A 57,671-nucleotide genomic window follows, 5' to 3' on the forward strand; every position below is an offset into this window, starting at 1 on the left:
TCAGATGAAGAGCTGGCTTTCTTGATGCAACATGAAACCAACGGTTTCAACCAGTGGCAGGCCACTCAAACCTTGCTGGAACGTATTTTATTGGAAGGTCATGATGCGGATATCTATATCCAAGCCATGAAAAATACCTTGCCTGAGGTCATTCAAAAGGATCCACTGTTGGCCTCACGTTTGTTTGATGTACCGACCGAAGGTTATTTGGGCAGCCGTATTGATACAGATTATCAACCTGCCAAAATCCAGGAACAGCGTAATGCCTTGCTGGACACATTAGCACGTGAATTGGGTGCATTCTGCAAAGAGACTTACCTGGAGTTAGACCCAGATATGCAAAGTGAATTTTCTCAAGCGATGGGTGTTCGTGCACTTAGAAACATTATGCTCAGTATGATGGCACGTCAGGGTGATGCTTCTGCTTTTGATCTGGCTTATGAGCAATATCATACAGGTAACATGTCTGAACGTTTGGGTGCGCTTAAGGTCTTGGTCTGGAATGATGCGCCTCAAGCCCAAGAAGCTTTGGCAGACTTCTATAGCCGCTTTGAAGATGAAGCCTTGTCTTTGGATCAATGGTTTATGGTTCAGGCAGCACATCCGAAAGCAAATGCAGAAACCATCAAGTATTTAACCTCTCACCCTGATTATGATTTGGGTACACCGAACCGTATTCGTGCAGTCAGTGGTGGTTTAAATGCCAATCCAGTCAATACCTGGAGCTTTGGTGTTCAGCATTATATTGATTTGGCTAAATATCTGGATGAGAAAAACCCGATTGTCGGTTCACGTTTACTGCAAGTGCTTTCGCGCTGGTACACCTTGGCAGAGCCACAACGTACAGAAGTCAAAACTGCGCTTGAAACTTTAAAGCCGCAAGTGAAATCTAAAAATGTTTCAGAAACGTTGAGTAGTATGTTGAGTGTTTAACTGAGCATTCATTAAATGACTAAAAAGCCTTTTCTTGGTTTTAATCACGAAAAGGCTTTTTATTTTTACAGCCCAATTTAACAGAACAATAAATGAACTGCTGTTTAGAATAACTAACTTAAAAGATAAAATCATAAGACATATTTACTATTGCGTGATCGGTTTAAAAATGTCGATTAAATCACATTAATGTCGTGATATGGAGGATATTAAAGCTCATCTAAAGATGAGCTTTAATCATTTAGCAGACTGTTATTAAGTGAAGCCTGTCATTTTATTTAGTGGACTGGAGGTTAGTTTTGTTAATTAAAATTGAAGATGGTTTTTATTTAAACTCCCAACATATTATCGCTATCCGTGTTTCAAAAAGCTCCAGTGATGGACATTTTGTTGTCGTGATTGAATATACGCCGAATAATATTCAAGCGATGGGAACCTATCAAAAAACCTTTGACAGTAAAATTGAAGCCGAAATTTATCTGCAGACTTTACATCAGCACATTTCCAAATAAATCTTGCAAATTAAACTTATTCAAAAATGAGTCTTTAATTAAAATATTAGCGCAGATCACTTGGTTTATCCGGAGATCCAAAGAGAAATCCTGATCATGAGCCAGATAAAAAATTAATCAGTTTCTTTAATAAATTATAAAATTTGTTTATAAAAAAAGTCCCTTTTAAAGGGACTTTTTTGAGAGTTAAACTTTTATAATCAGTACGGGAATCGGGGATTGGGTCAGTACCGCTTGCGCCACACTTCCCAACACTAATTTTTTGAATCCTGTGCGGCCATGCGAGCCCATAATAATTAAATCAGCACCGACTTCATCAGCCACATGAATGATTCCTTCGGCAGGAGAGACACCTCGAATCACTTTAGTATCTACATTAATACCATCTCGAATGAAGGATTGCTTGATTTCAGTTAAGCGCAACTGCGCACTCTTTTCAGCCTGTATAAAGTAATCTGTAATTGCAGGCGCGACTTTATAAAAGTCCACACCCACAAATGGATCTACAGCAATCACGCTGGTAATGGTGACTTGGCAATTCAGTTCTTTGGCCAAAGATAATGCTTGTTCAACCGCTGCATAAGAAATAGGAGATTCATCTACTGGAACTAAAATATGTTTATAAGTCATGAAATTATCCTTATGAATAGAGATGAATGGGGAAGATGTTTTAATTGTGATAGTGATTCATTATAAAAAATGAGAAGCTCATGGGAAGCGCCAAATAAACCCCACATCAACTGCAGGGTGTATTATCAATATTTATTCTTTAACAATGAGAACAGGAAGTTTTGTGCCTTTTAAAACATCTTGAGCAAAGCTGCCCAGCAAGAACTTTTGAAAACCTTTGCGGCCATGTGAGCCCATAACAATCAGGTCAATTTTCAACTTTTCCGCAGTTTCAATAATGCCTTCTTCCGAGACATTACCTTTAACGATTTGAGTATTGGCAGTAATACCATTTTCGCTGGCAATGGCTTGAGCCTGTTTCAGTGATTTTTCGGCATTGGCATAGGCTTGGACGAAATATTCTTTCATAATTGGAGATGGATAGTAAAAGTCTGCTTCAGAAAACGGGTCTTCAGTGACTAAACTGATTAATGTTAATTGGCCACCAAACGCTTGGGCAATCTGAGCCGCATTTTTAACTGCAGATAATGAAATGTCAGAACCGTCAACTGGGACTAAAATATTTTGATAAGACATAAGACTTGTTCCTTGGCGTTTATTATATAGCTATTAATTATAGATAGCACATTGTGTTTGAATGATCAATTTAGTCTGTGAAAAATGTTTTAAAATTCATTAAATTATATAAATATCATGAATATAACTGTGTTCTGTTTTGCATTTAAACCTGAGCGGGAAACTCAAGATTTGCATAAGTATTTCTAAATGTTTAAACAGGTATTAAAATGCCTGAAAATATTAACGTCTCCATTAAAGTGCAGGCGAAATCAGTTTAATAAGGGAAGCCTGTGTATTCAAAATTTTTCAGTTTAAGTTTGTGTTTAATTGCTGCTGTACACAGTAGCGGTTGTCAGAATACCCAAAGTAGTACCAAGGTCATTGCGAGTGTTTTTAATGCTTCCACCAATGTGCAAAAAAAGATGATTGATCGATATGCACCCCAAGAGATTTTGGTACAGAAAAATATAATGTATATGCAGCAACCTTCATTAACTTTGGATATTTACCAGCCCAAAAGTGTGATGCAATTTGAGCCGCGTCCAACCGTAGTCTGGGTTCATGGGGGTGGATGGGTTTCAGGTTCTAAAGAGCATGCGCGTGGCTATTTTAAACTCTTGGCCAATCAGGGCTATAACGTGGTTTCAGTACAATATCAATTTGCACCACAAGCCATTTATCCAAATCAGCTGCTCCAAATTAATCAGGCATTAAAGTTTCTAAGCGAGCATGCGCAGCAATATCATATAAATGCTAATCAAATCTATTTGGCGGGTGATTCCGCAGGTGCGAATTTGGTGAGTCATTATGCAGCTTTAATCAGTAACCCAGATTTTGCTCAGCAGTCAGGTATTACGCCGTTAATTCAACGAGACCAGATTAAAGGCTTGATTTTACATTGCGGTATTTATGATATGAATGCTTTTATTAACACTGCACCCAATGAGCTGAAATTAATCGAATGGGGAGTATTTAACCTGGTTCAATCCTATACAGGCAATAAAAAAGATGATGCCGAATTTTTAAAAAGCATTTCTCCCATTCAGTATTTAACCACCAATTATCCACCCGTATTGATTAGTGGTGGAAATAAAGATTTTTTAACCCGGACACAGTCTTTGCCTTTTGTGAAAGCTTTAAAGAATCAAGAAATACCGGTAACTGAGGTTTTTTATCCAGACTCGAAAGAATTTTTAGTGCATGAATATCAATTTATGATGAGTAAAAAAGCCAGTCAGCAAACCTTTGCAAAAACCATTCAATTTATTCAAAAATATAGTCCTGCATTTTTTTAAAAAGTGTATGACATCATTTTACTTTCGACAGATTGAATATATCTCTTACTCAGATATATAACTTAGTCCTGAGTTATATGTTTTGTAGAGACTGATATGAATCCTGTTTTTTTGGCCTATGCTTTACTTGCCTTGGCAATTGTTTCAGAAGTAACCGGCTCAACTTTCTTGGTTAAATCTGAAGATTTCACTAAATTAGTTCCGAGCATTTTGGTTTTTATCTTTTATGTGATTTCATTTTATTTGTTATCACACGTGCTTAAAACCATTCCTTTAGGCATTGCCTATGCCATCTGGAGTGGTATAGGTATTATATTGACGGCGTGCATTGGTTTTTTCGTATTCCGGCAAAGTCTGGATTTACCTGCTGTGATTGGGATCGTGATGATTATGGGAGGTGTGATTGTGATGAATGTCTTTTCTAAGTCAGTGGGACATTAACTTTATAAAATGACTTCATTTAAGAAATGATTACACTATTCAATAATAAATTGATCAGGCAAATATAATTAGATTAAATAAACTTATATCCCAATCTAGAGATATAAGTCGTAAATCTACCTTATTTGAATGAGGACTGTCTTCTAAACTTTAATATGATAGATACCGCAAAGCCAAATAATAACCCCCAGAACGCGGAACCGATTCCGAAAAACTGAATACCTGAAGCACTAAATAAGAAGGTCATTAAAGCCGCTTCCCGTTCACTGATATCCTGAAAGGCGATGGCGATGTTATGACCAATAGTACCTAACAGCGCAATACCCGCCAAAGCAGTCATAAATACGCCAGGGAAAGACATTAAAATACTGGTCAGTGTGGCGGCAAACAAACCCATCAGGATATAAAAGAAGCCGCAGCTCATACCGGCAATATAACGTTTTTTGCTGTCAGGATGGGCCTGATCATCCAAACTGATAGCCGCACTAATGGCGGCAATATTCACGGAAAAACATCCAAAAGGGGCGAAAATGGTTTGTGCTGCTCCGGTCCAGCCGATCAGCTGGTTCACATTTGGTTCATAACCATAGCTTTTGATCATGGCAAGACCGGGCAAATATTGCGATGCCATGTTAATGACAAACAACGGAAGTGCCAAACCGAAAATGGCCGACCAGCTAAATTCAGGTGCCATCCATACGGGTTGAGCCAGACTGAACTGAATGGTTGAGACATGAAACTGTAAAAACAGAGGACACAGTACAACACCGGCAATCACCGTGATGACAATGCTATAACGTGGAGACAGTCGTTTTGACAGAATATAGACGGTCAATAATGACAGGATAAACTCCCAGTCATTTTGCATGCTGGCAAACAGCGCAATACCAAATTTCAGCAACACACCTGCGAGCATGGCACTGGTTAAACTTTGCGGAATATGGGCTAAAACTTTCTGAAAAATACCGGAAAAACCTAAAATTGCCGTCAGCAATCCACAAACTAAAAATGCCCCAATCGCCTCATATAGACTATAACCATTGGCTGTGGCCAGAATTAAGGCCAGTCCTGCAGTTGACCATGAGGTCGCAACAGGATATTTAAACTTCCAAGACAGGATTAAACCGCTTAAACCAATCCCCAAACCTAATGCCCAGAACCAGGAGGTGATCTGTGCTGTTGAAGCCCCCAAAAGTTGAGCAGATTGAATCACCAATACAGAGGAAACACTGATACCGACAAGGAAAGTAATAAAGCCTGCAAAGACAGCAGGGACAGAGAAGTCTTGGAGAAATTTTTGCATAAATCCTTTACGCCATCATTTTATAATAGTTGAAAAGCGCACCAATCATACGCTTTTCATTTTTTAACGCAAAGACATAATCAAAATATTAAATGGGATAGCTCGCACTTTGGTGATTTAAAACTTACAAAGTAGAGGTGGCGAGTTTAAGACCAAAACCACAAAATAAAATGCCCACAGCAGCTACACAGGAAGCGGTGACTTTATAGCGCTGGGTAAAATAAGTCGCCAGTTTGGCGCCTGAAAAAATCAGCACAGTTAAATAACTCATACTAATGATCTGTAATACAAGAGCAAGTGCGGTAAAGGTAAGCGCAGGATAGGGATAAGCAGGATCTACAAATTGTACAAAGAAGGACAAATAAAACAGAATCGCTTTAGGATTTAAAATACTAATGGTGAGTGCGGTTTTAAATGGCTGGAGTTGCTCAATATTTTTTTCAACCGTAGCGATTTCTCTTTGTGAATGTGCGGAATTCCAGGTGTGATAAGCTGCAATCAGCAATTTTATGCCTAAATAACTTAAGTAAAGTGCACCAATAATTTTCAGTAAAACAAATAACCAGGGAAAAGCATGCAGTAATGAAGCGGCACCCAAAGCGGTGAGTAAGATTAAAACAATGTCACCGGTATAAACACCGAATGCACTTTTATAACCGGCTTTAATGCCAAAACGTGAAGCAATGGACATCACATATAAAGAATTGGGTCCCGGCAATAACACAATTAAGGTTGTACCAATAATATAAGTGGTGAGATCGGTGATGCCGAACACAATAAATACACTCTCAAACAATCAAAAAGCCGAGTTGTTTACTATAACAAAATCGGCTTTTTGATGGTGCAATATTGGTATTTTAAGCTTGTATTTCAGCGTCTAAGCCAAAAGACTGGCGAAGTAATGTACTTAATTGATCACGGGCTTTAATAAAGCCATCAATTCCACTCTGTAAAAGTTGTGAAGACATCAAGTCATGTTCAATGTGTTGCTTAAAGGTTTCTTTGCTTAAAGGCGTCACAATATGCTGACAATGTGCTTGTGCATGATTGGTTGAAAGTTGCGCAACAACTTCACGTTGATCCTGTTCAAGCTCTGCCAAAAGGTTGGGTGAGACTGTAAGCAGGTCACAACCCGCCAATCCGAGGACTTGATCGATGCTACGGAAACTTGCACCCATAATTTCTGTTTTAATACAGTGCTGTTTGTAGAAATGGTAAATCTGCTTGACTGAAAGTACACCCGGATCTTTATCAATCGGGTAATGATCAACATTTTCTGCTTTTTTGTACCAATCCAAAATACGACCGACAAAAGGTGAAATCAGCGTTACATTGGCTTCTGCACAGGCTTGAGCTTGATGCAAACCAAACAATAGAGTGAGATTACAGTGAATACCTTCTGCTTCTAAAATTTTAGCTGCCTGAATACCTTCCCAAGTCGAAGCGATTTTAATCAAGATACGGTTTTGGTCAATCCCATAGGCTTTATACAGCGCAAGCAGTTCCTTGGCTTTAGCAACTGTTTCATCGGTGTCATAAGACAAAGATGCATCCACTTCGGTTGAAACACGTCCTTCAATCAGCTTAAGAATTTCAACCCCAAACTTGACCGTAAGTATATCAATCGTACGCTCAACTAAAAGATCACCGCTATAACCTTCAGATCTTGCCTGTTCAAATGCAGCTTCAATCAGTTCTTTATTTTCAGGTTGATTTGCCGCAGCCGTGATCAGTGAAGGATTGGTTGTTGCATCCAGTGGACGGAATTTTTCAATAGCGGAAAGGTCACTACTATCGGCAACAAGGGTGGTTAAGCTTTTTAATTGGTTTAAGGCTGATTGAGTCATTAGTCTAGTTCTTAAAGTTATTTCCCGTATATTTGTTATATCACAATCTGCTTTTAACCCAAGTAAAAAGCATGTATAAGCCCTGTCTATTTTGTGTTTTTGCGCGAATTTCGGATGTGATTAATCAAAAAATGAGCAGCTGCGCCGAGTTGGCTTTCCCGGCTCCAGACCAAATCGACAAAATATTCAAACTTGGGACTGAAATCTAAAAAGTTAAGAATTTTAAGCTGCTGCTTGATATGAGGGTTCTGATTGAGCATTTCCAAAGGTAAAACCCCCCAGCCTAGACCTTCTATAATCATGGAACAGGCGGAATGATGGTTGTCCGTGCGCCAATATTTTTTAGAAAATAACAATTCAGGCTTAATGGTCCGGTCACGGCTGGCCACCACGATTTGTCGACTTTGCAAAATTTGCTCATAGCTGACCTGTTCAAATGCAGCTATAGGGGAGTCAATTGCGGCGACCGGCACCAAGGCTTCACGTTTAAGTTCGACAAACTGCTCACGACTTTCCAATTGTTCACGTTCAAACATCAGAGCTAATTGCGCTGTCTGGTTGAGCAGCATTTTTAACGCATCTTCTTGCGGTGCTGAAAAAATATTGATTTGTAGTTCCGGAAATTGCTTTTCGATGAGTGAAATATAGTCAGTCCAATGTGTGTGTAACAGCTCGGAGACCACCACAATATTTAGAGCAGATTCTAAGCCTTCACTTAAGGCAAAAGCATGTTGTTTCCACTGATTGATTTCAATTAACAGTTGTTCGGTTTTTTCATATAAGGTCAGCGCCTGCGGTGTGGGAACAGGCTCACGTCCAACACGCTGGAATAGCGATAAATTCAGATCTATTTCTAAATTGGCAATCGACATACTCACTGCAGAAGGGACTTTTCCCAGTTTTCTTGCGGCAGCAGAAAATGAACCGCTTTCAATGACAGTCTTAAAAATAATCAGTTGTTCTTGGTTGATGTTCATCTATCAAAACTTTTGAAAGAATCTAATTCGATTAATCAATAATATCAAAATAAAATACCTTCATCCAAACCAATGAGTATTAAAATGTTGATTTCCAAAAGAAGGATTGTCCATGCGCTGAGCTATGAGACCATCCTGTTGGTCATCATTGCGATTGCCTTAAGCTTTATTTTTGATATGCCGATGGAGGTCACTGGAACGCTCGGTATAGTAATGGCGGTAACTTCAGTGTTCTGGAATATGACCTTTAACCATTTCTTTGAAAAGTTTGAAGCCAAGCATCATTTAAAAAGAACAGTAGGTGTGCGTATTCTGCATGCGATCGGTTTTGAAGGTGGCTTGATGTTAGCCACAATTCCCATGGTGGCTTATGCGATGGATATGAGCATTGGGCAGGCCATTCTGCTTGATTTGAGTATGACCCTGTGCATTTTGGTGTATACCTTTATTTTTCAATGGTGCTATGACGCTATTGAAGATCATTTAAGACTCAGTCCGGCTCATCAGCAATTAAAGGAAAACTAATTATTGCTATATAAGTGAATAATTTTGTTATTAACATACATTCAAAAAATAATTGTTGTCGGTATAGGTGTGTATGGTGAAATGTTTTATATACATGTACATACCTTAACTTAAAACTGACAGTTTGAAGCATTTAAGCGATCTCATCTCATCTATATTAAATCTTGCACTGCTTGAATATGAGAAAAGTGCATAGTTTTTCTTAAAAGTTATTTTAAATCTAATTTTAAAAGCATGATAAAAGGATAATACGAAAATGAATGATAATTTTGATCGTGACGTTGTAAAAGGCCTTCCTAAAGATGCTCGAGATGATTTGAATGCAGATCCAATTACAGGTGAGCCAGGTGCACATCCAGTCGGAACAGGAGTAGGTGCAGCCGGAGGTGCGGTGGCTGGGGCAGCAGTTGGAGCAGTGGGTGGTCCAGTTGGCGCAATAGTCGGTGGTGCTGTAGGAGCAGTCGTTGGTGGTTTGGCAGGCAAAGGTGCCGCTGAAGCAGTCAATCCTACTGAAGAAGAAGCCTACTGGAGAGAGACGGCGCATACCACCCCATACTATGCAGAAACGCTTACCACCTATTCAGACCTAGATTATGAGCGTGATTATGAAAACGCTTATCGAATTGGTTATGAAAACCGTCATCATTATGATGCAAGTACACGTTTTGAAGATGTGGAAAGTGATCTAAAAATTAAATGGGATCATGCCAAAGGCTTGTCTCGTCTAACCTGGAATGAAGCAAGAATTGCAGTTAAAGAAGCTTGGGATCGTGCGACACGATAAGACTTCCGAAATCTGGTAATCCTTAAAATTCAAAAGCCCTCGAAAGTTAAACTTTTGAGGGCTTTTTGTTTAGCAAGGCAAAGCAGCGGGATTATTTTTCAATAATTGCTGTCACACCTTGACCGCCAGCAGCACAGATCGAAACAAGCACACGACCTGAACCTTTCTGATTGAGCAGTTTTGCTGCAGTGGCAATAATACGGCCGCCTGTTGCTGCAAATGGATGACCTGCCGCTAAAGATGAACCTTTAACATTCAGTTTAGAACGGTCAATGGAACCCAGTGGAGCATCTAGGCCTAAACGTTCTTTACAGAATTTTGGATCTTCCCAAGCCTTCAAGGTAGAAAGTACTTGTGATGCAAAAGCTTCGTGAATTTCGTAGTAGTCAAAGTCCTGCAAAGTGATGCCGGCACGTTCAAGCATACGTGGAACGGCATAAGCAGGTGCCATCAATAAACCTTCTTTTTTCTCGACAAAGTCTACTGCAGCAGTTTCCTGGAAGGTTAAGTAAGCCAGAACTTCATGACCATTGGCTTTCGCCCATTCTTCAGAAGCTAATAGCACACAAGACGCACCGTCAGTGAGCGGCGTTGAGTTACCCGCAGTCATGGTACGCGCATCGCCTTTACCAAAAGCAGGCTTTAATTTTGCCAGTTTTTCTACAGAAGAATCTGCACGTAAATTGTTGTCGCGCTCTAAACCTAAGAATGGTGTGATCAGGTCATCGAAGAAACCTTCTTCGTAAGCAGCCGCCATTTTTTGGTGTGAAGATGCAGCAAGTTCATCTTGCGCTTCACGAGAAATACCCCATTCAAGTGCGGTAATTGCTTGATGGTCACCCATAGAAAGACCTGTACGTGGCTCACCATTTTTAGGTGCATCCATTAAGTCTTTCAGGTTGATTTTAGTTAAGGCTTTTAAACGGTCTTTAGCTGTTTTTGCAATGTTCAGTTCAAGTAAAGCTTTACGTAAACCGTCACCGAATGCGATTGGCGCATCAGAAGTTGTATCTACACCACCAGCAACACCGACTTCAATTTGACCCAATGCAATTTTATTGGCAACCAGGAAAGCAGCTTGCAGGCCTGTGCCACATGCTTGCTGAATATCGTAAGCAGGTGTTTCTGGAGCAAGTTCGGTGTTTAACACACATTCACGTGTCATGTTAAAGTCACGGCTGTGTTTTAAAACTGCGCCTGCAACTACTTCGCCCAGGCGTTGACCTTGCAGGTTAAAACGCTCAACCAGACCATTCAATACTGCGGTAAACATGTCTGAGTTGGAAGCCGTGAAATAAGCGCCGTTTGAACGGGCGAAAGGAATACGGTTACCACCGATAATAGCAACGCGGCGAACAGTGTTTTGACTCATGGATTTATCCTGTGGAACAGCGGTTTGAGTGGTAGATTCAGATTTTTCTGTAGTGGAAGCAGCACTTTTACTACGTGGTGACGTTGAACGAGTGCGAGTCGTTTTAGTCGTATTGCTTGCTGACTTAGGGGCAGTGCCAGAACTTTTAGTTGTACGCGCGGTACTTTTTGATGTATTTGACACAGTTTCCGTAGCAGAATTTTCAACTGTTGGATTTTCTTGAGTGGTGTTGCTCATAAGGCTTTTCCAAGCATTTTACAGTATTCTTGGCGTGTACATTAACACAATCTAAAAACAGCTGAATTGACTACAATGACATTACACAAAGCATTCAGGTCAAGACATCCATTGTTTAACTCAAGTATGATTCTATGGAAACTGATGGATGTATTGAAATATAAGACTCTAGACATCATATTGAAGTTAAAAGGATATCTTTAAATCCATCAAAAATTAATTTGTATGAGAGATAATAAACATGACTGACCAATACCAAACATTCGCAAAATCTCCTATTGGTAAATTTGTCATCAAAAATTTAGGTTTGCCATCACCGATTTCTTTAGATCGTTTTGAGTCGGCAACTCCGGTGGTGAAGGGGGCAGTTTTATTTGGTGCCGCAGCATCTTCAATTTTATCGGGTTCTATTGCGCAAGTTCTTGCAAACATTCATGCCAACAGCTATGCAGGTAACAATACTGAATTACAACAGGCCGCTGCTAAAACAGGTTTAAACCTGAGCGCATTCAATGAAGGCGACAAGGAATCTAAGTTTAAAGCCGTGATTTTTGATGCATCGGGTATTCAAAATTCTGAACAACTCAAAGAGCTGTATAACTTCTTTAATCCGATTGCGCGTCAAATCCAGACTTCTGGTCGTGTTGTGGTGGTCGGTATTACACCGGAAACTGCAAAAACAGTAAAACAAGCCATTGCCCAACGTGCACTTGAAGGTTTTGTGAAATCTGTAGGGAAAGAATTCAAGAAAGGTATTGCTGCTCAACTTGTCTATGTCGATGAAGGTGCTGAAGCAAACTTGGAATCTACAGTTCGTTTTGTATTGTCTCCACGTTCTGCTTATGTGTCAGGTCAGGTGATTCGTGTTTCTAAAGCTGAAACGGTAGATGTTGACTGGGCAAAACCACTGGCAGGTAAAACAGCTGTTGTCACAGGTGCAAGCCGTGGTATCGGTGAAGCGATTGCGCACGTACTTTCACGTGATGGCGCGCATGTGATTTGCCTGGACGTTCCGCAACAACAGGCTGACCTTGACCGTGTTGCTGGTGAAATTGGTGGCTCGACTTTAGCGATAGACATTACAGCAAGCGACGCTGGTGAAAAAATCAAAGCTGTAGCAGCTGCTCAAGGTGGTCTGGATATTATCGTTCATAATGCCGGAATTACCCGTGACAAAACTTTGGCAAACATGAAGCCTGAGTTATGGGATCTGGTGATTAACATTAACTTATCTGCAATTGAGCGTGTCAATGATTACCTTCTTGAAAATGATGGCTTCAATACAAATGGTCGTATTGTGTGTGTGTCTTCTATCTCAGGTATCGCAGGTAATTTAGGTCAAACCAACTATGCAGCATCTAAAGCGGGGGTCATTGGGGTGGTTAAATTCACTGCGCCAATATTGAAAAATGGCGTAACCATTAACGCCGTTGCACCTGGTTTTATCGAAACGCAAATGACTGCTGCAATTCCATTCGCGATTCGTGAAGCAGGTCGCCGTATGAACTCGATGAGTCAAGGCGGTTTACCTGTCGATGTTGCTGAAACCATTGCATTATTTGCATCTTCTGCTTCTACAGGTTTAAATGGCAACGTGGTTCGTGTGTGTGGTCAAAGCTTGTTGGGTGCTTAATCCTCAAAAGCCTTGAATTTTCCCTCTCCTTTAAGGAGAGGGCTAGGGAGAGGTAAAATTATTTGTATTATAAATGGGATCGAATTCGCCCCTCATCCCAACCTTCTCCCTGAGTTATATATGACGCAAGAGAAGGAACTTTTAAAATATTGAAATAAAAACTTCCAAAGGTCCAGAATGAATACTCGCCATTTTAGTCAACTTCCAAAACCTTATTTAGCCTATCCGAAAGTGATTCAAGGCTTGATTTTCAAAAAGCCGAAGGGTGAAAAAGTGCTACCGCAAGTTGAATATGTGGTGGATTCATTCAAGGTCGATCAAAAACATTTAAAAGCGTATAACGAAGTTTGCGGCTTTAAAAATAACGGTTATATTCCAGCCATTTATTTGGCGGTACTGTCTCAAAGCCTGCAAATGCACATGATGACGCAAGAAGCATTTCCATTTGCAATTTTAGGTTTGGTACATATTCGCAACCAGATTAAGCAATCCCGTAAAGTTGGGGTAAATGAACAGTTGTCTTTGTCTTGCAAATTTGGCGAACTTCAACCGCATGATAAAGGGGTTCAGTTTGACTTTATTACCACTGCAAAAGTGGGTAATGAAATAGTTATGGAAGGAACAACCACTTATCTGGCGCGCCAGAAAACCAATGGCAAAGTTGCAGCTAAAGTCGCTGAATCAAAAGCACCTGCCTATGAACTGCAAGCAGAGTGGAATGTATCGGAAAATACCGGTCGCCGTTATGCTTTAACTTCGGGGGACTTTAACCTGATTCACATTCATGCCATTACCGCAAAAGCCTTTGGATTTAAACAAGCCATTGCCCATGGCATGTGGAGCAAAGCCAAAGCATTGGCAAGCTTAAGCTTACCAGACAGCTATGAAGCAGATGTCTGGTTTAAGTTACCGATGTACTTGCCATCCAAAGTGGAATTTTTAACCGCAAATGAAGCTAAGGATATCGAATTCCTGATTCGAAATTGCAAGAATCAAAAACCGCATGTGTCGGGTAGTATTAAAGCGCTATAAGAGCATAGCCTAAGTCACTTCTGATTTAGGCTTTTTTGTTTTAAGTTTGTGGTAAATAATGACTGGTTTAGGGAAAGCACAGTTTAATGAGCAACATAAAAGAATATATCTTCGCCAATACAGAAAATTATCAAGGGCAGGTGGATAAGCGTTTCAAAGACCTCGCCATACAATTTAGCCGTATGCAGGATGCACGTGCTGAGCAAGGTGGGGCGGCTTTAGTCGTTTATTTCCAAGGGCAAAAAGTGGTTGATATTTACACTGGTAAAAAGTCAGAAACTGAAAACTGGCAATCCGATACTCTGTCCATGTGCTATTCCACCGGTAAAGGTGTACTTTCGACCCTGGCTCATATTTTAGTGAGTGAAGGTTTTTTGGATTACGACACGCCAGTTGCACAGTATTGGCCTGAATTTGCACAGCAGGGTAAAGCACAAATCACTTTAAGGCATATACTCAGCCATCAAAGTGGCTTATATGACATTCGTAATCATATTGCTGATGCATCGGAGATGGCTGACTGGAATCATATGCTTGATGTTATTGCCAATGCCAAACCACGTTTTGAACTGGGCTTAGATGCAGCTTATCAGCCCTTAACTTTTGGCTGGCAAGTGGGTGGTGTGCTTGAAAAGGCCACCGGAAAATCTCTGTCAGCTTTAATGCAGCAGTATTTAGTTGAACCTTTAGCTTTAGATGGTGCGTACTTTGGCATTGCTGAATCTGAGTTAGCTCGGGTTGCAATACCATTGGCAAAATTAAAAACAGATTCAAAGCCTTCGTTAAAAGTAAAACAGAAACCAAAGAGAGCTTCAGTATTCGATAAGGCAGTTGCATGGTCAGGACAAAACCCTCAAGATTTCCAAGATGCCATGATTCCCAAAGGAATGAAGAAATTTAGTTTCTTTAGCGACGAAGGTTTAAAAGCAGTTATTCCTGCTGCAAATGGTGTTTTCACTGCAAATAGTCTGGCGAGAATTTATGCCATGCTTGCCAATGGGGGAGAATGGAACGGTCAGCAATTGATTCGCCCTGAGATCTTTAAAGCTTTAAGTACAGTTCAATACACCCAGCGTGACCGTATCATGCCCTTACCGATGCATTGGCGTTTGGGCTATCACCGGGTTTTAACTTTAGGGAAATCATCAACAGGTTTTGGGCATATGGGTTTTAATGGTTCTGGTGCATGGTGTGACCCTGAGCGTCATTTAAGTTTCGCCTATACCCATAATTTTGCTACAGCTTCGATCACGGGTGATTACCGTCTATGGGGTTTAACCCAAGAAACCTTACGTTGTGCAGATGCAGCATTAAAAGGGCGGAAGGGCTGGTTTTAAACGAGATGCCATTTTAGAAAGGTAAGCGCATATTCTGAAGGCGTAAATTGGGTAAAAGTGTGATATTTTCCTCACACTAAAATCTCTGCATTGGGTTGTCCTGATGAAAAAGCCGCTGCTTATTCCCCTCATTGCTTCTTCTGTGTTGTTGGGTTGTCAGGATTCGACTCCACCAAGTAATAAAAATAGCCAGCAAGTCGATCAGGTTTCCGAGCAGAAAGTGACGGTTGCGAAATGGGTGGGTAAGTATCAAGGAACGACACCATGCATGGGCTGTATTTCACGTTGTGAGGAATGTCCGGGCATGGCTGTAGATTTAGTGCTCAATCAGGACAAGACTTATACTTTAAAACGTGAAAGTTTAAGTGGGCATAATGAGGTTGAAACCATTCAAGGACATTTTCGGTTTAGTAACAGCGATCAGAGCAAAATTGAATTGATGCAGGTCAAGACCCGCAATTTAATCTATGTCGATTTAGATCAGCAACTGCTTGAAATTTTGGAAGATCAGACCGGTCATATTTATAATTCCGAAGATGATTTTATTTTAGAAAAGAATACCTAGTCCGTTTGTTTAAGTTATTGCAAAATCGAAAAAATAGTTCTACTTATCTCGCATTTGATTGAAAGCTTTTGCAGATTGTTCATTCACTCTTAGTCAAAAAAACAGTATGCTTAGACCTGTAAAAAGGAGCATACATGTATCAAGTACTTGCGCGTAAATATCGTCCACGTAATTTTATTGAATTGGTTGGACAAAACCATGTGTCACGAGCACTCACCAGTGCCTTAGAACGTGGTCGTTTACACCATGCGTATTTATTTACTGGCACACGCGGGGTCGGTAAAACGACGATTGCGCGTATTTTGGCAAAGTGCTTGAACTGTGAAACGGGTGTAACCTCTACACCATGTGAAGTATGCGCAACCTGTAAAGCAGTCAATGAAGGTCGTTTTATCGATTTAATTGAAATTGATGCGGCATCACGGACTAAAGTTGAAGATACACGTGAACTACTGGATAATGTTCCATATGCGCCAACACAGGGTCGCTTTAAGGTTTACTTAATTGATGAAGTGCATATGCTTTCTACGCATTCATTCAATGCCTTACTGAAAACATTAGAAGAACCGCCTGAACACGTCAAATTCCTTTTTGCGACCACCGATCCACAAAAGCTTCCGATTACCGTTATTTCCCGTTGTTTGCAATTTACTTTGCGTCCGCTTGCGGTAGATGAAATTACTGAACATCTGACCCATATTTTACAAAAAGAAGAGATTCAGGCAGAACAGGATGCAATCTGGCAAATTGCTGAATCTGCACAAGGCTCACTCCGTGATGCATTGTCTTTAACTGACCAGGCGATTGCCTATGGTCAGGGTGCAATTCAGCATCAAGATGTTAAAGAGATGTTGGGCTTGATTGACCGAACCATTATTTATGATCTGGTTTCAGCCATTCATCAAAATCAAAAGCAACGTGTCAGTGAATTGTTGATGCAATTTAGACAACAGGCTTTAGATGTTTCACTGGTTTTAGACCAGTTGATTTCAACGCTGCATGAACTGGCTTTATTACAATATTTACCAGATTTAAGCCTGAAATATAGTGCTGAAATTAATAAAAAAATCATGCAATTATCGCAGCTAATTTCAGCTCAAGATTTACAATTCTATTATCAGGTGGCTTGTAAAGGCCGTGCCGATTTGCAGCTTGCGGTGACACAAGAGCAGGGTTTTGAAATGTGCGTGTTACGCTTGCTTGCGTTCCGCCCATTACAACCGAATGAAGTTCTGGTATCTGCACCCCAGCAGGTTCAGCAACAAGCGCCACAGGTCGCCGTTCAAGCACCTGTACAAAATGCACCACAGCAAGTTGACGAATATCACGAACCAGCAACACTAGTTGCAGAAATCCAATCACAGTTAAGTTCACAGAATCCAGAACCATCTTCGGATGATTTTCTGGATGAACCGATGCTTGATGTTGCTAAGCCAAATTCAACTGCAAGCTCAGATCAGATTGTATTTGATCCTGCTTCGGAAGATGCTTTGTTCGATTTAGATGAATCGAATGACGATTTTCAGGCTGTATCTGAGATCGTCAAGCAAGAAGAGGCAAGCAGTGATGATTTCTTATTTGATGAAATCGCCCCTTTAAATGATTTCAATGCTGAAACTGCAAAGTCTCAAGATGACTCTCAAGACAACATTGCTGTATCGGCTCAAGAAGAAGATTTGTTCTTAAGCCAAGAACAGATGCCAATTGCGCCTGTACAAGCTGAAAGTGCGGCAGTCAAGGTGATCGATGAGCCTGTTGAATTGGAACAACCGAGTCTTGAAGAAAAGCAGGTTGCAGTTGAAAGTGCATCGGCTCAAAATTCAGGCTTAATGCCACAAGATATCTTAAGACTCAGCCCTCAACAGCTTGAAGGTGATTGGACCGTAGACAAGTGGGAATACTGGTTTAGACATAGCACCTTAACGCCTGCTGTGCAGGAACTGGCACAACAAGGTGTGATGACTGGTCAGATTGATGGGGAATCGCTATTCCATATTCCGCCTCAATATGAACAGTTGTTAAATCAGTTACAGCACACCTTAGAACAAGCATTAAAAAATGAATGGCCGAATACGCATTTTCAGGTTAAATATGCTGAAGTTGAGGCAACCACGCCGTATAGCATGCAAAATCAACGTAAAGAAAAGGCTTATGCACGTGCTTCAGAGCTACTTCATGCAGAAGCCGCAGTGAAGGATATTCTGCAAAACTTTGATGCTGAAATACAGAATATCCAGCTTAAATAAGTTTATTTATTCACGCAGTATTGAGATAAAGCATCCCGCATTTCACTTGGAATCGGGGTGCTTTTTCGTGTCTGGCGATCAACAAAAACATGTACGAAATGACCTTGTGCCGAGGCGATATCATGCAACGGTTTAAAAATTGCCAAATCGTATTGCACGGATGAATTGCCAAGTTTGGAAATGACTACGCCGACTTCAATAATTTCAGGATAAGAAAGTTCTTGAAAAAAACTGCAGGCTGAATCGACAACCAATCCAATCATTGGGGAGGATCGAATATCAAAGCCTGCCTTTTCAATCAATAAGGCATTGGCGGCGGTATCAAAATAACTGTAATAGGTGACATTGTTGACGTGACCATAGATATCGTTATCTGACCAGCGCGTTTGAATGGGCAAGAAGTATGAAAAATTAGGGCGTTGTTTTGGTATTTGCTTCATTGTAATTTTATTTTCTATAGGTGATTTATCTTTAGTTGTACTGGTAAAAATAAATGAATGCAAGCAGCTAAAAAACAAGGTTATTTACAGCAAATAAATGACCTTGCGATATTGTTTTTTATTGATACAAATTTTTGAAGTCAATAAAAAATGGTTAAAAAGGGGGGTAATTATGAATAAACCGCTTCATAAATTTGTCGGGCATCCTGTAACTGCAGTTCACGCGGATTATTTTGTAAAAGTCGGGTTTGCAACATAGCATCATTGGCCAATTGCTCAAGCTTATTTTCTGGAACATTTAAATCCTTCAGTTTTAAAATCAAGCCACTTTTATCAAGATGATTTTGCATATGGTCAATAAATAAATCGCATAAACCGTCGGTACTGCCGGTACTTTTTGGGTCCAGCCAACACATCAATTCAGCATAAAGTTGCTTGGTATTGGGTGCGTTAAACTTTAAAACTTCGGTTAAGACCAAGGCATTGCTATGACCATGCGAAATATGAAAATGTCCACCTAGAGGATAAGCCAGTGCATGTACCGCAGCGACAGGCGCATTGGCAAAAGCTTGACCGGCAAGCATCGAACCGACCAGCATATTTTGACGTGCCTCTAAATTTTGTCCATCTGCCAAGACCAGGCTTAAGTTGTTATTCAACAACCGTAGTGCCTGTTTGGCCAACATGTCTGCATAAGGATTCTTTTTTATTTTTGAGGTGTAGGCTTCAATTGCATGCACCATCGCATCGATCCCTGTTGCAGCAGTGATGTGAGCAGGCAGGTTTTGGGTAAATGTGGCATCTAAAATGGCGACATCAGCAAATAAAACCGGAGAGACAATCCCGGTTTTTGTGGTTTCACCCGTGGTGACAATAGAAATAGGGGTGACTTCAGAGCCGGTACCTGCCGTAGTGGGAACTAAAAACAAGGGCAATCGTGGATTTTTAGCGTTATTGATACCGTATAAATCTTGCAGAGTTTGCTGTTGTGTAGGATGCGCCAAAATAGCGATGATTTTAGCCACATCCAAAGAACTTCCGCCGCCGAAACCCAACACGATATCGATTTTTTCATTCTTTGCGAATTGAACAGCATCTAGCACAATATGTTCCGGTGGGTCTGCCTGAACGTTAGAATAAATGGCATAATCCAGTTGAATGGTTTCTAAAATTTCAATAATCGCTAAGTGTAATTGTTGCTGAATCATACCTGCATCGGTGACCAGTAACAGTTTTTTAAAGGATTGCTGTTGCAATAATTGCTTTAACTCATAGATCGAGCCAAGCCCTGAAATAATATTCGAGACGGTCTGGAATTGAAAATGGCTCATCTATTGCATCCTTTTTGATATCAAATTCAAGATTATTGTTTTAGCGTTCTATAGGATTCATCCCATAAATAACTTAACATAAGACACCTGAAAATAAAGCAGTTATCGAGGTTGTTATGTCATCCAAAACGCCATATAAGGTGTTATGTGTGTGTTTAGGAAATATTTGTCGTTCTCCCACGGCAGAAGTTGTGCTTAGACATTTTTGTGATGAACATCAGCTCAATATGATGATTGATTCAGCGGGAACCAGTAATTACCATCCCGGAAAAGCGCCTGATGAGCGTAGCCAGAAACATGCTTTAAAGCGTGGCTATGATTTGTCAGCCTTGCGTGCGCGCCAGTTAAAGCCTCAAGACTTTATTGAATTTGATCTTATTCTGGCGATGGATCATGAAAATTTATTTAATATTCAAGCTCTTTCACAGAAAGCACATGCTGAGTATGGTACAAGTCAAATTCGGGCAAAAATTGCATTGATGAGTGAATACGATCAAACTTATCTCAAACAGGCTTTACCAGACCCATATTATGGCGGGGTAGAGGGTTTTGAGCGTGTACTCGATCAGTGTGAATCGAGTAGTTTGGCGTGGGTCACTATTTTTAAGCAACAGTTCAAACAACAGATAGATGTGAAATAAAGGTTTAAGCACATGAATATTCAAACTCAAATTCAACTTAAGCCTTTTAATACCTTAAGTCTGGATGCGACAGCATCGCATTACATTAAAGTCCAGTCCCAGCAAGAATTGGTCGATGCACTAAATTATGCCAAGCAAGAGCAGTTAAATGTTCTGATTCTGTCGGGTGGCAGTAATATGTTATTGCCTGAACATCTTCATGCACTTGTGCTGCATATGGATATTCAGGGTATTGAAGATCTTGCTGAAGATGAACACAGCAAGACCATTCGTGTGGGTGCAGGACAAGTCTGGCATGACTTTGTATTGTGGACCACAGAACAACATCTGTATGGCTTACAAAATCTTGCCTTAATTCCTGGGTTGGTCGGTGCATCTCCAGTACAGAATATCGGTGCTTATGGTGTCGAAGCAGGTGAATTTATTGAATCGGTTCAAGTTTATGACCGCCAATTAGAAAAATTTAACATTATTGTTGCTGCAGACTGTGATTTTTCATATCGGCATAGTATTTTTAAAGATGATCCGAATCGTTTTGTGATTACTCATGTAACTTTTAAGTTGCTTAAGCATGCGAATTTAATGCTGAATTATGGTGATCTCAAGCAAGCGGTGGGTGATGAGAAAACTGCTGAAAACCTGCAAAAACAAGTGATTCAAATCCGTCAAAGCAAGTTGCCAGATCCAAAAGAATATCCCAATGTGGGAAGTTTCTTTAAAAATCCGATTATTTCAGAACAGCTTTATGACCATTTAGCACTAGCATTTCCGAATTTGCCCCATTACCCTCAAGCAAAAGGTGGCGTTAAAATCGCAGCAGGCTGGTTGATTGATCAGTCGGGTTGGAAAGGCAAGCAGTTGGGTATGGTGGGTATGTTCCATAAGCAAGCTTTGGTTTTGGTGAATTATGATCAGGCGACTTTGGCTGATGTGAAAGCCACTTATCATGCTGTGCAACATGACGTTCAGCAAAAATTTAACATTTTATTAGAACCTGAACCGGTACTGTTTGATGAAGCCGGTTTAATTCGTTCACATTTGGAATAAAAATTTATGGCGAAATCGCATTGGATGGTTCGACTGGTACAAATAGCATCCCTGTTATTTGTCCTTTTCGGCTGTTTCATGGTTTTGATTTATTCGCCATTTTATTCAGGCTGGGTGGTAAAGGCCCTGAATAGTTTTGTTCCTGTTGAAGTCAATCAAGTGGCTGCAAAAAGTCAACAAATGGCTGCATTGAGCGAGCATGAGAGTTTAGAGCCGGGCTCCAGATTATGGATTGCTCGCCAAGCCTATTTAAAGTTGATGGAAGAAGCAATCCAAAGCCATAATTCAGAGAATTTGACTGTCATTCAGGCGCGATATAAAGCCTTGCAAAATATGATTGAGGACGCGCAACAGCAGGAAAGTGAACAAGAAGAAAAACCACGCATTCCCTTGCTTGCAAAAGCTGTAGATGACGAGATAGAACAAGAAGACCCGACTCAAGCGGTCAAAGATTTATTGGACTTGAACAGCACTGAAAATAAGGCGTTGATGGAAAAATACGTAGAATTTCTCCGTACCCATAAAATTGAACAGGAACAAGTCGCTGAAGAACCTGTTGATGAAACCATTTATCAAGATATTGCATTAATTCACGAACAGAATGAACAGCCAGCACAGCAAAGTTCAAAACCTTATGCCATTGTGGTATTGGGTGGTGGACTGACTTTAGATAAAAACGGCAAAGATATTGTGGTTAATGAATACACACGCTTGCGTCTAGAGAAAACTTTAGCCATTGAAAAAGAATATCAACTGCCGATTGTACTGAGTGGCGTAGAAGCACCGTATATGCAGCGCTGGTTAAAAGAACATGAGGTCGATGCGAAATTACTGGAAGACCGAAGCATGAATACCTGCGAAAACTCGCGTTTTAGCTCGTTATTGTTGCAAAAAAAAGGTGGAGCGCCGCGAGTAATTTTAATTACCGATCGTTACCATATGCCGCGTACGCGCCGTTTATTTGCATTAAATGGTATTGAAACGGTGCCTGTTGAAGCGCCCATACCAACACATCTGACACGCTGGCGTCCAAGTGAACGAAATTATGATCATAGCCGCCGTGCCAATTATGAAATATTAGCCACAATTCGTGATGTCTGGTTTGGTTCCAGTGATTGTCGGGAGGTGCCTTGATGCCTGATATCCCATTTTTAAATCCAAGCATTTTAAAACAGCTGGATTTGCCCGTTCCAAGTCGGGAAACCACGCCGCAATTGCTTGAAGCTTTAAACCTGAATAAGCCTTATCAACCTTCAGTGGAGATTCAGGCTTATCGTAAGTTATACGGTATGCATTTACTGGATTGTGAGCATTGGCAAGGCTATGTGCAAATGCCTTTGTTCAAGTTGCATGTACAGGTATTCCAGCCGAATTTAGCCAATATTGCTTTTAACAAAATACGCGGAACAGTATTTTTATTGCATGGCTATCTGGAACATAGCGGTATTTATCAGCCAATTATTCGTGAATTACTGGAACAGGGTTTTAGTGTCATTACCTATGATTTGCCCGGTCATGGTTTAAGTGATGGTTCACCTGCAAACATTAAAAACTTTGATCATTATCAGCAGGTTTTACACGCCGTTTATCACTACGTTAAAAGTGCCAGTCAACTGCCTAAACCCTGGTTGGGCATTGGACAGAGTACCGGTGGTGCTATTTTACTGCATCATTTGCTGGAGTTTGCAGAGCGCCGTGAAAATCCCTACGTAGAGCGTGTGTTATTACTTTCTCCACTGATTCGACCTGCAAAATCGGCATGGTGGCATAATTCTGTAGGATTGGGCATTATTCGACGGATCAAGCGTCAAGTGCCGCGTCATTTTAGACGCAATAACCACAATCCAGAGTTTCTACGCTTTGTGCGTTTAAAAGATCCTCTGCAACCCCGTATGATGGGCATGGACTGGATTTTGGCCATGTCCAAATGGATGCAGGAGATGGAAGCGCGTCCGGCATGCCGTATTCCGGTGTGGCTGGCGCAAGGTGCGCAAGATCAGACGGTGGACTGGCGTTATAATATTGAGTTTATTCGCCGCAAGTTTCGACTTCAGACCTTGTTGATGCTGGAAGAAGGGTCGCATCAGTTAATTAATGAACGTGCGGATATTCGTGCTGCATTGACTGGCCTCATTCCGGCATTTTTACATGCTCAAAGTTCAGATGGTTATTATTAGCTATTAGTAATTTTGTATAAATCAGTGTCTAAAAAAGTATATTTTTAGATTATGCAAAGTCTAAAATTTTTCGGCATGGGCCAAGTTCCACATCCGGAAGTAAAAATTTTCATCGTCTTTATCTTCACAGCTGAGCAATTCACCTTCTTTTAGCCAAAAGTGCAATTGCGCATAATTTTTGATTTCCCGGTCATTAATGCGCTGCGCTAAATGATGTGCCTTAATATCTGCAGGGTGTTTCAATCCTGCCGCTGCAATCATTTCAGACAAGGCCAGCATGGTGTTTTTATGGAAATTGAATACCCGCACAGCTTTGGTTGGAATATGCAAGGCGGTTTGCCGTTCTTTATCCTGTGTTGCAACTCCGACAGGACACTGGTTGGTATGACAACTTTGTGCCTGAATACAACCCACAGCGAACATAAATCCACGTGCTGAATTGACCCAGTCTGCACCAATGGCCATGCTGCTGGAAATGTCAAAAGCACTAATAATCTTGCCGCTTGCCCCCACTTTAATTTGCTTGCGCAAGCCTGCGCCAACCAGCGTGTTATGCACAAACAGCAAGCCTTCGCGTAAAGGCGTGCCGACGTGATCAATCAGTTCGATCGGGGCTGCACCTGTACCACCTTCAGAACCATCAACCACAATAAAGTCTGGCACGATTTTAGTTTCCAGTATGGCCTTAACAATGCTCATGAATTGCCAGGGCTGTCCAATACACAGCTTGAAGCCAACCGGTTTTCCACCCGATAATTCACGCAATCGCTGAATGAAATGCATCATTTCAATCGGCGTATTAAAGGCTGTGTGTTTTGAGGGAGATACACAATCATATTCACGACTAACACCCCGAATTTCGGCAATTTCTTCTGAAATCTTGCTTTTAGGTAAAATACCGCCGTGTCCGGGTTTTGCCCCTTGCGATAACTTGATTTCAATCATTTTGACTTGCGGTAACAGGGCTTGCCGGGTAAATTTTTCTGGATCAAACTGGCCATCCAGCGTACGACAGCCGAAGTAGGCACTGCCCAGTTCCCAGACAATATCGCCCCCATTTTCCAGATGATAAGGACTAATACTGCCTTCACCGGTGTCATGGTAAAAATTGCCCATTTTCGCCCCCAAATTTAAAGCACGTATCGCATTGGCACTTAAGCTGCCAAAACTCATGGCAGAGATATTCATAATGGAAGCACTATAGGGCTGCTGACATTGATGGTTACCAATTTGAATACGAAAACTTTCAATTTCGGCAGCTTTGCACGGCGTAATTGAATGGGTGATAAAGCGGTAATCTTGTTGATAGACGTTGATAATGGAACCGAAGGGTTTATCGGCATTTTGATTTTTTGCCCGCTGATAAACCAGATTACGTTGCATACGTGAAAATGGCAGGGCATCTTGGTCGGCTTCAATAAAATATTGACGAATTTCAGGGCGAAAATCTTCAAAGATAAAGCGGAAATGTCCCATGATGGGATAGTTTTTTAGAATGGAATGTTTGTTCTGTAAGATGTCATATAAGCCAACGAGGGTAAGGACTCCGGAAATCAGCCATAAAGTATTCAGCAAGGTGTCGGAAAAAAAATAATAAATATAATGCGGAGCATAAATAATCCGGAACCAGCTAATGGTTAAAGCAATAAAAATAAAAGTGAACCAGACTGAGTAGCGGGAGAAAAAGGTATTTAAAAGTCTATGTCTGACGATTTGAGCTGGAACTGGCATTCTCAAGTTTTCCATCGAATGATACATAACCTGAATCTGCCCAGTTTATATCCAATTCACAAGTTCTGATTTGTAAAACCCAAGCCATTGCTTAAGACATCGAGTTGTATGTCAGCAGGATAATCATTAATTCTTTTATTAAAGAATGGTTGGAATGGAACCTTATTTCTAGCTTAATGAAAATTGAGTAAAGAGAAATCTAACCCTGTTGGATATGAACCGAATGGAATAGAAATCCAGAACAAATGCTTAATAAAAAATCAGCTTAGAGCTTCTGATCTTATGATTTCTCAATGGTTAGATTGGGCACTATATTGGTTTTACCTAATTAACAGAGGCAATGTCATATGACCATGAAATCAATTCGATATAACAGTGGAGATCTGGCCTGTTAAAGCGCAATGTTTTCTTCTGCACTCACAAAAACAGCCGCCCTCAAGCCTTGTACCGGGGTGAAAAAAAAGGCCTGATGCCTTTTAAGCTCACAGTATGACAATAAAAACAGATCCAAATAGAAATATTCTCCAGTCCCAATTGTTGGGACTTTTTTTATTTCAGTTACTTTATTTCAGTTATTTTGTTTCATCAGCAATTTGATGTACCGCATTCGAAACTTCAATGGGCTCAATATGCTGAATCTTGTTGCCAAAGCCTCGTAGCCACCAGACCAGTTGTGAGGTAAAAGGTACGCTTGCAGTAATTTGAGCTAAACCATGGTCCAGTTTTTGGATGGTCTGGTCTTTGCTCAGCTGACTTTCATCAAAATAGTGGGCATCTTCTTCAGTCATGATGAGTTTTAAAGCAATATTTTCGGTCGGCTGGTTATAGTCCACTCTAAAGCCCAAGGCACCAGAGTCGATATAAGCATCAATATCAAAGTTGACCGGATGCATTGCACGTGTGTTTAAAACAATGGCTGATTTAAAACGGTGCAGGGCAAAGGTTTGAATATCGGTTTTATCATGACGGGTACAGATTAGATAAATAATCGCACCTTTTTGTACCAAGGCCAAAGGATTTAAAATATAGGTCTTTTCTTCACTTAAGTGACTACGTCCCTGATACACACATTCCAGTTGCTTGTCTTGCAGTAATCCTTCGTAAATGGCTTGTTGCGCCAGTTTATCGACTACAGGTGGAATGAGCGGTTGAGTCGCCGGAACAATGCGAACCCGGTTAATCCATTGGCGGACATTGTTTTGGGTGGACAGGCTGCGACGAGCCAGATCAAACCAGGGGTTCATTTCCTCAATCAGGCTAGGCGGCAGCAAATGTTTCAAATGTTCTTCGACCATCATAAACGTGACCGCCTGAGAGCTGGTCATATGCGGCAAGCTTTGAATCGGGGCATCCGAGCGCCAACGCCAGCCTTGAGGCACGGTCTTGCTGCTTTCAATAGGGAAACGCAGCGAGATCTGATTGAGGTCGCGCTGAATGGTGCGTAAGCTGATATCTATACCTTCACGTTGCAAAATTTCTTGTAACTCCCGGGTACCCATCCACTTCCCGGTAGAAAGACGAGATAAAATTTGCCATTGTCGGTACAGGCTGTTCGAGGTTTCTTTTTCTTGTGAGGACATAACTTAAATTAAAAATCGAGTAGCTTGTTTATATCGCCATTGCCTGCTGAACACAATAAAAAACCTGAATAATTTTCGCAAGCCTTCAAATTGAGCTTATCTATATTTTGAAACATGGTTGAACGAAACTGCCATTGAATCGTACTTGCTTTGATGAATAAATACACAAAGCGATAAAAGGATTTTTATTGGCATAGTTGTTGCTTTATTCCATTTAAAATATATAACAATTAAGAGGGTTGTATGCTTAAAGAAAAGGATCGGCCAGATGTAACTTTAACGGGTGAGAATTTTACTCATCCGCTAGGAACGAATATTCATTCATCAATAGGAGAATATAAGAATCATTCGAAAATAAACGGTTTATTTCAGCAGCTTAAATCTCATTTTTTTAATGAAATGGTCGATGATCAGGCCATGTCAGGCGAAACCTGCAGTAAAATAGAACATTGGTTGTCACAACACAGCATTGATGAATTAAAGTTGCTCAACCAGGCAGCGAAAGATCACTTTTTGTATGAAGGCATTACCTTTACAGTCTATGGTGAATCGGAAGGGATTGAACGAACCATTCCTTATGACCTCATTCCACGGGTGATTGAGAAAAAGCAATGGAATAAAGTCGCACTTGGTTGTTCACAACGGGTACGTGCGCTAAATCTGTTTTTACACGACATTTACCATCAACAAGATATTTTAAAAGCCAATATTGTGCCTGAGTTGCAAGTATTGACGCATGAAGCCTATCAACCGCATATGTATTCACACGACTTAAAAGGTAAAATTTATAGCCAGATTAGCGGGATTGATATTATTCGTGACCGTCATGGCGAATTTTATGTACTGGAAGATAATTTAAGAACACCATCAGGCGTATCTTATATGCTGGAAAGTCGCAGAATCAGTCAGAAACTCATGCCCGATTTATGCCAGCAAAATAACATTCTGGGTATTGAACAATATCCGCAATTACTCAAAGAAGTTTTGGCTGAAAATGCCTATGTTGATAAGCCTTTTATTGTGGTGTTAACGCCGGGACGTTATAACAGCGCATTTTATGAGCATTCTTTCCTTGCAAGGGAAATGGATGTGCCTTTAGTGACATCACGTGATCTTTTTGTAGAGAACGATAAGGTTTATGTGAAAACCATCTGTGGAAGACAGCAGGTTGATGTAATTTATCGTCGAGTGGACGATGCATATCTAGATCCATTATGTTTTATGCCGGATAGCACTTTAGGGGTGGCGGGCTTAATGTCAGCCTATTTGAGTCACAATGTTGTGATTGCAAATGCACCCGGTACCGGTGTGGCAGATGATAAATCGATCTATCCTTATGTCGATAAAATGATTCATTTTTACCTGGGCGAGCAAGCAATCTTAAAAAATGTCCCGACGTATCAATGCCGAGACGCTCAAGACCTGGATTATGTACTCTCTAACCTGGAACAATTGGTGGTGAAAGAAGCCCAAGGTTCGGGTGGTTATGGCATGTTGATTGGTCCGCAAGCCTCGAAAAGTCAAATTGAATCATTTAGGGAAAAAATTATTACTGTGCCGAATCTCTATATTGCGCAGCCAACCTTGGATTTATCGGTTTGTCCAACCCTGACCGATTTTGGAGTGGCTGAGCGTCATATTGACTTGCGTCCCTTTGTGCTCAGTTCACCTTATCGGACAGAAATCGTTCCCGGTGGTTTAACACGTGTGGCCATGCAGGCAGGATCTTTAGTAGTGAATTCTTCACAAGGTGGTGGAGTTAAAGACACATGGGTGGTCGATAATCTTCATTCTTAAACATCTAACCATGGGAAAGAAATCATGATTTTATTAAATAGTAATGCTCAACATATTTTTTGGTTAGGTCGATACTTAACGCGTATTCAATATCTTTGCAGTCAATTTCCCTTTCATAATAACCAAAGCGCATTGCAATATGCGCATGCATTTTGCTTGCCCGCTTTTGATGCCAGCTCACTCAATTCATTATTGCTAGATGCGGAACAACCTTCATCTTTTACTCAGCAATTCCAGCATGCCAAAGATAATGTACAGGATTTACGTGGGGTGTTTTCTGCAAAAGCTTATGCAGAGCTCAATCAACTGATCAAAAATGCCACTGAAAATTCAGCTTATATTTGTGATGTTGCTGGAGAATGTCAGGATATTCTGGAAGCGGAATCTGAATTTATTTTTCTATTTTTTAGTTTGGGAAAAAATATAGAGCAGTTAGATCGACAGCTCCGTCTGAAGCAAGATCGAAAGATTACGCTGGAAAATATTGATAAAACGGTGGATTTATTGAACCAGATTGGTTGGGATCGACTGGATAGTGCATGGCAGCAACTTAAGTTAAAACCAGACAGCATGAATTTCTATCATTTCAGTGATCATATTCAAAATCTATTTGAGGTAGATGTATGAGGCTGATGATTAATCACCAAACCCATTACCAATATACTGATCAAGCGCGTAACAGCATTCAGTACATTAAGATGACGCCGACTAGCAATGTACATCAACAAGTGCATTCTTGGAATGTGAGCGTACCGGGTGAGAAACAAGTTAAATCTGATGCTTTTCATAATGTCTGGATCACCAGTTCACAGCGCCAGCCTCACAGCCAGCTGACCATTATGGCGCAAGGCATTGTGGAGATGAATCCAAATACCCAGTTTGGAATTGATATTGCGGTCAATCCCCAGTTATTTTTGCAGCCTACGCCAAGCACTATGTGTAATGCAGAAATGAAAAATTTTGCAGAGTATTATGTTCCTCGGCTAAACCGGGATAACTTAATGAGGTTGTCGGAAGCCATACTCAATTATATTCCTTATGTGCCGGATCGAACCTCTGTACAAACCTCTGCTATTGATGCTTTTCAATGTCGACAGGGCGTTTGTCAAGATCATAGCCATGTCTTTATTGCGATGTGTAAGCATTTAGGTCTACCTGCACGCTATGTATCGGGTTATTTATTTGTACCGAATACATCTCACCTTGCAAGTCATGCTTGGGCAGAAGTATTTTTTGAAAATTCGTGGTATTGTTTTGATACCAGCAATCAGTTGTTTGTGCCTAATTCACATATATATGTGGCAATTGGTCGAGATTATTGGGATGTTGCACCAGTAAGAGGCATAAGAGAGCGCGGTGGTATTGAGTCTATGAATTCTATTGTTCAAGTACTCGCTTGCTGAAAAATTTAAAGGTCATAAGGAGTTCTCATGACTTATTGTTGCGCGCTACGTTTAAAAGATGGCTTGGTCTTTGTTAGTGATACGCGCACTAATGCGGGTGTAGACCATATTTCGGTGTTTCGTAAACTTTATACCTTTGGTGTAGAGGGTGAACGATTTGCCACAATACAAACCTCTGGAAATTTAGCGACAACCCAAGCGGTTATTGGTCATTTGAACAATCATCTGGAACTCGGTCAACAACCCAACTTGTATAGTGTCAATACCATGTTCGAAATGGCAGAGTTGGTGGGGCAGACATTAAGAAAAGTCATTGCAGATGTTACCCAAGAGACGCATGTTCACGAACAAAGCAATTATTATTGTAGTCTTCTGCTGGGTGGACAAATTAAAGGTTCGGAAATGGAACTTTATAATATTTATCCGCAAGGTAATTTTATTTGCGCAACCGAAGATACCCCTTATTTTCAAATTGGGGAAAGTAAATACGGTAAACCGATATTAGACCGGGCATTAATTTATGAAATGCCCTTAGATGAGGCGGTACGCTGTAGTCTGATTTCTTTTGATTCTACTTTACGTTCCAATGTTTCAGTGGGAATGCCATTAGATACAATCGTCTATAAAAAAGATTCATTGCATATTCCGAATGGCAAACGAATCTATGAAGAAGATCCTTATTTTAGACAATTGAGCAGGCAATGGTCGGACACTTTACGCTGTGGCCTACTGAAATTGCCTATTCCAACAGATGATTATCTAGATTAGACGCTTGCTATTCACAGCTAAAAACATTCGCTATATTTCATTCAATGGAAAAATTAAGAATTTCCATTGAATTTTTTCTTTTGTAAATAATATTTCTTATTTAAAAACAATAAGAAGGCAGGGGTCATGATCATTCAGCTGTGTTATACCAGTAAAAAAACCTCAAATGATGAAACCATTTTAAAAGATGTTCGGGATATTTTAACTGAGGCTAGAGATTTTAATACCAGACATGAAATTCATGGGGTTTTGTATTATGCCGATGATTATTTTTTTCAATGCCTGGAAGGTGAGGAAAAACATATTTTGATTCTCTTAGAAAAACTGAAAAAGGATCCGAGACATGATGAAATTGTTTTGCTTAAAACCGGTGCATTGAAGGAAACTAATTTTAGTGATTGGTCGATGAAATATGTGGGACGAAATAGTAAGATACAAAACTATTTTAAATCTTTGGGCCATCATCATTTTGCCCCAAATCAGTTGAATGAACAAAGCTTGGATGCTTTCTTGAGTTTTTTGTATGATGTGCAGCCAAGTATGGCTTAACGATTGAATTAAAAAAACCCAAGTAAAAACTTGGGTTTTTTAGCAATTTAAAGATCTATTTTCTGATAGGGCGAGCGCTTAAGCGGCACAACAGTTCATACCCAATGGTGCCATTGGCTTCTGCAACATCATCGACTAAGCGGTTTTTACCCCAAAGTTCAACTTCTGTACCAATTTTTGCATCTAAGCCTGTGACATCAATCGCAATCATATCCATGGCAACACGGCCAATTACACGAGTTGCTTGACCATTAATGGCTACATAGTTTTGTTTAGGGAAAGCGCGCGGGTAGCCATCACCATAACCAATCGAAACAATGGCTAAATCCATTTCTTTTTCAGCGGTAAAGGTTGAGCCATAACCGACAGATTCACCAGCCTGAATGTGATTTAAAGCAATGATGTCAGCAGTAAAAGTCATCACCGGTTTAAGGTCTAAATCATGTGCCGATTTATCTGCAAACGGTGAAGCACCATACAGCATAATTCCGGGACGAACAAAATCAAAATTCAATTCAGGCCATTTATAGAGGGCTGCCGAATTACAGCAAGAGCCCATGATCGGTGCACAAGCTTCTTTGACTTGAAGGAATTGATTTTTTTGCTGTTCATTTAACGGATGGTTTTCTGCATCCGCATTGGCAAAGTGCATTGCCAAAACACAAGTAAAGCCTTCCGCTTTAAGTGAGTTAATCACCTCAATAATTTCTGGAACTTTAAAACCCAAACGGTTCATACCGCTATTGAGTTTGACCCAAACTTTTAAGTTTTTGCCAATATAGGCATTTTTATAGGTTCGCAACCAGTCGAGTTGTTGCTGGTGATGTACAACGCATTCAATATTATTTTCAACCACAACCCGCATTTCATCTTCAGAGAAAATACCCTCGATGAGGGTGATCGGTTGTTGATAGCCGAGCTCACGAATTTCAAGTGCTTCTTCAAGGCAGGCGACACCAAAGGCATCCGTTCCACTTAAGGCTGCTAAACAGTCTTTGACTCCATGTCCGTAAGCGTTGGCTTTGACCATACTTACAATTTGAGCAGTTGGTGCAAGTTGTTTAACACGGTTTAAATTATATTGCAGCGCTTCTCTGTCAATATAAACTGTTGCTTGGCGCACCCTAGTTACTCCTTGGGGTTACAATGAAACATTACAGCAATTTGAATAAAATCGCTTATAAGCTACGATCAGAATATTGTGGATATGCTGGTGATCTCACTCAAAATGGAGTGAGGAACATAAGCAGAATAGAGTGCCATATTGTATTCCTATGGCTGAAAATAAACACTAACTTAAAGTATATTTCCATCAAATTTTAGATAGCATTGTTTGATTCTATTATTAAAATGTCGGGGCAGATGGCAGTACTTTTTGGCTTTCTGATATTTAAGTGAAATAAGTGAGAGAAAAACATACCGGGTCTTAAATCATGTTTTAATTAAAAAGATTTAAGACTCTGGTTTATATATAAATAGTCAGTTAAAAAACGAGGTCATAACCTCGTTTTTTATTGCTTATTCTTCGTCATTATATTGAGCATAAAACTCGGGTGAAAGGTTACTAAAGCGGGTGTATTGACCTTCAAAAGCCAGACGCACTGTACCAATAGGGCCATTACGCTGTTTACCAATAATAATTTCTGCAGTACCTGCTTCTTTCGATTCTTTGTTATAAACCTCATCGCGGTAAATAAACATAATCAAATCGGCATCCTGCTCGATCGCACCGGATTCACGCAGGTCGGACATCACAGGGCGCTTGTTTGGTCGGTTTTCCAGTGAGCGGTTAAGCTGTGACAGTGCAATTACAGGGCACATCATTTCTTTGGCCAAAGCTTTTAAACTTCGTGAAATTTCTGAGATCTCACCAACACGGTTGTCGCCCATACCCGGAACTTTCATTAACTGTAGGTAATCGACCATAATACAGCCAATTTTACCACCATGCATTTTGGCAATACGACGTGCGCGGGCGCGTAATTCTGTGGGTGGTAGGGCAGATGAATCATCAATGTACAGGTTTTTTTCTTGAAGCTGTAAAATCGTACCGGTGACTTTGGACCATTCATCACCATCCAGTTTCCCTGAACGTAAGTGACCTTGGTGAACTTTACCGTAAGCTGAGATCAAACGCATGGCGATCGAATCTGCTGGCATCTCCATAGAGAAGACCAGGGCAGGTAGATCACAGTTAAACAGCACACTTTCCACCAGGTTCATGGCAAAGGTGGTTTTACCCATAGATGGACGTGCAGCGACAATAATCAAGTCACCCGATTGCATACCCGAGGTTTTATTGTCCAGTTCTAAGAAGCCGGAAGTTAAACCAGTAATATTACCTTCCATTTGAGAAAGTTCATTTAACTTGTCAAATACGTCTGCAACCACGGCATTAATCGGTTTTGGACCTTGGGCTTTGGCATTGTTGTTATGTTGTTCAGCAATGGAAAAAATATTGGTTTCAGCCAAGTCTAAAATTTCACTGACACTACGACCTTTGGTGTCATAAGCATTCTGTAAAATTTCAGAGCTGACTTTAATCATGCTGCGTAAAGTTGAAAATTCTTTAATTTTATTGGCATAGGTTTCCAGGTTATAAAAACTGGAAGGTGAGTCTGCCATCAATTGCATTAAATATTCTTCACCACCAACAGCATCAAGCAGATTCTGTTTGATCAGCCAGTCATTGACCAGAACGGCATCGTAAGGCGAATTTTCTTGGGTTAATTTTTCAATAGCGCGAAAAATATACTTATGACGTGTCGCATAAAAATCATTTTCACTGAGTACATCACCGACTTGTTCAAAAGATTCAGCTACCGTCATCAGCGCTGCAAGTACAGCTTGCTCGATGGCCAAGTTATGCGGGGGGGTACGAAACTCTTTTAATTGGCTTGACTCATTTCCTTTATTATCTACTTTAGATGAGTTAAGCGTAGCTTTGGCATTCGCCTGTGACATATAAAACCCTGATTTTAAATGCGATAAATAAGTAATTTGAAAATTGGGACAAACAGTGAATTTTCAATGATTTTTGTCTAGACAGATCATACCTGTTCTTAAAAAAAATGCGAATCGAAAATTTCATTAAGCTAAAAATAGTAAAAATAGATTGTGTACATTACTTTGAATGAATCTGGAGAAGCTATTTTGACTATTTTCAGAGATAAAAAAAGAGCATGCAAAAAGCATGCTCTTTTTTTTGCAGAAAATTACTCAGATACGATAGTAACGAGAACTTCAGCAGTAACATCATGATGCAATTGGATTGCGATGTTAAATTCACCAGTGTTGCGAAGCGCACCATTTGGTAAACGAACTTCTGCACGGTCAACTTCAAGACCAGCATTAGTTAACGCGTCAGCGATGTCACGAGTACCGATTGAACCGAATAGTTTACCTTCGTCACCAGCTTTAGCAGTGATTACGATGTTAACTTCGTTCAATTGGTCAGCACGTGCTTGAGCAGCAGCTAAAACATCAGCTTCAGCTTTCTCAAGTTCTGCACGACGAGCTTCAAAAGCAGCAGTATTCGACTCAGTCGCTGCTACTGCTTGACCTTGAGGGATAAGGTAGTTGCGGCCGTAACCAGCTTTAACTGAAACTTTATCGCCTAATTTACCAAGGTTTTTAATGCGTTGTAATAAGATAATATCCACAGCTCAACCTCACTTATGATTGTCAGTGTAAGGGATCAAAGCCAAGTAACGAGCTTGTTTAATAGCAAGCGCTAATTGACGTTGGTAACGAGCTTTAGTACCTGTAATACGGCTAGGAACAATTTTGCCGTTTTCAGTGATGTACTGTTTTAAAGTATCGATATCTTTGTAGTCGATGTACGCAACTTTCTCAGCTGTAAAGCGGCAGAACTTGCGACGACGGTAAAAACGTGCCATTAATGTTCTCCTTATGCTTCAGCAGAGTCTTGAGATTGTTGTGCTTCTTCACGTTGTGCTTTACGCGCACGTTTTTCTTCAGCACTTTTAGCAAGCAATGATTCTTCAGTGATTGCGTTTTCACGACGAATAATAACATTACGAAGGATTGCGTCGTTATAACGGAACAATTCTTCTAATTCATTAAGCGTAGTTTGACCACATTCAACATTCATTAAAATGTAGTGAGCTTTATGAATTTTGTTAATTGGGTAAGCCAATTGACGACGGCCCCAATCTTCTAAACGGTGAATTTGACCTTCAGCTTCTTTGATGTGAGTTAGGTAACGTTCTACCATACCCACAACTTGATCGCTTTGGTCTGGATGTACCAAAAGTACGATTTCGTAGTGACGCATTGTCAGCTCCTTACGGTTTGTGCAGCCCCTAACTTTTGAAAAGCCAGAAGCAAGGAGTCACAACCAAAGTTGTGTCGCAAAAATTGCGAAGCGTGAATTTTAGTGCTTTTAAGGAGAGATTACAAGGGAATCTTTTGGTAATGATTGATTTATATACGAGCTTGACAGGGGGAAAGCTGGAATAAATAAAAATAGAAAAAGATATTGAATAGATATTTTTGGAATGATGAAAATTAATGGATCAAAAAAAAGATAGAGTAGAACTCTATCTTTTTTAGAAAAACGCGATTTGTGTTGCTGGCGCTTGGGAGGTAAAACTAAAACATATACTGATGATCGTAATCAGAATAACCGAAAACAGGAAAAAGCGTTTTGCCCAGAGTTGGTCATTTTCAGCTTTAAAGCCCAGTACACCAATATAAAACCAATAAATGCATAGCGCATTTAAAATAACCAGATATAGCCAGTTTGTATAACCATAGACAAACAGGGCATTCATGGTGATGGTAAATAAAATAACATAAATCAGTGATTCAATTTTAGTACGTAAAACAGAACGTGCTACAGGAAGAATCGGAATACCTGCATTTTTGTAGTCATCAAAACGATATACTGCAATCGCCCAGGAATGAGGCATTTGCCAAAGTGCATAACCAATAAAAATAAGCAGTGCAGCCAAGTCAAATTCATTACTAACAGCGGTATATCCAATTACTGGTGGGCTTGCACCAGAAATACTTCCAATAACGGTTTGGTGAATTGTTGTGCGTTTTGTCCAGAGGCTATAAAGCACCACATAGACCACAAAACCAATCACTGCAAATAAAAAAGCGTACGCATTTACCCAGAACCATAAAATGCTAAAACCCATCACTCCAAGTACCAGGGAATACACCAAGGCCACAGGGACAGAAACAGATTTTTTAACCATCGCACGATTTTGTGTGCGCTGCATTTTTTGGTCGATGTCCTGGTCAATAACGTTATTGACCACACAACCAGAGGCAACAACCAAAGTTGTACCAAGGAGGGTAATAAGCAATAAAAGGAAATCTACAGAACCTTGAGCGGCTAGGAAATAGCCGCCCAAAGTGGTAACAAAGTTACCAAAGAGAATTCCTGGTTTAGTCAGGAATAAATACTTTTTCAGCATGACAATCAGTTTAGATCATCATGTTGTAGTGAAGGTAGTTCATGATCCATACAGACCCAACCAATAAGATTGCAACTGTAAGAATTGTATAGATGAACGCAATAACATTCCAGCGTTGCTCTGAAGAAGAGTTCATGTGCAGGAAGTAAATTAACTGTACAAGAATCTGAGCAACAGCTGTGATCGCAATCGTTGCAATAACCAGGCCACGTCCAAAACCGCCTGCCATAACCATACCAAAAGGAATGACTGTAAGCAAAACTGAAAGAATGAAGCCAATGGTATATTGCTTAGTATTGCCGTGCGCTGCACCAGCAGAGTTATGGTCATGACTCATTATAGAACTCCCATCAAATAAACTACGCTGAATACACAGATCCAAACGATGTCAAGGAAGTGCCAGAACAAGCTTAGGCAAGCAAGACGACGAGTGTTTGGAAGTGTCAAACCATTTTTCTTGATTTGATACATCAACACAAGCATCCATACCAAACCAGAAGTTACGTGAATACCGTGCGTACCAACTAAGGTAAAGAACGCAGATAAGAACGCACTTGTAGTCGGACCATGGCCAGCGTGTACAAGGTGGTTGAACTCATAAAGTTCCATACCGATGAAGGCAGCACCAAATACCCAAGTAATTGCTAACCAAGTGAGAACTTGACCCACATTTTTCTTGTATGAAGCAAGTACGGCAAAACCGAAGGTCACAGAAGAGATCAAGAGGGCGAAAGTTTCAGTTAAAACGAAACCTAAAGAATCACCAAAAAGCTCTTTAGCACTTGGAGTACCAACAGGAATGTGACTGCTTAATACAGCGAACGCAATGAAGAGTGTCCCGAACAGGATCAAGTCACTCATCAAGTAAGTCCAGAAACCAAAGACTGTGATGTCAGTATCATCGTGATGATGATGCTCATCGTGTCCATGGTTGTCGTGATGAAGTACTTCAGCCATTGTCTTAGTCCTTCTTCAAGTGTTTTTCAAGAATCGCATAGCGTTCGTTTTCAATACGCTCAACTTCGGCAGCAGGTACATAGTAATCCACTTTCTTGGTGAAAGAAGACACAATGAAGCTAACGATAGTGGCAATGAACGTAACAACTACTAACCACCAGATATGCCAGATTAACGCGAAGCCCATTACAGTGATGAACATAGCGATAACGAAACCAGCAGCACGGTTGGTTGGCATATGAATGTCTTCATACTTGGTTGGTTTAGCATATGCGATGCCATTTTCTTTGTCAGTCCAGAAAGTATCAATACCATTGATCTTTGGAAGATGAGCAAAGTTATAGAACGGAGCAGGTGAAGAAGTCGCCCATTCTAAAGTACGGCCATCCCAGATGTCGCCAGTGTGATCGATATTGTTGTTGCGTTGTAAGAAGCCAACAATGATTTGCATTAAGAAACATGCAATACCAAGAGCAACCAGAACAGCACCAAATAATGCAATCGATACATACGGATCCCATTCAGGGTTGTCATATGTATTCAAGCGACGAGTCATACCCATGAAACCAAGGATATAAAGTGGCATGAATGCAAAGTAGAAACCGAAGAACCAGAACCAGAAAGCTGCCTTGCCCCAAGTTTCATTGAGTTTCCAGCCAAACATTTTTGGCCAGTAGAAAATGATACCTGCGAACATTGCAAATACTACACCACCAATAATTACGTTATGGAAGTGAGCAATCAAGAATAACGAGTTATGTACCAGGAAGTCCGCTGGTGGAACTGCCATTAATACACCTGTTAAACCACCGATACCAAAAGTCACAAGGAAGCCAAGTGTCCAAAGCATTGGTGTTGTAAAGGTAATGCGACCCTTGTACATGGTGAATAACCAAGAGAAGATTTTCACACCAGTAGGGATGGCAATAATCATGGTCATGATACCGAAGAACGCGTTAACGTTGGCACCAGCACCCATGGTAAAGAAGTGGTGAACCCATACAACGAAAGACAATACTGTGATTGCTACAGTTGCATACACCATTGATTTGTAACCAAACAATGCTTTACGAGAGAACGTTGCTACAACTTCTGAGTAAATACCGAATGCAGGTAATACCAAGATGTAAACTTCTGGGTGACCCCAAGTCCAAATCAAGTTTACATACATCATTGGGCTACCACCCAAGTCGTTTGTAAAGAAGTGGAAACCGAAGTAACGGTCAAGTGACAACATTGCAATCGTAGCAGTCAACACTGGGAAAGCTGCAATGATCAATACTGCTGTACATAAAGATGTCCAGGTAAAGATCGGCATATCCATGAGTGTCATGCCAGGTGCGCGCATTTTAATGATGGTAACGAAGAAGTTAACACCCGTTAAAAGCGTACCCAAGCCTGAAATTTGCAGTGCCCAGATATAGTAATCAACACCTACGCCTGGAGAATATTCAATGCCTGATAGTGGAGGATAAGCCATCCAACCAGTTGCAGCGAATTCGCCTAGTGCAAGAGAAGCCATCATTAGACCCGCAGCACCAGCAAATAACCAGAAACTGAGTGAGTTCAATAATGGGAAGGCAACGTCACGAGCACCAATCTGTAAAGGTACAGAGATGTTCATTAAGCCAACTACAAGACCCATCGCCACGAAGAAGATCATGATTACGCCATGGGCAGTAAAGATCTGATCGTAATGTTCAGGATGTAAATAGCCTTCACCACCACCTCGCGCGAGGAACTGTTGAAGACGCATCATGATCGCATCTGCGAAACCACGAACTAACATGATTACAGATACAAAGATATACATGATACCAATTTTTTTATGGTCTACAGAAGTGAACCATTCAGTCCACAGGTAGTTCCATTTTTTAAAGTAGGTGATCCCTGCAACGACTGCAAGGCCACCTAGGATCATCATCGCAACAGTCACCAATACAATTGGATCGTGTGGAATTGAATCCGGACCTAACTTACCTAATAAGCTCATGTCTTATTCCTCTACAGAAGCTGCAGTCGCATGTTCAACATTTGCATGAGCATCAGAAGCAGCAGCTTCATGATCCGCAGTTGCTGAATGGTCAGCACCGTGGTAGTTGCTCATGTATCTGTTAATCACTGATTCGAACAATTTAGGCTCTACTGAAGAATAATAAGTCACTGGGTGTGGCTTAGTTGGATAAGGCTTCAACGCTTCAGCAGCAGCCTTCTCTTCAGGAGTTTGAGCATTCACAACCATTGCTTCGATTTGGTGCGTAGAACGGTTACCGTCACGTAAAGCAGCAAATTCAGTTTGGTCTAAAACAGCTTTTTGAACTGCGTTAGGATTTACTGAAGTGCCATTACCTGATTTAACTGCCGCTACCCATTCAGCAAACTGTGCATCTGTCACAGAATGAGCACGGAAGCGCATTTGTGAGAAGCCATAACCTGAATAGTTAGAAGAGAAACCGCGGTAGCCTTCGGCTGAGCTAGTTTCGTCTGCCAAGAAGTTCAAGTGAGTCTGCATACCCGCCATTGCATAAATCTGACCAGACAATGCAGGGATAAAGAACGAGTTCATTGTGAAGTTAGAAGTTAAACGAAGACTAACCGGAGTTTTCTCTGGGAAGCGCATTTCGTTAACAGTCGCAATGTTTTGTTCTGGGTAGATGAAGATCCATTTGAATTGTTCAGCAATAACTTGAACAGTTAAAGGTGCTTTATCAGATTCTACCGGACGGTATGGGTCATACTTGTGGGAACCCCACCAAGTTAACCACGCTAGAATACCAATAATAATGACAGGTATACCCCATACTACAATTTCAATTGCAGTTGAGTGTGCCCATGTAGGTTTATAGTCTGCATCTTTATTCGATGCGCGATATTTCCATCCAAACCACAATGCCATAATTGCTGATGGAATTACCACCAAAAGCATTAAATAGATCGCAGTCATCATCAGGTCAGATTGACCTTGAGCAACTGGACCTTTTGAGTTTAGAAGTACCATATCACCGCCACACCCAGTCAAGAGTGCAGCCATCGCAGATAAAGACAATACAGCTAAAATTGTTTGTCTCATTTTACAACCTCGGTGAAGAGTCCCATTCCCTAATTTAATATGGGATAGCGATTAAAGTGTCGCATGATTGGAAATGTTTTTATTTTCGCTTAGAAATTCTAAGCATAGAAAATCCTTCCCAATCATGAGACACCGCTACGTTGTGAGGCATTATGCCTCATATTGTTGAACTAAGCTATATGTAAAGGGGCTTTAAATGACTGTTATAAAAACCGATTTTTTTACTCGGAATTAAACTTTTCATGTAATAATTTTATTTTAATATCAATATTCTGGGGAAAAACAGGGCTATAAATAGCCCTGTTTTTTGTATGATTATTGTTTGATCACTTTAGTTTTTGCAAGCTTATCATGCAAAGTTTGGCGTTTTTCGCCAATCGCAAAAACATGGTCAACAATGGTGACAAATGGCATAAACAGCAAATTCAAAATAATGAAGATGAAACTACGTAAAGTAAATGCACGCATTAAGCTGACTTTCTCACCACTTTCTGCATCTACGATTTTAATTTTAGTCAGTTTCTTGCCAATGCTTTGCCCAGATTTAGCTAATATAAATGCCTGAATTCCCAGCATAATAATGATATATACACACATTGCTTGCCAAGCTTCTGCGGGAATAAGGGTAAATAATTGCTGCTGTAGTTGAACTGCCTGAGTGGAGGTATCGGCAGATTGCATCTTTTGCTGAATCTCGGACAACTGGTTAACCTGTTCGGGTTTCAGAAAAAAAGATGGAATGGCTGCTGCGGGTAACCAGAGCAATAAATCGATAATTTTTGCTAAGATCCGGGTAGTGATTGAAGCGAGTTCATCATTGGGTGCTGCTTTTTTTTCAATATGAATTTTACTGAAGCTGGAATTCTGAACAGGGGTTTGCTCAGGAAAAGCTGCAGGAGCTACATAACCTTCAGGTTGATATACAAGTTTACCTTGGGTTAATTCACCTAAAGCTTTCCATTCGGTCATGCCTTGATGCCAAGCCAAATCTGTGAGCAGAACTTGCTGACTAGTGAGCATCTGGTTCAACTGCTCTAAGGTATATGGACCAGCTTGTTGATTATTACGAGCCAAGTAAATTTGCATAAATATTAAATCTCAAAACGTAAATTAGGTTTGTATGGCAAACCCTTAAATTATAGATGAAAAAAAAGACCCAAATGTGGGTCTTTTTTTAACATAGTTTCTTAAGCTTGTTGAGCTTTTTCTTCAGCAAGGAAGAACCAGGTGTCTAAAACCGAGTCTGGGTTTAGAGATACTGATTCAATGCCTTGTTCCATCAACCATTGAGCAAGATCTGGGTGGTCAGAAGGACCTTGACCACAAATACCGACATATTTACCTGCTTTACGGCATGCTTGAATTGCAAGTGAAAGCAATGCTTTTACTGCTGGATCACGTTCGTCGAACAGATGGGAAACGATACCGGAGTCACGGTCAAGACCAAGCGTTAACTGAGTCAAGTCGTTAGAACCGATAGAGAAGCCATCGAAGTGTTCAAGGAATTGATCAGCCAACAATGCATTGGTTGGCAATTCGCACATCATGATTACTTTAAGACCGTTTTCACCGCGTTTAAGACCATTCAGCCCCAATAACTCGATTACACGTTTCGCTTCAGCAACTGTACGTACGAAAGGAATCATGATCTGAATGTTGGTTAAGCCCATTTCATCACGTGCTTTCTTCAATGCACGGCATTCAAGCTCAAAACAGTCACGGAAGTTGTCAGACACGTAACGGCTAGCGCCACGGAAACCAAGCATTGGATTTTCTTCTTCTGGCTCGTATAACTTACCACCGATCAAGTTCGCATATTCATTTGACTTGAAGTCAGACATACGAACAATCACTGGTTTGTCAGCGAAAGCAGCAGCAAGGGTTGAAATACCTTCAACCAATTTTTCTACATAGAATTCGATTGGAGAAGAGTAGCCCGCAGTACGTGCCATAACAGCTGCACGAGTTTCGCGTGGAAGGCTGTCAATGTTTAACAAGGCTTTAGGATGTACACCAATCATACGGTTGATGATGAATTCTAAACGTGCTAAACCAATACCTTCGTTTGGAATTTGTGCGAAGTCAAATGCACGGTCAGGGTTACCGACATTCATCATGACTTTGAACGGAAGTGCTGGCATAGATTCGATAGAGTTACGTTGAACTTCGAAATCTAAAGAACCTTCGTAGATGAAGCCTGTATCGCCTTCAGCACAAGAAACTGTTACTTCTTGACCATCTACAAGGACTTCAGTTGCATTGCCACAACCCACGATTGCTGGAACGCCAAGCTCACGTGCAATGATTGCCGCGTGACAAGTACGACCACCACGATTGGTTACAATCGCAGCCGCACGTTTCATCACTGGTTCCCAATCCGGGTCAGTCATGTCAGATACAAGAACATCACCGTCTTGTACTTTATCCATTTCTTTAATTGAAGAAACGATACGTACTTTACCAGAACCGATACGTTGACCAATTGAACGGCCTTCACAAATCACAGTACCTTTTTGTTTAAGCAGGTAACGTTCCATTGTGCCGACATTTTCACGGCTTTTTACAGTTTCAGGACGTGCTTGAACGATATAGATTTGATCGTCATCGCCATCTTTCGCCCATTCGATGTCCATTGGAGAACCGTAATGGTTTTCAATGATTAAGGCTTGTTTAGCAAGTTCTTGAAGTTCGTGATCATTTAATGCGAATTGTTGGCGTTCCTGTTTTTCAACGTCTACGACCACAACCGATTTACCTGCAGAAGCTTCTTCGCCATAAATCATTTTTTGGTGTTTAGAACCAAGATTACGACGCAGGATAGAATGTTTGCCAGCGTTTAATAATGGTTTAGACAGGTAGAATTCGTCAGGGTTTACTGCGCCCTGAACAACCATTTCACCCAAACCATAAGATGCAGTAATAAATACTACATCACGGAAACCAGATTCTGTGTCCAATGTAAACATTACACCGGCAGCACCTGTTTCAGAACGTACCATGCGTTGAATACCCGCAGAAAGGGCAACAACTTCATGTTTGAAGTTTTGATGTACGCGGTATGCAATTGCACGGTCATTATATAAAGATGCAAAAACTTCTTTAATCGCAATCAATACATTATCGATTCCGCGAATGTTCAAGAAAGTTTCTTGCTGGCCGGCAAAAGAAGCGTCTGGTAAATCTTCTGCAGTTGCAGATGAACGAACGGCAACCGCGATGTCAGGGTTGCCGTTAGATAATTCAGCGAAAGCGTCGCGAACTTCTTTTTCAAGTTCTGCTGTAAGCGGAGTATCGACTATCCATTGGCGAATTTTGGCGCCAGTTGCGGCAAGAGCATTTACGTCATCAACATTTAACGTTGATAGCTCTGCCTGAATTTTAGCGTTTAGGCCACTTTGCTCGAGAAATTCACGATAAGCAGCAGCTGTGGTTGCAAAACCACCGGGTACTGACACACCAGCATTAGATAAGTGGCTGATCATTTCACCCAGAGATGAGTTTTTCCCACCTACAAGTTCAACGTCGTGTTTCCCTAATTTTTCTAGACCAATTACGCGCGCTTCCAAAGTTGTTACTCCACTTTTGCAGTATTAATCATATCTTGGCATGAAATTATAACAAATCGCGAAGCTTTTTGATTTAACTCGGCGACAGTCATGTAAGATCGGTTTACTATAAAGATTTTACAGTACTTAGACAAATATTTAAGGAGAATTTTAATGTCAGAAGGTAAACAAATTAAGCGCAGTGTGTTTTTTATCTCCGATGGTACGGCAATTACCGCTGAAACCCTTGGACACTCACTGTTAGCGCAGTTTCCTCATGTAGATTTTGACATTCATATTATTCCTTATATTAGCTCTGAAGAGGCTGCAATGACTGTGGTTGCAGAGATTAACCAGCGCGCTGAGCGTGATGGGCAGCAACCACTGGTGTTTGATACCCTTGTAGACCCGTATGTACGCGATATTATTAACACTGCAAATGCAGTAAATCTTGATGTATTTGAAGGTCTTATTGGTAAGTTGTCTGAGGTTTTAGGTACTCCTCCTACAACTTTAGTCGGACAGACCCATGCAGTGACCGATTCAGAGTCATATAAAGCCCGTATTGATGCAGTTCATTTCGCTTTGGACAACGATGATGGGGCACGTACACGCCATTATGACAAGGCTGATTTAATTCTGATTGGCGTATCACGCTCAGGCAAAACCCCAACCTCAATTTATTTGTCATTACAATTTGGCATTCGTGTTGCGAACTATCCGTTAACTGAAGAAGATCTGGACGACAACCGTTTGCCTGCAGTATTGCGTCCACATAAAAATAAACTGTTTGGTTTAATGATTGATGCGGAGCGTCTTGTGGCGATTCGTACTGAACGCAAGGCAAACAGCCGTTATGCAAGTTTCAGTCAATGTCAGATGGAACTTCGTGCAGTTGAAGGGATTTATATTTCTGAAGGCATTAAATATTTGAATGTTTCAGAAATGTCGATTGAAGAAATTTCAACCCGTGTTTTACAAATGACAGGACTTAAACGTCGTATTGGTTAAAGTAAAAGTAGAGTTAAATCAAAAGGTTTAACTCTACTTTTTATAATCGAAAAATAAGAGGACTGTTATATGAATAAAATATTAAAGCTAAAAACAATTGCTCTTTTTTTCGCTATGTTGGGTCTGGTGAATGGTCAGACTTTTGCACAATCTGTGGCTCAATTTGAAAGTAATATCATCAATCAATATTATAAAACCAGTCTGACTGATCGCTATGAAAATGACGGCGTCAATCAGGAAGTTGAATTAAAAGTAGCAGACTTTATTGAAAAAAATCCGCAAAGTTTTAGCTATGCATTTAAAAATATGCTGAGCAAAAATATGATTTTTGTGAACTATAGCCCTGATCGAAAGCTTAAATTTTATACGTTTAATATTTCTGCTGGAGGCTCAATGCGGGAATTTGAGTCTTATGTACAGTTTAAACAGGGCAACAAAGTCATTACCCAGGCATTAAATGATGGGGGATTGATTAAGGCAATCCATCAAACTCAATTAAATAATATGCCTACTTATCTTATTTTCAGAACGCATATTGGCAGTGGTTGTGTGGGGGCTTATAGCATTCAAGCGACTCAAATTAAAAATGCCCAATATAAATCTGTGAATGTCTTTAAGACTAAAACAAAAGCATTGGATCAGATAGATGTCAGCTATGACTGCAATTTTTATCCAAAAAATATCCAACCTTTTGATATGGATCGACACTATATTCGCGTATCTGAGAATCTTAAAAACATTGATATTTTATTGATTAAGCCATCAGGTGAGTTGACACAAAATTATTTGCGCTATCAAAAAGCTAAAAAAAATTATCAATATACCGGTACAGTAAAATAAATCGATCGATAAAAAAGAGGCATATCCGCCTCTTTTTTATGCTTGAAACTTAATAGGTCGTGATAATCACGTCTACCAAGTGTTCAATGCCTTCTATACTTTGTACGGCATGCTCTGTAATTTTAACCACCGGCCATGTAATTAACTTGCAGTTTTCACGCTGTAGGGCTGCATAGTAAGTATCTGACTTAAAAAACACTTTATTTTCACTTGCTGAGTTGGGCATTAACTGCCGTTTTAACCAGTTGTCTTTTAGTTGTGATTCAAGATAGCGAATAGCCAATAATGATTTGACGCGATTGTTAAATAAGCGGCGATTTTTAATAATCAAAGGATGCGAAAGCAGTTTATGAATGCCTTTTTCTGTATGTGGCAAAATAAAATGGGGGGTAATTTGAAATATTTTAACTGATTTAGCATGACTGCAAATTTGATCTAAATGCGTCACTGTCCTTTGATTTGCACCTACAATGGCAACATTTAAACTGGAAAAATCAAAGTGTTTAATATCTTCTGATGAAACAATTTTCCCCTTAAATTTTTGAAAAAAATCGGGTGTATTCTGAAAGAAACCATCCAATGGATCTTTTTTCTTGTTAACCATTTACATATCCTTTCTTATTTTTACTTTGTCGCGATGAGTTCTACAGTTCATTGATATACCCAGATTGGAACTTTTGGTAAAGATTTTTCTGGAATCCGGTCAGTCATCGAAACGCCGGGATTAATTAGAATGTGGATTATTTTTTGCTTATGATTTAGGTTGTTATGCGCTTAGGATAAAATAATTTAATATCAATCGTTGTGATAACTCTGGTTTGATTGTTCTTACAATTCTGGAAAATTCACTGTGACATAGTGATTCTCTTGTGATTGATCTTCATGATTTTTTAATTGGGCTTTCATAAAAAAAGACTTGCCATGAAGGAACAAGTCTTGGTTTTTTAGCATGCTTGTGACAGCTTAAGTTTTTTCCTCATCCTGTTCTACAGCTTGAAATGGTGTGTTGGCGTAATGGGGGATACTTGGTGGCTGGGTATGTGTTCTGAGATAGTCTAAATCACGAATATTTTTCTGTACCGCAACTGCGCCAAATAAACTCAGTAGAAATGCCATGATATAAAATCCTTTTTCACTTAATTCAAGTGAAGCATTCCATAAGCCAATGGCAAGTAAAGCAATACAGATCACGATGGATGCCCAGCAAAGCCCAAAATAAATTGCAGTCACTTGAATGCCTTCGAGCTTATCACGGACAATTTTTTGCAAAGAGACTGCTGCAAATAAGCCATATAAAATCAGGATTAAATAATAGCCTTTTTCATTTAGTAGCATTGACGCGTTAAATAAGCCGATGATATATGCTGCTGCACCCGTGATCAGTGCCACCCAACTTACAGCAATAAATGCAGAGCTAGGTTTATTGATATATTGATTCATTCTATTTTCCATTTTTTGTATTTGGTTGTTTTTTATGCGGCTATTATGTTTAAGCTAAACAAGATCACATATGTTGTCCAATCGAATCGGCATAAAATCGATAAGATGATCAGCTGAATGGGCATTTGAGATAAAAAAATAGCACCTATACAGGTGCTATGGAGAATTTTCAAAACGATCAGGAATTTTTGATATCCATCAATAATTCAAAGTTCTGAATACGTTTATCTGTATCGTAAATGTCACAGGTGAAAATGAACTCATCAACATTGTATTTTTCCAGCAATTTTTCTAAACCGGCTTTAACAGTTTCTGCTGAACCAACTTGTCCCATCGCATAGAAGTTATCGACTGACATTTTTTCTGCAGGTGACCAAATGCCTTCCATTGTTTCAACAGGAGCTTTGAGTTTCAAGCTTTGTCCACGCATTAAGCCCAGTACGCGTTGATAGGCACTGGTTGCCAGATATTCAGCTTCTTCATCAGTCTGAGCAACCACAGTTGGAACACCCATGGAAACATAAGGACGATCCAGATATTCAGAAGGTTCAAAGTTTTCTCTATACAGCTTGATCGCTTGATCGAGCATGCGCGGCGCAAAATGTGAAGCAAAGGAGTAGGGAAGTCCCAATTTAGCTGCCAGTTGCGCGCTGAATAGACTTGAGCCTAAAAGCCAAACCGGAACATGCGTGTTTTGACCTGGAGTGGCCACAATACGTTGATGCGGTGCAGGTTCTTTGAAGTATTGCAGGATTTCCAATACGTCTTGTGGGAACTGGTCTTCAGTTTCCTGACGGCCACGACGTAAGGCGCGCATTGTGACCTGATCTGTTCCAGGGGCTCGGCCAAGCCCCAATTCCACACGATTCGGATAAAGGGTGGCTAAAGTACCAAATTGTTCAGCAACGACCAGTGGTGCATGATTAGGCAGCATGATGCCACCTGAACCGACTTTTAAGGTGTGGGTATTTGCTAAGATATAACCTAGTAATACCGCAGTTGCCGAACTGGCAATGCCGTCCATATTATGATGTTCTGCCAACCATAGACGTTTATAACCTAATTGTTCAGCCTTTTGTGCCACTTCCAAAGCATGATGCAGTGAAAATTGAATGCTTTTATCATCACGGACGGGTGCAAGTTCAAGTATTGAAAATTGGATGTCTTTTAACAAACGCATTGGTTTTCTCAAATATGGAATCTAAGAAAAGCATACGATGACTGATTGAATTTGTATATCGTTTTTTTTCGATATATTGATATTATGAGTATGAATTAAGTAATTGCAGTACCTATATAAAATACATATATAAAAAAAGCACCCGAAGGTGCTTTAAATTAAATCTTTAGAATTAACGACGTTTGTTCCAGCCTACATGACGGCCATTGTCATGGCGGTCATTATAACGATATTTACTGCTACGACGGTCATAGCGATCATTATAGCGACGCTCATCACGATCAGAGTAGTCACGATCGTATCGGTCATCATAACGGCGGTCTTCACTTACTTTTTTACCCAGCAATGCCCCACCTGCAGAACCTAAGCCAGCACCAATATAACCACCGTTGGTACCACCCATGTTTTTACCTACGGTATAACCACCAGCACCACCCAAAGCACCGCCAATCACAGCGCCAGTACGATCACGTTTGTTTGCAGCAACACCAGCACCTGCACCGCCACCAATAGCGGAACCAATCATTGCACCTGTAGTGCCGCCCATTTGTTTACCGACTGCGGCGCCCACGACACCCCCTAAGGCAGAGGTCAAGGCTGTATTTGTTGCATTACCTGCATTGGCTGTAGTCATTGTTAAAGCAGATGTCGCTACTACAGCAGCTAGAATGATTGAATTAAATTTCATGGCAAACTCCTTTTTGAAGCTTTTGTTATCTCTTGTATCAAATGTAATAAAAGATGTAGCAATGAAAATGAATGAGTTGTTCATTATTTGTATTTTTTTTCTGCCAGATTTATTCATAATCAATCATCATGATTAAAAACTAAAAAAGCACCCCAAGGTGCTTTAAAATTGAAACCTGAATCTTAACGGCGGTTGTAGCGACGGTTGTTATAGCTATTATAACGGCGGTCTGTACGGTCATCATAACGGCGATCTTGTGATACTTTTTTACCCAGTACCGAACCACCGGCCGCGCCTAGAGCAGAACCGATATAACCACCGGTCGAACCGCCCACGCTTTTACCTACGGTGTAACCACCAACACCACCTAAACCACCACCGATTGCAGCACCAGTACGGTCACGTTTATTTGCTGAAACAGCAGCACCACCTGCACCACCCAGTGCAGAACCAATCATTGCGCCAGTGTTACCACCCATTTGTTTACCCACTGCTGTACCTACCACACTACCAAGTGCAGAAGTTAAAGCGACATTGGTCGTATTACCTGCATTAGTTGCTGTGGTTGCAATAGCAGAAGTTGCAATGACTGTAGCAAATAAAATTGAATTAAATTTCATGGTGAACTCCAGTTGGAATCTATTTGTTATCTCTTGAGTTAAATGTAATAAAAAATGTGGAAATGAAGATGGATGAGTTGTTAATCGTTTGTAGTTTTTATCTGCCGAATTTATCCATAATTAACAAGTCTTAAAGAGGGTGCAAAAAAAAGCACCCGAAGGTGCTTTTAATGTTCAGCCGAACGGTGATGAATTAACGATGGCTGCGACGGTATTTTTTAGAATGTTTTTTGTAAGAGCGTTGGTCGGCATGGCGATCTTGTGATACTTTTTTCCCCAGTACTGAACCACCGGCAGCGCCTAGAGCAGAACCGATATAACCACCGGTTGTACCGCCCATGTTTTTACCTACAGCATAACCGCCGACACCGCCTAAACCACCACCAATTGCAGCACCGGTACGGTCACGTTTATTTGCTGAAACAGCAGCACCACCAGCACCACCAAGTGCAGAACCGATCATTGCGCCAGTGTTGCCACCCATTTGTTTACCAAGAGCCGTACCTGCCACACTACCTAATGCAGAAGTGGCTGCGATACGAGTTGTACTGTCAGCATGAGCAGAAACAGTAAACATTGATGCAGTTGCTAATGTTGCGCTTAATAATAATGCATTCAATTTCATAGTTAACTCCATGTCCAAAAAAGCGGACGTTGTCAGTCAGTTATTTCGATGGAGCAAATGTAACAAAAAGATTTCCGGGAAATGTGAAGAGGAGCAATCAGAGTTGTGGCGTTTAGTGTCTGCTTTGTAAAGTTATGTTAATAGTGTGGAAAATGCTCATAAAATAAACATTTATAAGAAGAATATGAATGAAACAAGAATGGATTTAGATCCTGTCTTAAAAAAATCCCTTTTTATATGTGGTTGTGTCCCCACAATATCTATGTCATTTAACCCTTAGAATCGTTACACTAGGCACAATTTTTTTGAGCTGATCTATGTCATATAAGGCATGGAGATAGCCTTTGTATTGAGATATTTTGCAAAATGAAAGAATCGTTACGTTTACGATTAGATCAACTTTCTGACCGTCATGAAGAATTAAACGCATTGCTTGCGGATATAGAAGTCATTTCTGACAACAAACGCTTTCGTCAACTTTCGCGTGAACATAATGACTTGACTGAAATTACTGAAGTTTGGAAAAAGTACACCCAAGCTGAAAAAGACATTGAAACTGCTGAAGCCATGTTGTCCGATCCTGACTTTAAGGAAATGGCGCAGGAAGAAATTCAAGAAAACAAAGTGCTGATTTCATCCCTTGAATCAGACTTAAATATCCTGATGATTCCGAAAGATCCGAATGATGCCAACTCTGCCTATCTGGAAATTCGTGCCGGAACAGGCGGTGATGAAGCAGCGATTTTCTCGGGCGACTTGTATCGCATGTATAGCAAGTACGCTGAAACTCAAGGCTGGAAACTCGAAATCCTGTCAGAGAACGAAGGCGAGCATGGCGGTTATAAAGAAGTTATTTGCCTGATTAATGGTGAAGGCGTGTATGGCCGCCTGAAGTTTGAAAGTGGCGCGCACCGTGTACAGCGTGTCCCTGCAACTGAATCTCAAGGTCGTGTTCATACCTCTGCATGTACAGTCGCGATCCTTCCAGAAGTGGATGTTGATACTTCAGTTGAAATCAATTCTTCTGAACTGCGTATTGATACTTATCGTGCATCGGGTGCGGGTGGTCAGCACATTAACAAAACTGACTCTGCAGTGCGTATTACCCATATTCCAACAGGTACAGTGGTTGAGTGTCAGGACGAGCGTTCACAGCATAAGAACAAAGCCAAAGCCATGGCTTTACTGGTTTCACGTCTGGAAAATGCCAAACGTGCCGCTGCCGATGCTGCCACTTCAGAAATGCGCCGTGACTTGGTCGGTTCTGGTGACCGTTCAGAACGTATTCGTACCTATAACTATCCGCAAGGCCGTATGACTGATCACCGTATTAACTTAACCTTATATAAGTTAGATGCCGTGATGGAAGGTGATTTAACAGAATTGCTCGACAGCTTACATCGTGAATATCAGGCAGATCAGCTGGCAATGCTTGCACAACAGAATGGTGGTTAATTGAATATTGCACAGGCTTTGGCCTTACGTGGTGAAGCAGAAAGTTATGAGCGCCAAGAAAATGCTTGGTTGCTCGAACATATCACCAAAATTGATTCTTTTGATTTGGTGATGAAAAAGGATCAGCAACTGACAGCTGAGCAAGAACAAGCCTATATCGATGGTTTAAACCGTATCGAAGATGGCGAACCTTTGGCCTATGTCACAGGTTCACAGCCATTTTGGACGCTAGATTTAAAAGTGACCAAAGATACTTTGGTACCGCGTCCCGATACAGAAGTTCTGGTGGAATCTGTTTTACATTTGGACTTGCCTGAAGATGCGCGTGTCGTTGATTTGGGTACAGGCACCGGTGCAATTGCTTTATCACTTGCCAGTGAACGTCCTGAATGGGAAGTAACTGCAACGGATATTTATGCGCCAACTTTAGAAGTTGCGAAATTTAATGCGGATAAGCATGATTTGAATCATGTGAAATTTTCATGTGGCAGTTGGTTTAAAGCGCTAGAAAAAAACCAGTTCTTTGATGTGATTGTTTCGAATCCGCCTTATATTGACCCTCAGGATAAACACATTAAAGGGTTGGCGGCAGAGCCTAGACGTGCTTTGGTTGCAGGCAATAATGGTCTGGCTGATATTGAATTTATTATTCAAAACGGTAAAAAGTGGCTAACCGCCTACGGCTGGATTGCACTTGAGCATGGCTATGACCAGGCCGGGGTGGTGTATCAACTGTTTAAAAAATATGGTTATAAAGATATTCAAACCATCAAGGATTACGGCGGCAATAACCGTGTAACGATCGGTTGTTCCAAATAACTGAAAGTAATCGGTTTAAAAATAAAGCGCTTTTTAGCGCTTTATTTTTTGACCACATCCCGCCAGCGTAACAACCAGCTTTCAGCCATTTTCATTAAATTATCGGTTATTTTTCCTAAAATCGCCAATAAGATAATTACAATAATCACAATGTCAGGTCGAGACGTTTCCCGTCCATCACTGAGTAAATAACCAATCCCTTGGGTTGCGGCAATCAGTTCGGCGACAATCATAAACATCCAGGCCAAACTTAAACTGTTGCATAAACCGGTTAAAGTGCTGGGTGAAGTGGCAGACAACGAGATATATTGATTCTTATATTTTAACTTTTTGGATTTTATTGGTTTTAATTTCTGTTTTCCTATATTTTTGGCTATATATTAAAAACATACATCTGCATGAATAAAAGTAAAATAAAAATCACTTTAGAATGAAGGTTATACAATGAAATTTCATTGTAATTATTATGTAATTACGAATATATGAGGTGATAAAAAATGCCGACTTTTGCCGGCATTTTTATTACATATTTAAATAGCCATTTTTTAAATAAATACAGTTTAAATAAAAGACTATTTAACTGAAGGCTGCTGTAAATCTGCATCTTGTTTTTCAAATAAGGTATTGCACATCAGTGCTGAAACCAGTGCACAGACAAAAATAACCAGAATCAGCCCTAAACCACCCCAAGCGGCTAAAGCTCCGGTAATTGCAGAAACAATTGCACCTGTACCAAACTGCATTGAACCTAACAGTGCAGAAGCAGTACCGGTATGTTCATGCTGATGCATTAACGCAAGCTGGCTGCCGGTAGGCATAATAAAGCCAAGTAAGGTCACGGCAATAAACAGTCCGGTGCATACGATATACAGATTGTGATAGCCCATGCAAAGCAAGCTAAACAGTAAACCAATCACAATGAAGTAAGCCGTATTGACTAGGCGATATGTTTTTAAAGCGCCAAATTTTTGATGCAATTTAGGATTAAAAATTGCTGCAGCAACCAGCCCTAAAGCATTAATGGCGAATAACACACTAAATTGTGTTGCAGTGAGTTTATATTCAGTAATGAAAACACTGGCAGAACCGGCCAAGTATGCAAAAAAACCGGCTTGTGCAATACAAAGAGTCAGTGCATAAACGATAAATTTTCGGTCAAAATAAATTTTAAAATAATGATGAAAGGTTTTAGAAAGCTTGAATGAAGCACTGTGTTCTTTAGCGCGCGTTTCTGGCAATAAGCTGGCACATGCAACAAAAACAATTGCAGCGTAAACTGCTAAAAAGATGAAAATAGCACGCCATGATTCTAAATGCTGCAAACCATTACCAATCAGTGGAGCCAGTACTGGCGAGAGGCCTAGAATCGCCAAAACCATCGACATCATTTTGCCCATCATCGGACCTTGATAGAGGTCTTTAATAATGGCAAAGGCAATCACCATACCAATAGATCCACCCAAACCCTGAATTAAGCGTAAAAAGTGTAATTGCATGACTGATTCTGCAAATGCACAACCGATCGAGCCTAATACAAAGATGCATAGACCCAGATAAATCATCGGCTTACGGCCAAATTTATCTGACAATGGGCCATAAAATAGCTGACCAAACATCAAGCCCAAGAAAAAAGTCATTAAACTGAGTTGAATCTCACCTTCTGTACAATTCAACGATGCGGCCATAGCGGGAATACTGGGTAAATACATATCAATCCCGAGCGGACCAATAGTACTAAGTGCCGCAATGAGCAGCGGTGTGATACGATTTGTAGAAGAAGTCATGAGTGCCTAAGATGCGATCTTTTTACAAGGCGCATATTAGAAACCAATGAGTTTCCTAAGTCAAGAAAACCTGATGAGTGAGTCAAATGACGAAAATTGGTCGGCCCTTGGTCATGCCGGTAGAAGATCGGTGCAAAGAAATCTATGCTGCAGCAGAAAAACTCTTTGGTGAAAAGGGTTTTGCAAATGTGACGATGGCTGAAATTGCGACTGCAACAGGAATGTCAAAAAAGACCTTATATGTGCATTTTGCCGATAAAAGAGAATTGCTCAATTCACTGATCTCATCTTCATATCTGTGGCCGCAGCAGACCGCTGATTTTAAAAATGAAGATAATCCTGTTCATGCCTTGAAACAGCATCTCAACATGATTGCTGAATATGTACTATCTGAACGACATTTGAAATTATGCCGTTTAGCGATTGCGGAAAATTATGGCTTGGATGGCATGGCTGAAACATTTTATCAAATGGGTATTGCAAATAGCCGGCAAAGTTTAATTAACTCGATTCAGCGTATTCCAGATGCGCAGCATAAAGTGCAACTAGAAGCGGGGTTGCTGGCAGATATGCTTTTTGGGGCAGTGATTGGCAAGTTATTGATTGATGCCTTGATGGGCGCTCAAAATACTGTGATTGATCTGCTGCCGATTCAGCAAAAAATAGAGCGGGTTGTTAATGCCATGTTTCAAGCGAATGAATAAAAGAAATATCGTGTTGATGTGCATTTGGGTCGGACAAATTTACCCCAAAAAAAGCGGCTCCAGTGAGCCGCTTTTTCTTTAATCTGTTTCAGATTTATACCGGGAAATCTTGTAAACAATCTGATATTTCTAATTGTGTAAGCGTATCAGTTTCGAGTGCTAAACAAAGCGCCACAATTTTTGCAGTATCTGCAAGATATTGATCATCTTTTAAAGCTGTACCCGCTTTTAAGGCTTGAATACGGTCAGCGCTGATATCAAGTGCCTGAGCTGATTCAATGGCATCTGCACGATTGAAAAAGCTGACGACAGCCTTTTGAAGGGCAGAATCAGAAGCATTTAAAATACCCTGATTAAATAGCTCATCAAATTGAGAAGTGTGAGTGTTGAGAGAATGAGTAAAATTTTGCACTAAACTTTGCTCTAGTACATCAATCATCTTAAGCATGTCAGAACCTTTAATTTAAGGTGATTCCACGAGGAGGAGAACAGCAGGTTAAGCATAAAACTATGCTTTTAAATTGAGTGAAAAATAACCTATTTTGGAACTTTATGCAAATATCTTTTGATGAATGGCGGGTCGATTTTTTAAGCCAATGAAAACTTTAAAAATTATTAAATAATAATTTTAACCTATGTAAATATAAGTCACTCACTGCTCTTTAAGCTGACGATAAGCCCCCGGACTGACACCTGTCCATTTCTTGAAAGCACGATGAAATGCACTTGGATCATGAAAGCTCAATTCATCACTAATGTCTTGTAAGGTCTTGTCTGTTTTGGTGAGAAATTCAATCGCGGTATCACGTCGGATATCATTTTTTAATTGCTGATAACTGACCCCTTCGCTTTTTAAACGGCGTTGAATAGTCGCATCCGACATATTTAAACGCTGGGCAATTTCATTCAGTTCCAGCCATTCAGCAGGCGGAACATTCATTAAGTGTTTGCGTATTTGAGAGCTAATGGCATTTGGATTTTTAAAACGTACCAATAGATTGTGTGGCGTCTGCTGAATGAACCGGTACCAGGATTGCATATCTTGCTTGATCTGGATTTTTAAATAATTGGCATCGAACTGGATGTAGTTTTCATTGCTATTATATTGAATATTTTCACAAAAACGGACTTTATAGTCTTGATCATCCAGTGGCGCATCACATTTGAGCTGAATCTGATTGAGTAAAACTCTTTGTCCGCTTAACCAGCACATTAGACCATGAATCAGCATTAAATAGGTCGCATAGCTGAACATTCTTTTGGTCTGTTTTTGCTCGTAAATGACAATATAAGCATAGTTTTCCTGAACAAATAATTGGCTAACAAAATCATCCAGAACCAGATTTAAAAATTGCAAAATCTGTTGCAGGGCTTTTTCTAAGGTTTCTGCCTGTATGACAGACTTTGATAAAAGCTTAAAACTGCCGCGACGCATGGGGTGACTGTCCATACCAAAAAACTCGTCATTCATGGTATCTGCCAGTTCAGTCCAAAGCTGAGCATATTGTGAAACGGAAACACGTGCTTTACCGGATTGCATTAACTCAACAGGAATGCCTGATTTGAGCAGAATATTCTGTGTGTTTAATCCTTGATGCTGCGCAGACAGCAGTGCTTCATGCACAAGACTGATCGAGATGGTTCCCTTGCTATAGTTTAAATCTGGTTCATTCATGTACTGATGTCCATGTTCAGTTCATTTGTGCGATAGATTGGACTGTCCGAATCCATCATTCAGGATGCATTATTTGGAAATTGTACTCTAGCTTAACTGCATTTACTCTGCATCTTA

The 57,671-nt window shown here is 40.4% G+C and carries 57 protein-coding genes and 1 pseudogene (1 of these 58 only partly in view); 25 read left to right on the forward strand and 33 right to left on the reverse strand.

Annotation, left to right across the window (positions count from 1 at the left end; translation table 11 throughout):
* Positions 1–933, forward strand: partial view of an aminopeptidase N gene (pepN, locus tag ACU0NF_RS00570; protein WP_445659787.1) — the 3' portion only. It extends 1,674 nt beyond the left edge of the window; 933 of the gene's 2,607 nt are visible here — the last part of the coding sequence; its start codon lies off the left edge, out of view; the stop codon is at positions 931–933.
* Positions 934–1,232: 299 nt separating this feature from the next.
* Entirely contained in the window at positions 1,233–1,445 is a 213-nt protein-coding gene (locus tag ACU0NF_RS00575; protein ID WP_131382825.1) for a hypothetical protein, read from the forward strand.
* A gap of 186 nt (positions 1,446–1,631) precedes the next feature.
* Here ACU0NF_RS00575 and ACU0NF_RS00580 read toward each other — a convergent pair whose 3' ends face one another.
* Together ACU0NF_RS00580 and ACU0NF_RS00585 are read right to left on the reverse strand one after the other, a co-directional pair.
* Entirely contained in the window at positions 1,632–2,075 is a 444-nt protein-coding gene (locus tag ACU0NF_RS00580) for a universal stress protein (RefSeq protein WP_131382824.1), read from the reverse strand.
* Between the two features lie 132 nt (positions 2,076–2,207).
* Positions 2,208–2,651, reverse strand: a complete 444-nt coding sequence (locus ACU0NF_RS00585) for a universal stress protein (RefSeq protein WP_445659788.1) — start codon at positions 2,649–2,651, stop codon at positions 2,208–2,210.
* A 272-nt stretch (positions 2,652–2,923) separates the two neighbouring features.
* On the opposite strand from ACU0NF_RS00585, the gene ACU0NF_RS00590 reads away from it, so the two are divergent.
* Entirely contained in the window at positions 2,924–3,928 is a 1,005-nt protein-coding gene (locus ACU0NF_RS00590) for an alpha/beta hydrolase (protein ID WP_445659789.1), read from the forward strand.
* A gap of 96 nt (positions 3,929–4,024) precedes the next feature.
* Entirely contained in the window at positions 4,025–4,369 is a 345-nt protein-coding gene (locus ACU0NF_RS00595; RefSeq protein WP_445659790.1) for a DMT family transporter, read from the forward strand.
* A 121-nt stretch (positions 4,370–4,490) separates the two neighbouring features.
* Here ACU0NF_RS00595 and ACU0NF_RS00600 read toward each other — a convergent pair whose 3' ends face one another.
* The 4 genes from ACU0NF_RS00600 to ACU0NF_RS00615 form a co-directional block, all read right to left on the reverse strand.
* A complete protein-coding gene (locus ACU0NF_RS00600; RefSeq protein WP_445659791.1) occupies positions 4,491–5,672 on the reverse strand; it encodes a benzoate/H(+) symporter BenE family transporter in 1,182 nt (393 codons plus the stop codon).
* A gap of 124 nt (positions 5,673–5,796) precedes the next feature.
* The gene (gene leuE, locus ACU0NF_RS00605; RefSeq protein ID WP_370983349.1) at positions 5,797–6,447 is read right to left on the reverse strand and encodes a leucine efflux protein LeuE; all 651 of its coding nucleotides are present in this window, start codon (positions 6,445–6,447) and stop codon (positions 5,797–5,799) included.
* Positions 6,448–6,529: 82 nt separating this feature from the next.
* Entirely contained in the window at positions 6,530–7,519 is a 990-nt protein-coding gene (tal, locus tag ACU0NF_RS00610) for a transaldolase (protein WP_445659792.1), read from the reverse strand.
* A gap of 86 nt (positions 7,520–7,605) precedes the next feature.
* Positions 7,606–8,496: a LysR family transcriptional regulator gene (locus ACU0NF_RS00615; protein WP_445659793.1), complete on the reverse strand. Its 891-nt coding sequence runs from the start codon at positions 8,494–8,496 to the stop codon at positions 7,606–7,608.
* Between the two features lie 84 nt (positions 8,497–8,580).
* On the opposite strand from ACU0NF_RS00615, the gene aceI reads away from it, so the two are divergent.
* Together aceI and ACU0NF_RS00625 are read left to right on the forward strand one after the other, a co-directional pair.
* A complete protein-coding gene (gene aceI, locus ACU0NF_RS00620) occupies positions 8,581–9,021 on the forward strand; it encodes a chlorhexidine efflux PACE transporter AceI (protein WP_131382817.1) in 441 nt (146 codons plus the stop codon).
* Positions 9,022–9,277: 256 nt separating this feature from the next.
* Positions 9,278–9,805 carry a hypothetical protein gene (locus ACU0NF_RS00625; protein ID WP_370983280.1) on the forward strand — a complete coding sequence of 176 codons (528 nt, stop codon included), beginning with the start codon at positions 9,278–9,280 and terminating at the stop codon, positions 9,803–9,805.
* Positions 9,806–9,896: 91 nt separating this feature from the next.
* Here the strand turns inward: ACU0NF_RS00625 and ACU0NF_RS00630 are convergent, their stop codons facing one another.
* Positions 9,897–11,414, reverse strand: a complete 1,518-nt coding sequence (locus ACU0NF_RS00630; protein WP_445659794.1) for an acetyl-CoA C-acetyltransferase — start codon at positions 11,412–11,414, stop codon at positions 9,897–9,899.
* 241 nt (positions 11,415–11,655) lie between these two features.
* Here ACU0NF_RS00630 and ACU0NF_RS00635 point away from each other — a divergent pair, with 241 nt between their 5' ends.
* The 5 genes from ACU0NF_RS00635 (at position 11,656) to dnaX (ending at position 18,227) form a co-directional block, all read left to right on the forward strand.
* A complete protein-coding gene (locus ACU0NF_RS00635) occupies positions 11,656–13,047 on the forward strand; it encodes a 3-oxoacyl-ACP reductase (RefSeq protein WP_445659795.1) in 1,392 nt (463 codons plus the stop codon).
* A gap of 177 nt (positions 13,048–13,224) precedes the next feature.
* Entirely contained in the window at positions 13,225–14,079 is an 855-nt protein-coding gene (locus tag ACU0NF_RS00640) for a MaoC family dehydratase (RefSeq protein ID WP_445659796.1), read from the forward strand.
* Between the two features lie 86 nt (positions 14,080–14,165).
* Positions 14,166–15,416 (forward strand): serine hydrolase domain-containing protein, encoded by a 1,251-nt coding sequence (locus tag ACU0NF_RS00645; RefSeq protein WP_445659797.1) that lies wholly within the window; start codon positions 14,166–14,168, stop codon positions 15,414–15,416.
* 103 nt (positions 15,417–15,519) lie between these two features.
* A complete protein-coding gene (locus ACU0NF_RS00650) occupies positions 15,520–15,981 on the forward strand; it encodes a copper resistance protein NlpE N-terminal domain-containing protein (protein WP_445659798.1) in 462 nt (153 codons plus the stop codon).
* 134 nt (positions 15,982–16,115) lie between these two features.
* Complete coding sequence (gene dnaX / locus ACU0NF_RS00655) at positions 16,116–18,227, forward strand: DNA polymerase III subunit gamma/tau (RefSeq protein WP_445659799.1); 2,112 nt, start codon at positions 16,116–16,118, stop codon at positions 18,225–18,227.
* 2 nt (positions 18,228–18,229) lie between these two features.
* Here the strand turns inward: dnaX and ACU0NF_RS00660 are convergent, their stop codons facing one another.
* On the reverse strand, positions 18,230–18,667 hold the full coding sequence (locus tag ACU0NF_RS00660) for an acyl-CoA thioesterase (protein ID WP_284066810.1): 438 nt from the start codon (positions 18,665–18,667) through the stop codon (positions 18,230–18,232).
* A 170-nt stretch (positions 18,668–18,837) separates the two neighbouring features.
* Positions 18,838–19,998, reverse strand: a complete 1,161-nt coding sequence (locus tag ACU0NF_RS00665; protein ID WP_445659800.1) for an iron-containing alcohol dehydrogenase — start codon at positions 19,996–19,998, stop codon at positions 18,838–18,840.
* A 116-nt stretch (positions 19,999–20,114) separates the two neighbouring features.
* Between ACU0NF_RS00665 and ACU0NF_RS00670 the strand changes: the two genes are divergently transcribed.
* The 4 genes from ACU0NF_RS00670 to ACU0NF_RS00685 are packed head-to-tail and all read left to right on the forward strand — an operon-like array spanning position 20,115 to position 23,863.
* On the forward strand, positions 20,115–20,639 hold the full coding sequence (locus tag ACU0NF_RS00670; RefSeq protein ID WP_445659801.1) for a low molecular weight protein-tyrosine-phosphatase: 525 nt from the start codon (positions 20,115–20,117) through the stop codon (positions 20,637–20,639).
* A 12-nt stretch (positions 20,640–20,651) separates the two neighbouring features.
* The gene (gene murB / locus ACU0NF_RS00675) at positions 20,652–21,686 is read left to right on the forward strand and encodes a UDP-N-acetylmuramate dehydrogenase (protein ID WP_171538638.1); all 1,035 of its coding nucleotides are present in this window, start codon (positions 20,652–20,654) and stop codon (positions 21,684–21,686) included.
* A gap of 6 nt (positions 21,687–21,692) precedes the next feature.
* Complete coding sequence (locus ACU0NF_RS00680; RefSeq protein WP_445659802.1) at positions 21,693–22,820, forward strand: YdcF family protein; 1,128 nt, start codon at positions 21,693–21,695, stop codon at positions 22,818–22,820.
* A complete protein-coding gene (locus ACU0NF_RS00685) occupies positions 22,820–23,863 on the forward strand; it encodes an alpha/beta hydrolase (RefSeq protein WP_445659803.1) in 1,044 nt (347 codons plus the stop codon). The genes ACU0NF_RS00680 and ACU0NF_RS00685 overlap by 1 nt, the downstream gene beginning before the upstream one ends.
* 60 nt (positions 23,864–23,923) lie before the next feature.
* Here the strand turns inward: ACU0NF_RS00685 and ACU0NF_RS00690 are convergent, their stop codons facing one another.
* Together ACU0NF_RS00690 and ACU0NF_RS00695 are read right to left on the reverse strand one after the other, a co-directional pair.
* On the reverse strand, positions 23,924–25,594 hold the full coding sequence (locus ACU0NF_RS00690) for an FMN-binding glutamate synthase family protein (protein ID WP_131316565.1): 1,671 nt from the start codon (positions 25,592–25,594) through the stop codon (positions 23,924–23,926).
* Positions 25,595–26,166: 572 nt separating this feature from the next.
* Complete coding sequence (locus ACU0NF_RS00695; protein ID WP_445659804.1) at positions 26,167–27,174, reverse strand: helix-turn-helix transcriptional regulator; 1,008 nt, start codon at positions 27,172–27,174, stop codon at positions 26,167–26,169.
* Between the two features lie 243 nt (positions 27,175–27,417).
* On the opposite strand from ACU0NF_RS00695, the gene ACU0NF_RS00700 reads away from it, so the two are divergent.
* The 5 genes from ACU0NF_RS00700 to ACU0NF_RS00720 all read left to right on the forward strand — a co-directional run bounded on the left by ACU0NF_RS00700 (position 27,418) and on the right by ACU0NF_RS00720 (position 31,691).
* Complete coding sequence (locus tag ACU0NF_RS00700) at positions 27,418–28,971, forward strand: circularly permuted type 2 ATP-grasp protein (protein ID WP_445659805.1); 1,554 nt, start codon at positions 27,418–27,420, stop codon at positions 28,969–28,971.
* A 24-nt stretch (positions 28,972–28,995) separates the two neighbouring features.
* The gene (locus tag ACU0NF_RS00705) at positions 28,996–29,598 is read left to right on the forward strand and encodes an alpha-E domain-containing protein (RefSeq protein ID WP_370983264.1); all 603 of its coding nucleotides are present in this window, start codon (positions 28,996–28,998) and stop codon (positions 29,596–29,598) included.
* The gene (locus ACU0NF_RS00710) at positions 29,595–30,374 is read left to right on the forward strand and encodes a transglutaminase family protein (RefSeq protein WP_445659806.1); all 780 of its coding nucleotides are present in this window, start codon (positions 29,595–29,597) and stop codon (positions 30,372–30,374) included. The genes ACU0NF_RS00705 and ACU0NF_RS00710 overlap by 4 nt, the downstream gene beginning before the upstream one ends.
* Positions 30,375–30,401: 27 nt before the next feature.
* Positions 30,402–31,142, forward strand: coding sequence for a peptidase (locus ACU0NF_RS00715; RefSeq protein WP_370983262.1), 741 nt, complete (start codon positions 30,402–30,404; stop codon positions 31,140–31,142).
* A 126-nt stretch (positions 31,143–31,268) separates the two neighbouring features.
* Positions 31,269–31,691 (forward strand): BLUF domain-containing protein, encoded by a 423-nt coding sequence (locus ACU0NF_RS00720; RefSeq protein WP_445659807.1) that lies wholly within the window; start codon positions 31,269–31,271, stop codon positions 31,689–31,691.
* A gap of 55 nt (positions 31,692–31,746) precedes the next feature.
* Here the strand turns inward: ACU0NF_RS00720 and alr are convergent, their stop codons facing one another.
* From alr to ppsA, 12 genes are all read right to left on the reverse strand, one after another.
* Positions 31,747–32,814 carry an alanine racemase gene (gene alr / locus ACU0NF_RS00725; RefSeq protein WP_445659808.1) on the reverse strand — a complete coding sequence of 356 codons (1,068 nt, stop codon included), beginning with the start codon at positions 32,812–32,814 and terminating at the stop codon, positions 31,747–31,749.
* Positions 32,815–33,209: 395 nt separating this feature from the next.
* Positions 33,210–34,655, reverse strand: coding sequence for a replicative DNA helicase (gene dnaB / locus ACU0NF_RS00730; protein WP_131382795.1), 1,446 nt, complete (start codon positions 34,653–34,655; stop codon positions 33,210–33,212).
* Positions 34,656–34,906: 251 nt separating this feature from the next.
* Positions 34,907–35,353 (reverse strand): 50S ribosomal protein L9, encoded by a 447-nt coding sequence (rplI, locus tag ACU0NF_RS00735; protein ID WP_131216159.1) that lies wholly within the window; start codon positions 35,351–35,353, stop codon positions 34,907–34,909.
* 9 nt (positions 35,354–35,362) lie between these two features.
* Positions 35,363–35,590, reverse strand: coding sequence for a 30S ribosomal protein S18 (rpsR, locus tag ACU0NF_RS00740; protein WP_004676982.1), 228 nt, complete (start codon positions 35,588–35,590; stop codon positions 35,363–35,365).
* Positions 35,591–35,601: 11 nt separating this feature from the next.
* Entirely contained in the window at positions 35,602–35,988 is a 387-nt protein-coding gene (rpsF, locus tag ACU0NF_RS00745; protein WP_053578020.1) for a 30S ribosomal protein S6, read from the reverse strand.
* Between the two features lie 274 nt (positions 35,989–36,262).
* Complete coding sequence (gene cyoE, locus ACU0NF_RS00750) at positions 36,263–37,141, reverse strand: heme o synthase (RefSeq protein ID WP_445659809.1); 879 nt, start codon at positions 37,139–37,141, stop codon at positions 36,263–36,265.
* A 10-nt stretch (positions 37,142–37,151) separates the two neighbouring features.
* Entirely contained in the window at positions 37,152–37,481 is a 330-nt protein-coding gene (locus ACU0NF_RS00755; RefSeq protein WP_407303445.1) for a cytochrome o ubiquinol oxidase subunit IV, read from the reverse strand.
* Positions 37,478–38,098 (reverse strand): cytochrome o ubiquinol oxidase subunit III, encoded by a 621-nt coding sequence (gene cyoC, locus ACU0NF_RS00760; RefSeq protein ID WP_131269369.1) that lies wholly within the window; start codon positions 38,096–38,098, stop codon positions 37,478–37,480. The genes ACU0NF_RS00755 and cyoC overlap by 4 nt, the downstream gene beginning before the upstream one ends.
* Before the next feature lie 4 nt (positions 38,099–38,102).
* The gene (cyoB, locus tag ACU0NF_RS00765) at positions 38,103–40,091 is read right to left on the reverse strand and encodes a cytochrome o ubiquinol oxidase subunit I (RefSeq protein ID WP_445659810.1); all 1,989 of its coding nucleotides are present in this window, start codon (positions 40,089–40,091) and stop codon (positions 38,103–38,105) included.
* 3 nt (positions 40,092–40,094) lie between these two features.
* Positions 40,095–41,168 carry a ubiquinol oxidase subunit II gene (gene cyoA / locus ACU0NF_RS00770; protein ID WP_445659811.1) on the reverse strand — a complete coding sequence of 358 codons (1,074 nt, stop codon included), beginning with the start codon at positions 41,166–41,168 and terminating at the stop codon, positions 40,095–40,097.
* A gap of 315 nt (positions 41,169–41,483) precedes the next feature.
* Positions 41,484–42,254, reverse strand: a complete 771-nt coding sequence (locus ACU0NF_RS00775; protein ID WP_445659812.1) for an RDD family protein — start codon at positions 42,252–42,254, stop codon at positions 41,484–41,486.
* A gap of 101 nt (positions 42,255–42,355) precedes the next feature.
* Positions 42,356–44,734 carry a phosphoenolpyruvate synthase gene (gene ppsA / locus ACU0NF_RS00780; RefSeq protein WP_445659813.1) on the reverse strand — a complete coding sequence of 793 codons (2,379 nt, stop codon included), beginning with the start codon at positions 44,732–44,734 and terminating at the stop codon, positions 42,356–42,358.
* A gap of 153 nt (positions 44,735–44,887) precedes the next feature.
* Between ppsA and ppsR the strand changes: the two genes are divergently transcribed.
* On the forward strand, positions 44,888–45,724 hold the full coding sequence (gene ppsR, locus ACU0NF_RS00785) for a posphoenolpyruvate synthetase regulatory kinase/phosphorylase PpsR (RefSeq protein WP_131316541.1): 837 nt from the start codon (positions 44,888–44,890) through the stop codon (positions 45,722–45,724).
* Positions 45,725–45,793: 69 nt separating this feature from the next.
* Entirely contained in the window at positions 45,794–46,564 is a 771-nt protein-coding gene (locus tag ACU0NF_RS00790) for a hypothetical protein (RefSeq protein ID WP_445659814.1), read from the forward strand.
* A 49-nt stretch (positions 46,565–46,613) separates the two neighbouring features.
* On the opposite strand, the gene ACU0NF_RS00795 is transcribed toward ACU0NF_RS00790, so the two are convergent.
* The 6 genes from ACU0NF_RS00795 to ACU0NF_RS00820 all read right to left on the reverse strand — a co-directional run bounded on the left by ACU0NF_RS00795 (position 46,614) and on the right by ACU0NF_RS00820 (position 51,117).
* Positions 46,614–47,168, reverse strand: a complete 555-nt coding sequence (locus ACU0NF_RS00795; protein ID WP_445659815.1) for a flavoprotein — start codon at positions 47,166–47,168, stop codon at positions 46,614–46,616.
* A gap of 359 nt (positions 47,169–47,527) precedes the next feature.
* Positions 47,528–48,004, reverse strand: a complete 477-nt coding sequence (gene yiaA / locus ACU0NF_RS00800) for an inner membrane protein YiaA (RefSeq protein WP_445659816.1) — start codon at positions 48,002–48,004, stop codon at positions 47,528–47,530.
* A gap of 178 nt (positions 48,005–48,182) precedes the next feature.
* Positions 48,183–49,184, reverse strand: a complete 1,002-nt coding sequence (locus ACU0NF_RS00805) for an LLM class flavin-dependent oxidoreductase (protein WP_445659817.1) — start codon at positions 49,182–49,184, stop codon at positions 48,183–48,185.
* Between the two features lie 172 nt (positions 49,185–49,356).
* A complete protein-coding gene (locus ACU0NF_RS00810) occupies positions 49,357–49,872 on the reverse strand; it encodes a hypothetical protein (protein ID WP_445659818.1) in 516 nt (171 codons plus the stop codon).
* Positions 49,873–50,054: 182 nt separating this feature from the next.
* Positions 50,055–50,492 carry a hypothetical protein gene (locus ACU0NF_RS00815; protein ID WP_445659819.1) on the reverse strand — a complete coding sequence of 146 codons (438 nt, stop codon included), beginning with the start codon at positions 50,490–50,492 and terminating at the stop codon, positions 50,055–50,057.
* Between the two features lie 193 nt (positions 50,493–50,685).
* Positions 50,686–51,117, reverse strand: coding sequence for a hypothetical protein (locus tag ACU0NF_RS00820; protein ID WP_131382781.1), 432 nt, complete (start codon positions 51,115–51,117; stop codon positions 50,686–50,688).
* 366 nt (positions 51,118–51,483) lie between these two features.
* Here ACU0NF_RS00820 and prfA point away from each other — a divergent pair, with 366 nt between their 5' ends.
* Positions 51,484–52,572, forward strand: coding sequence for a peptide chain release factor 1 (gene prfA / locus ACU0NF_RS00825; RefSeq protein ID WP_445659820.1), 1,089 nt, complete (start codon positions 51,484–51,486; stop codon positions 52,570–52,572).
* Entirely contained in the window at positions 52,573–53,391 is an 819-nt protein-coding gene (gene prmC, locus ACU0NF_RS00830; RefSeq protein WP_445659821.1) for a peptide chain release factor N(5)-glutamine methyltransferase, read from the forward strand.
* Positions 53,392–53,432: 41 nt separating this feature from the next.
* On the opposite strand, the pseudogene ACU0NF_RS00835 reads toward prmC, so the two are convergent.
* Positions 53,433–53,696: pseudogene (locus tag ACU0NF_RS00835) on the reverse strand (ABC transporter permease subunit); the annotation flags it as partial.
* Positions 53,697–53,963: 267 nt separating this feature from the next.
* Positions 53,964–55,175: a multidrug effflux MFS transporter gene (locus tag ACU0NF_RS00840; protein ID WP_445659822.1), complete on the reverse strand. Its 1,212-nt coding sequence runs from the start codon at positions 55,173–55,175 to the stop codon at positions 53,964–53,966.
* Positions 55,176–55,261: 86 nt separating this feature from the next.
* Between ACU0NF_RS00840 and ACU0NF_RS00845 the strand changes: the two genes are divergently transcribed.
* On the forward strand, positions 55,262–55,879 hold the full coding sequence (locus ACU0NF_RS00845; protein ID WP_171537227.1) for a TetR/AcrR family transcriptional regulator: 618 nt from the start codon (positions 55,262–55,264) through the stop codon (positions 55,877–55,879).
* Between the two features lie 94 nt (positions 55,880–55,973).
* Here the strand turns inward: ACU0NF_RS00845 and ACU0NF_RS00850 are convergent, their stop codons facing one another.
* The gene (locus ACU0NF_RS00850) at positions 55,974–56,327 is read right to left on the reverse strand and encodes a hypothetical protein (protein ID WP_445659823.1); all 354 of its coding nucleotides are present in this window, start codon (positions 56,325–56,327) and stop codon (positions 55,974–55,976) included.
* A 204-nt stretch (positions 56,328–56,531) separates the two neighbouring features.
* Positions 56,532–57,554, reverse strand: coding sequence for an AraC family transcriptional regulator (locus ACU0NF_RS00855; protein ID WP_445659824.1), 1,023 nt, complete (start codon positions 57,552–57,554; stop codon positions 56,532–56,534).
* Positions 57,555–57,671 lie beyond the last annotated feature (117 nt).

The sequence above is a fragment of the Acinetobacter sp. F16 genome, from assembly GCF_052712855.1.

Excerpts from the sequence above, each read along its gene's own strand:
- ACU0NF_RS00710 (WP_445659806.1), top strand. The coding sequence starts at position 29,595 with ATGAGGCTGATGATTAATCACCAAACCCATTACCAATATACTGATCAA.
- rpsF (WP_053578020.1), bottom strand. The coding sequence starts at position 35,988 with ATGCGTCACTACGAAATCGTACTTTTGGTACATCCAGACCAAAGCGAT.
- ACU0NF_RS00690 (WP_131316565.1), bottom strand. The coding sequence starts at position 25,594 with ATGCCAGTTCCAGCTCAAATCGTCAGACATAGACTTTTAAATACCTTT.
- rpsR (WP_004676982.1), bottom strand. The coding sequence starts at position 35,590 with ATGGCACGTTTTTACCGTCGTCGCAAGTTCTGCCGCTTTACAGCTGAG.
- ACU0NF_RS00585 (WP_445659788.1), bottom strand. The coding sequence starts at position 2,651 with ATGTCTTATCAAAATATTTTAGTCCCAGTTGACGGTTCTGACATTTCA.
- dnaB (WP_131382795.1), bottom strand. The coding sequence starts at position 34,655 with ATGTCACAGGCGAATGCCAAAGCTACGCTTAACTCATCTAAAGTAGAT.
- ACU0NF_RS00650 (WP_445659798.1), top strand. The coding sequence starts at position 15,520 with ATGAAAAAGCCGCTGCTTATTCCCCTCATTGCTTCTTCTGTGTTGTTG.
- ACU0NF_RS00595 (WP_445659790.1), top strand. The coding sequence starts at position 4,025 with ATGAATCCTGTTTTTTTGGCCTATGCTTTACTTGCCTTGGCAATTGTT.
- ACU0NF_RS00790 (WP_445659814.1), top strand. The coding sequence starts at position 45,794 with ATGAATAAAATATTAAAGCTAAAAACAATTGCTCTTTTTTTCGCTATG.
- ACU0NF_RS00695 (WP_445659804.1), bottom strand. The coding sequence starts at position 27,174 with ATGTCCTCACAAGAAAAAGAAACCTCGAACAGCCTGTACCGACAATGG.
- cyoC (WP_131269369.1), bottom strand. The coding sequence starts at position 38,098 with ATGGCTGAAGTACTTCATCACGACAACCATGGACACGATGAGCATCAT.
- ACU0NF_RS00815 (WP_445659819.1), bottom strand. The coding sequence starts at position 50,492 with ATGAAATTTAATTCAATTTTATTTGCTACAGTCATTGCAACTTCTGCT.
- ACU0NF_RS00665 (WP_445659800.1), bottom strand. The coding sequence starts at position 19,998 with ATGAGCCATTTTCAATTCCAGACCGTCTCGAATATTATTTCAGGGCTT.
- cyoE (WP_445659809.1), bottom strand. The coding sequence starts at position 37,141 with ATGCTGAAAAAGTATTTATTCCTGACTAAACCAGGAATTCTCTTTGGT.
- ACU0NF_RS00840 (WP_445659822.1), bottom strand. The coding sequence starts at position 55,175 with ATGACTTCTTCTACAAATCGTATCACACCGCTGCTCATTGCGGCACTT.
- ACU0NF_RS00580 (WP_131382824.1), bottom strand. The coding sequence starts at position 2,075 with ATGACTTATAAACATATTTTAGTTCCAGTAGATGAATCTCCTATTTCT.
- ACU0NF_RS00845 (WP_171537227.1), top strand. The coding sequence starts at position 55,262 with ATGACGAAAATTGGTCGGCCCTTGGTCATGCCGGTAGAAGATCGGTGC.
- ACU0NF_RS00600 (WP_445659791.1), bottom strand. The coding sequence starts at position 5,672 with ATGCAAAAATTTCTCCAAGACTTCTCTGTCCCTGCTGTCTTTGCAGGC.
- murB (WP_171538638.1), top strand. The coding sequence starts at position 20,652 with ATGAATATTCAAACTCAAATTCAACTTAAGCCTTTTAATACCTTAAGT.
- ACU0NF_RS00700 (WP_445659805.1), top strand. The coding sequence starts at position 27,418 with ATGCTTAAAGAAAAGGATCGGCCAGATGTAACTTTAACGGGTGAGAAT.
- ACU0NF_RS00615 (WP_445659793.1), bottom strand. The coding sequence starts at position 8,496 with ATGAACATCAACCAAGAACAACTGATTATTTTTAAGACTGTCATTGAA.
- ACU0NF_RS00820 (WP_131382781.1), bottom strand. The coding sequence starts at position 51,117 with ATGAAATTGAATGCATTATTATTAAGCGCAACATTAGCAACTGCATCA.
- ACU0NF_RS00855 (WP_445659824.1), bottom strand. The coding sequence starts at position 57,554 with ATGAATGAACCAGATTTAAACTATAGCAAGGGAACCATCTCGATCAGT.
- ACU0NF_RS00775 (WP_445659812.1), bottom strand. The coding sequence starts at position 42,254 with ATGCAAATTTACTTGGCTCGTAATAATCAACAAGCTGGTCCATATACC.
- ACU0NF_RS00630 (WP_445659794.1), bottom strand. The coding sequence starts at position 11,414 with ATGAGCAACACCACTCAAGAAAATCCAACAGTTGAAAATTCTGCTACG.
- ppsR (WP_131316541.1), top strand. The coding sequence starts at position 44,888 with ATGTCAGAAGGTAAACAAATTAAGCGCAGTGTGTTTTTTATCTCCGAT.
- yiaA (WP_445659816.1), bottom strand. The coding sequence starts at position 48,004 with ATGAATCAATATATCAATAAACCTAGCTCTGCATTTATTGCTGTAAGT.
- ACU0NF_RS00805 (WP_445659817.1), bottom strand. The coding sequence starts at position 49,184 with ATGCGTTTGTTAAAAGACATCCAATTTTCAATACTTGAACTTGCACCC.
- ACU0NF_RS00670 (WP_445659801.1), top strand. The coding sequence starts at position 20,115 with ATGTCATCCAAAACGCCATATAAGGTGTTATGTGTGTGTTTAGGAAAT.
- ACU0NF_RS00640 (WP_445659796.1), top strand. The coding sequence starts at position 13,225 with ATGAATACTCGCCATTTTAGTCAACTTCCAAAACCTTATTTAGCCTAT.
- ACU0NF_RS00680 (WP_445659802.1), top strand. The coding sequence starts at position 21,693 with ATGGCGAAATCGCATTGGATGGTTCGACTGGTACAAATAGCATCCCTG.
- ACU0NF_RS00705 (WP_370983264.1), top strand. The coding sequence starts at position 28,996 with ATGATTTTATTAAATAGTAATGCTCAACATATTTTTTGGTTAGGTCGA.
- ACU0NF_RS00720 (WP_445659807.1), top strand. The coding sequence starts at position 31,269 with ATGATCATTCAGCTGTGTTATACCAGTAAAAAAACCTCAAATGATGAA.
- ACU0NF_RS00715 (WP_370983262.1), top strand. The coding sequence starts at position 30,402 with ATGACTTATTGTTGCGCGCTACGTTTAAAAGATGGCTTGGTCTTTGTT.
- ACU0NF_RS00635 (WP_445659795.1), top strand. The coding sequence starts at position 11,656 with ATGACTGACCAATACCAAACATTCGCAAAATCTCCTATTGGTAAATTT.
- ACU0NF_RS00685 (WP_445659803.1), top strand. The coding sequence starts at position 22,820 with ATGCCTGATATCCCATTTTTAAATCCAAGCATTTTAAAACAGCTGGAT.
- cyoA (WP_445659811.1), bottom strand. The coding sequence starts at position 41,168 with ATGAGACAAACAATTTTAGCTGTATTGTCTTTATCTGCGATGGCTGCA.
- aceI (WP_131382817.1), top strand. The coding sequence starts at position 8,581 with ATGTTGATTTCCAAAAGAAGGATTGTCCATGCGCTGAGCTATGAGACC.
- dnaX (WP_445659799.1), top strand. The coding sequence starts at position 16,116 with ATGTATCAAGTACTTGCGCGTAAATATCGTCCACGTAATTTTATTGAA.
- tal (WP_445659792.1), bottom strand. The coding sequence starts at position 7,519 with ATGACTCAATCAGCCTTAAACCAATTAAAAAGCTTAACCACCCTTGTT.
- ACU0NF_RS00810 (WP_445659818.1), bottom strand. The coding sequence starts at position 49,872 with ATGAAATTTAATTCAATCATTCTAGCTGCTGTAGTAGCGACATCTGCT.
- ACU0NF_RS00645 (WP_445659797.1), top strand. The coding sequence starts at position 14,166 with ATGAGCAACATAAAAGAATATATCTTCGCCAATACAGAAAATTATCAA.
- prfA (WP_445659820.1), top strand. The coding sequence starts at position 51,484 with ATGAAAGAATCGTTACGTTTACGATTAGATCAACTTTCTGACCGTCAT.
- ACU0NF_RS00850 (WP_445659823.1), bottom strand. The coding sequence starts at position 56,327 with ATGCTTAAGATGATTGATGTACTAGAGCAAAGTTTAGTGCAAAATTTT.
- ACU0NF_RS00625 (WP_370983280.1), top strand. The coding sequence starts at position 9,278 with ATGAATGATAATTTTGATCGTGACGTTGTAAAAGGCCTTCCTAAAGAT.
- cyoB (WP_445659810.1), bottom strand. The coding sequence starts at position 40,091 with ATGAGCTTATTAGGTAAGTTAGGTCCGGATTCAATTCCACACGATCCA.
- ACU0NF_RS00660 (WP_284066810.1), bottom strand. The coding sequence starts at position 18,667 with ATGAAGCAAATACCAAAACAACGCCCTAATTTTTCATACTTCTTGCCC.
- ACU0NF_RS00795 (WP_445659815.1), bottom strand. The coding sequence starts at position 47,168 with ATGGTTAACAAGAAAAAAGATCCATTGGATGGTTTCTTTCAGAATACA.